The 43,188-nt window shown below is 64.3% G+C and carries 37 protein-coding genes and 1 riboswitch; of the genes, 20 read left to right on the plus strand and 17 right to left on the minus strand.

Annotation, left to right across the window (positions count from 1 at the left end; genetic code table 11):
• Window positions 1-135: 135 nt before the first annotated feature.
• Entirely contained in the window at window positions 136-1,095 is a 960-nt protein-coding gene (locus tag EA187_RS18910; RefSeq protein WP_115607846.1) for a hypothetical protein, read from the minus strand.
• A 191-nt stretch (window positions 1,096-1,286) separates the two neighbouring features.
• Between EA187_RS18910 and EA187_RS18915 the strand changes: the two genes are divergently transcribed.
• The 3 genes from EA187_RS18915 to EA187_RS18925 all read left to right on the plus strand — a co-directional run bounded on the left by EA187_RS18915 (window position 1,287) and on the right by EA187_RS18925 (window position 4,654).
• A complete protein-coding gene (locus EA187_RS18915; protein ID WP_164856407.1) occupies window positions 1,287-2,627 on the plus strand; it encodes an IS256 family transposase in 1,341 nt (446 codons plus the stop codon).
• Window positions 2,628-3,425: 798 nt separating this feature from the next.
• Window positions 3,426-3,962, plus strand: a complete 537-nt coding sequence (locus EA187_RS18920; protein WP_127781294.1) for a hypothetical protein — start codon at window positions 3,426-3,428, stop codon at window positions 3,960-3,962.
• On the plus strand, window positions 3,962-4,654 hold the full coding sequence (locus EA187_RS18925; RefSeq protein ID WP_127781295.1) for a hypothetical protein: 693 nt from the start codon (window positions 3,962-3,964) through the stop codon (window positions 4,652-4,654). The genes EA187_RS18920 and EA187_RS18925 overlap by 1 nt, the downstream gene beginning before the upstream one ends.
• A gap of 288 nt (window positions 4,655-4,942) precedes the next feature.
• On the opposite strand, the gene EA187_RS18930 is transcribed toward EA187_RS18925, so the two are convergent.
• Window positions 4,943-5,590, minus strand: a complete 648-nt coding sequence (locus EA187_RS18930) for a TetR/AcrR family transcriptional regulator (protein ID WP_127781296.1) — start codon at window positions 5,588-5,590, stop codon at window positions 4,943-4,945.
• Window positions 5,591-5,683: 93 nt separating this feature from the next.
• Between EA187_RS18930 and EA187_RS18935 the strand changes: the two genes are divergently transcribed.
• The 4 genes from EA187_RS18935 (at window position 5,684) to EA187_RS20680 (ending at window position 11,501) form a co-directional block, all read left to right on the plus strand.
• A complete protein-coding gene (locus EA187_RS18935) occupies window positions 5,684-6,835 on the plus strand; it encodes an FAD-dependent monooxygenase (RefSeq protein ID WP_127781297.1) in 1,152 nt (383 codons plus the stop codon).
• A gap of 560 nt (window positions 6,836-7,395) precedes the next feature.
• Entirely contained in the window at window positions 7,396-8,670 is a 1,275-nt protein-coding gene (locus EA187_RS18940; RefSeq protein WP_127781298.1) for a tetratricopeptide repeat protein, read from the plus strand.
• A 631-nt stretch (window positions 8,671-9,301) separates the two neighbouring features.
• Window positions 9,302-10,318: a DUF2804 domain-containing protein gene (locus EA187_RS18945; RefSeq protein ID WP_115607836.1), complete on the plus strand. Its 1,017-nt coding sequence runs from the start codon at window positions 9,302-9,304 to the stop codon at window positions 10,316-10,318.
• Window positions 10,319-10,520: 202 nt separating this feature from the next.
• A complete protein-coding gene (locus EA187_RS20680) occupies window positions 10,521-11,501 on the plus strand; it encodes a hypothetical protein (protein ID WP_206524426.1) in 981 nt (326 codons plus the stop codon).
• 103 nt (window positions 11,502-11,604) lie between these two features.
• On the opposite strand, the gene EA187_RS18955 is transcribed toward EA187_RS20680, so the two are convergent.
• The 3 genes from EA187_RS18955 to EA187_RS18970 form a co-directional block, all read right to left on the minus strand.
• Window positions 11,605-13,245, minus strand: a complete 1,641-nt coding sequence (locus EA187_RS18955; RefSeq protein WP_127781299.1) for a protein adenylyltransferase SelO — start codon at window positions 13,243-13,245, stop codon at window positions 11,605-11,607.
• A 168-nt stretch (window positions 13,246-13,413) separates the two neighbouring features.
• Window positions 13,414-14,127 carry a DUF1428 domain-containing protein gene (locus EA187_RS18960; RefSeq protein WP_127781300.1) on the minus strand — a complete coding sequence of 238 codons (714 nt, stop codon included), beginning with the start codon at window positions 14,125-14,127 and terminating at the stop codon, window positions 13,414-13,416.
• Between the two features lie 502 nt (window positions 14,128-14,629).
• On the minus strand, window positions 14,630-16,102 hold the full coding sequence (locus EA187_RS18970) for a cytochrome c oxidase assembly factor Coa1 family protein (RefSeq protein WP_127781302.1): 1,473 nt from the start codon (window positions 16,100-16,102) through the stop codon (window positions 14,630-14,632).
• Between the two features lie 279 nt (window positions 16,103-16,381).
• Here EA187_RS18970 and nikR point away from each other — a divergent pair, with 279 nt between their 5' ends.
• The 7 genes from nikR (at window position 16,382) to EA187_RS19005 (ending at window position 25,296) form a co-directional block, all read left to right on the plus strand.
• Entirely contained in the window at window positions 16,382-16,813 is a 432-nt protein-coding gene (nikR, locus tag EA187_RS18975) for a nickel-responsive transcriptional regulator NikR (protein ID WP_115607829.1), read from the plus strand.
• Window positions 16,810-17,574 carry a hypothetical protein gene (locus EA187_RS18980; protein ID WP_115607828.1) on the plus strand — a complete coding sequence of 255 codons (765 nt, stop codon included), beginning with the start codon at window positions 16,810-16,812 and terminating at the stop codon, window positions 17,572-17,574. The genes nikR and EA187_RS18980 overlap by 4 nt, the downstream gene beginning before the upstream one ends.
• A 4-nt stretch (window positions 17,575-17,578) precedes the next feature.
• The gene (locus tag EA187_RS18985) at window positions 17,579-18,310 is read left to right on the plus strand and encodes a hypothetical protein (protein ID WP_115607826.1); all 732 of its coding nucleotides are present in this window, start codon (window positions 17,579-17,581) and stop codon (window positions 18,308-18,310) included.
• 8 nt (window positions 18,311-18,318) lie between these two features.
• A complete protein-coding gene (locus tag EA187_RS18990; RefSeq protein WP_127781303.1) occupies window positions 18,319-20,613 on the plus strand; it encodes a TonB-dependent receptor in 2,295 nt (764 codons plus the stop codon).
• 1,047 nt (window positions 20,614-21,660) lie between these two features.
• Window positions 21,661-23,526: an iron-containing alcohol dehydrogenase gene (locus EA187_RS18995; protein ID WP_127781304.1), complete on the plus strand. Its 1,866-nt coding sequence runs from the start codon at window positions 21,661-21,663 to the stop codon at window positions 23,524-23,526.
• Window positions 23,527-23,587: 61 nt separating this feature from the next.
• On the plus strand, window positions 23,588-24,352 hold the full coding sequence (locus EA187_RS19000) for an SDR family NAD(P)-dependent oxidoreductase (RefSeq protein ID WP_127781305.1): 765 nt from the start codon (window positions 23,588-23,590) through the stop codon (window positions 24,350-24,352).
• Window positions 24,349-25,296, plus strand: a complete 948-nt coding sequence (locus EA187_RS19005; RefSeq protein ID WP_127781306.1) for a PfkB family carbohydrate kinase — start codon at window positions 24,349-24,351, stop codon at window positions 25,294-25,296. Before EA187_RS19000 ends, EA187_RS19005 begins: the two co-directional genes overlap by 4 nt.
• 135 nt (window positions 25,297-25,431) lie before the next feature.
• Here the strand turns inward: EA187_RS19005 and EA187_RS19010 are convergent, their stop codons facing one another.
• From EA187_RS19010 to EA187_RS19025, 4 genes are all read right to left on the minus strand, one after another.
• Window positions 25,432-25,875, minus strand: coding sequence for a hypothetical protein (locus EA187_RS19010; protein ID WP_127781307.1), 444 nt, complete (start codon window positions 25,873-25,875; stop codon window positions 25,432-25,434).
• Window positions 25,876-25,985: 110 nt separating this feature from the next.
• Window positions 25,986-26,969: a DNA cytosine methyltransferase gene (locus tag EA187_RS19015; protein WP_206524427.1), complete on the minus strand. Its 984-nt coding sequence runs from the start codon at window positions 26,967-26,969 to the stop codon at window positions 25,986-25,988.
• Window positions 26,969-27,685: an alpha/beta fold hydrolase gene (locus EA187_RS19020; protein WP_127781308.1), complete on the minus strand. Its 717-nt coding sequence runs from the start codon at window positions 27,683-27,685 to the stop codon at window positions 26,969-26,971. Before EA187_RS19020 ends, EA187_RS19015 begins: the two co-directional genes overlap by 1 nt.
• A 169-nt stretch (window positions 27,686-27,854) precedes the next feature.
• The gene (locus tag EA187_RS19025; RefSeq protein ID WP_127781309.1) at window positions 27,855-28,619 is read right to left on the minus strand and encodes a 3-oxoacyl-ACP reductase; all 765 of its coding nucleotides are present in this window, start codon (window positions 28,617-28,619) and stop codon (window positions 27,855-27,857) included.
• Between the two features lie 56 nt (window positions 28,620-28,675).
• A riboswitch (TPP riboswitch) is annotated at window positions 28,676-28,774 on the minus strand.
• Between the two features lie 277 nt (window positions 28,775-29,051).
• Here EA187_RS19025 and EA187_RS19030 point away from each other — a divergent pair.
• Complete coding sequence (locus EA187_RS19030; protein WP_115607813.1) at window positions 29,052-29,435, plus strand: nuclear transport factor 2 family protein; 384 nt, start codon at window positions 29,052-29,054, stop codon at window positions 29,433-29,435.
• Here EA187_RS19030 and EA187_RS21095 read toward each other — a convergent pair.
• Complete coding sequence (locus tag EA187_RS21095; protein ID WP_347343342.1) at window positions 29,362-29,589, minus strand: hypothetical protein; 228 nt, start codon at window positions 29,587-29,589, stop codon at window positions 29,362-29,364. The two genes, EA187_RS19030 and EA187_RS21095, sit on opposite strands and share 74 nt — an antisense overlap.
• Here EA187_RS21095 and EA187_RS21015 point away from each other — a divergent pair.
• Window positions 29,560-29,694, plus strand: coding sequence for a hypothetical protein (locus tag EA187_RS21015; protein ID WP_283808568.1), 135 nt, complete (start codon window positions 29,560-29,562; stop codon window positions 29,692-29,694). The genes EA187_RS21095 and EA187_RS21015 overlap by 30 nt on opposite strands.
• Window positions 29,695-29,996: 302 nt before the next feature.
• Here EA187_RS21015 and EA187_RS19040 read toward each other — a convergent pair whose 3' ends face one another.
• On the minus strand, window positions 29,997-31,328 hold the full coding sequence (locus tag EA187_RS19040; protein ID WP_127781311.1) for a hypothetical protein: 1,332 nt from the start codon (window positions 31,326-31,328) through the stop codon (window positions 29,997-29,999).
• Window positions 31,329-31,932: 604 nt separating this feature from the next.
• Here EA187_RS19040 and EA187_RS19045 point away from each other — a divergent pair.
• A complete protein-coding gene (locus tag EA187_RS19045; RefSeq protein ID WP_127781312.1) occupies window positions 31,933-33,060 on the plus strand; it encodes a hypothetical protein in 1,128 nt (375 codons plus the stop codon).
• 124 nt (window positions 33,061-33,184) lie between these two features.
• Here EA187_RS19045 and EA187_RS19050 read toward each other — a convergent pair whose 3' ends face one another.
• The 3 genes from EA187_RS19050 to EA187_RS19060 all read right to left on the minus strand — a co-directional run bounded on the left by EA187_RS19050 (window position 33,185) and on the right by EA187_RS19060 (window position 35,951).
• A complete protein-coding gene (locus tag EA187_RS19050; protein WP_127781313.1) occupies window positions 33,185-33,898 on the minus strand; it encodes an MOSC domain-containing protein in 714 nt (237 codons plus the stop codon).
• A gap of 150 nt (window positions 33,899-34,048) precedes the next feature.
• Window positions 34,049-34,684, minus strand: a complete 636-nt coding sequence (locus tag EA187_RS19055; protein WP_127781314.1) for a hypothetical protein — start codon at window positions 34,682-34,684, stop codon at window positions 34,049-34,051.
• A gap of 25 nt (window positions 34,685-34,709) precedes the next feature.
• Complete coding sequence (locus EA187_RS19060) at window positions 34,710-35,951, minus strand: c-type cytochrome (RefSeq protein WP_127781315.1); 1,242 nt, start codon at window positions 35,949-35,951, stop codon at window positions 34,710-34,712.
• 379 nt (window positions 35,952-36,330) lie between these two features.
• Between EA187_RS19060 and EA187_RS19065 the strand changes: the two genes are divergently transcribed.
• Both EA187_RS19065 and EA187_RS19070 read left to right on the plus strand, forming a co-directional pair.
• Complete coding sequence (locus EA187_RS19065) at window positions 36,331-36,825, plus strand: VOC family protein (RefSeq protein WP_127781316.1); 495 nt, start codon at window positions 36,331-36,333, stop codon at window positions 36,823-36,825.
• Between the two features lie 170 nt (window positions 36,826-36,995).
• Window positions 36,996-37,499 (plus strand): helix-turn-helix domain-containing protein, encoded by a 504-nt coding sequence (locus tag EA187_RS19070; RefSeq protein ID WP_206524428.1) that lies wholly within the window; start codon window positions 36,996-36,998, stop codon window positions 37,497-37,499.
• Between the two features lie 522 nt (window positions 37,500-38,021).
• Here EA187_RS19070 and EA187_RS19075 read toward each other — a convergent pair.
• Genes EA187_RS19075 through EA187_RS20495 form a run of 3 tightly spaced genes read right to left on the minus strand, consistent with a single transcriptional unit; the run spans window position 38,022 to window position 42,055 of the window.
• Window positions 38,022-39,266 (minus strand): hypothetical protein, encoded by a 1,245-nt coding sequence (locus EA187_RS19075; protein WP_206524429.1) that lies wholly within the window; start codon window positions 39,264-39,266, stop codon window positions 38,022-38,024.
• Window positions 39,267-39,296: 30 nt separating this feature from the next.
• A complete protein-coding gene (locus tag EA187_RS19080; RefSeq protein ID WP_127781317.1) occupies window positions 39,297-40,838 on the minus strand; it encodes a hypothetical protein in 1,542 nt (513 codons plus the stop codon).
• Window positions 40,838-42,055 (minus strand): hypothetical protein, encoded by a 1,218-nt coding sequence (locus EA187_RS20495; protein WP_164856408.1) that lies wholly within the window; start codon window positions 42,053-42,055, stop codon window positions 40,838-40,840. Before EA187_RS20495 ends, EA187_RS19080 begins: the two co-directional genes overlap by 1 nt.
• 481 nt (window positions 42,056-42,536) lie before the next feature.
• Here EA187_RS20495 and EA187_RS19090 point away from each other — a divergent pair, with 481 nt between their 5' ends.
• On the plus strand, window positions 42,537-43,058 hold the full coding sequence (locus EA187_RS19090; protein WP_127781318.1) for a hypothetical protein: 522 nt from the start codon (window positions 42,537-42,539) through the stop codon (window positions 43,056-43,058).
• Window positions 43,059-43,188 lie beyond the last annotated feature (130 nt).

Genomic DNA, 43,188 nt, shown 5'->3' on the forward strand with positions numbered 1-43,188 from the left:
GCCTCTGAAGCCACATCCGCACAGCCTCTGAAGCAACGTCTGTAACGCTTCAGCCCCACCCTCGTCGACGCTATCACCGGAACGCAACGCCTCAGCCTGGCCTTACCTGTCGCCGGCGCCCCGCTCGCGCGCGACTCAGCCTGCCAGCGACATCGGCTCGCCACACGCAGGCCTCATATTGGGTGCCAGTCCGGCCTCATTCGGGTCACGCTCACCACACTTCACCGGCGCATTCTGCTTAAGCCAGAGCGTGCCGTTGGGAAACACCACCCGCTTCTTACCCTGCACCCACCGCTCCCGCTGGCAGGCGTACGCTGCATAAAACGCCCGCTCCCTCGCGATCGCAGCCTGCATCACCTCGGGATTCTTCGTCGCAAAGCGCGGACGAATTCTCCCCGCCTCAGACTCAGTGGCGGGCCGAAACGTCGGCAACTTCGACAGAATATCCTCAATCCCCGCCACTCGCCGCTTCTCACGCTCCCTCTCGGCGATCAGCTCATCTTCCTTCTCTTTGATGCGCTTCTCAAAGTAGGCCACGAGCTCCTCAAGCGACATATGATCGTAGCCCGGCGGCCGTCTGGGCGTGAACTCGACAAACTCCGGCTGCCGCTTGCTATAGAAATCATCCGGCCGCCGAACCTTCACCGTCTTCTCCCAATCCGAAGGCCGGATCATAAAGCCCGGCCACTCCTCCACGCGGTCCACAAGCTCGGAGAGCACCGGGTTGAGCAGCGTGTAGAGCAACTTCTCCTCCATCGCCTCATGATCCAGGAGCACCGTGTCGCAATAGGGCTGCTCATCCCAGAAGTAGCCGCGCCTTCCCAGATCGGCGTTTCGCGCCCGGGCAAAACCGGCCATCGCATCACGCATAAAGCCGCTGCGTTTGGCCTTCGGATCGGTGACCACAATGTGCACATGGTTGGACATCACCACCACCCCGTGCACCGAAACCCCGCTGCGCCCTGCGGAGCGCGCGATCTCGTAGTTTGCAATGGCGTTCATCGTGGCATCGGCACGCAGAAAAAACTGCCGATCCAGACAACGGCGCGTCATCATAGCGACCTGTTCTTCGACATGACGGCGAGGACGAGTCATGAGGCTCTCCGGGCAAAGAGGGAAACGAGATCGGGACATCTCTGCCTGTTATCGAGAGCTGGCGTGCGATGTTGCGTGAAGGCTGAAAAAAAGTGGGGAACTGTAGGTGGGAGTGCGCCTCCGGGACTGTAAAATATTTTGTGTAACTCGCAGGATTGATGCCCTCATCGATTCAACCCTGGAGTATGGAAGTGACTGAGAATGATAAGAAAAAGAAGCGCTACCCGAAGACGGCCAATTCGTTTCCGGAGCCCATTGACGAGTACCTGCGCGAGATTGCGAAGGCGGCTGCGGGCAAGCCGCTCTCAGAGAGCCTGAAGGCCGATGGGCCGCTCAAGCAGATGATTGGACGCTTTGTCGAGCTGGCCTATGAGGCCGAGATGGATGAGCACCTGGGCTATGAACGAAACGAGCGCGTCGAGGAAGAAGAAGGTGGAGTAAAACGGCGCAAAAACACCCGAAACGGGAGCTATCCCAAGACACTCAAAACCAGTCATGGGGCGACTACGGTTCGTGTCCCTCGTGATCGTGCCGCCAGTTTTGAGCCGCAGATTGTGCCCAAGTTTGCCGGTATTACAGACGAGGTCGAGGCGCGGATTGTCTCGATGTACGCCCGAGGCATGACCACTCGTGACATCAACGAGCACGTGCACGAGATGTACGGCATTGAGACCAATCCGATGTTTGTGAGCCGGGTCGTTGAGAGGCTTGAGCCGGAGCTCAAGGTCTGGCGAAACCGGCCGTTAGAGCCTTTATATCCGATCGTCTTCATCGATGCGCTGCACCTGAAGGTGCGCCATAGCTACGGGGTTCGCCCCACGGCGACCTATCAGATTTGCGGCTACAACGAGTCGGGTCATCTGGAGATTCTAGGACTGTATATCGCCCCGGAGGAGCATGGGTCTTCGGAGTCGGCGAGCTTCTGGCATCAGGTGCTTTTGGAGCTTGAGGGGCGCGGCGTGAAAGACCTTCTCATTGTCTGCGCTGATGGTCTCAAAGGACTAGAGCAGGCGGTTGGGGCGGTCTATCCCAAGGCGCGTTTTCAACCCTGTGTTGTTCATCTGGCGCGCAATAGTTTCAATGTCGTCAGCTATAAAGACCGTAAAGCCCTGGCGAAAAGTCTGCGCGCGATCTACCAGGCTACGACCTCTGAGAATGCCGAGATTGCCTTTGCGGCGCTTCAAAACGACTGGGGACATCGATACCCGGGAGTAGTCGAGCAGTGGGAGAAAAATCTGGTCCGTCTGGCGAGTTTGTGGAGCTACGGCAAGGATTTGAGAAAGCTCGTCTACACCACCAACCCGATCGAGAATGTGCATCGTCAATTGCGTAAAGTGACCAAGAGTCGCGGCGCCATGCCCAACGTCGACAGCGCCAAACGGCTACTGACTCTGGTGGCTATGAGGATCAATCAGAAGGAACAGAACAAATCCCGACCACGAACTGACTGGCGGAAAATTGTGTGTGAGCTGCACATCCACTTCGGTGACCGTCTGCCCCAAGAGTGGGGGCTTCGATTTTTAGACCACTGAGTCTGAGCCTGAAGTAGTTACACAAAATCTGTTGCACTCCCGCGCCTCCTGCCCATCTACCGAAAAACCGGCGATCAACCGCATAAATACTCGACCTTGCACGACCCCCGGTCGTTCACAACCACCCGGCCAAGATCCGACCCGGGGTCGTACATCGCCCTTTATCTATGCGCCCCATTCATCATTTAACTCCACTCCGCCCTGCTGCACTCCATGCCCCTGACGATCCGCGACACCATCACCCCCACGCCCACAAACGCTCTACAACCTTCTCCCCGCCTATCTTGTCTGTCTCCCCCTCGCCGCCCGCACCAGAACGCACCCAACCTCCGGTCCGCCTGACGCTCGAAAGCACATCGCCGAAAACCGGATCCTGGCCAGCGTTCGGCGGCCTAAACAAAGCACCTTGTGCGACTCCCGGTCTCTCGCGAACAGTACTCAACCTTCTCCCCGCCTATCTTGTCTGTCTCCCCCTCGCCGCCCGCACCAGAACGCACCCAACCTCCGGTCCGCCTGACGCTCGAAAGCACATCACCGAAAACCAGCTCCTAGCCAGCGTTCGGCGGCGTAAACAAAGCCCCCTGTGCGACTCCCGGTCTCTCGCGAACCGTACTCACACTCCAAATTTTTGAATCCCTCGGCGCCTTCCTCGTACTTCGCACCGAGCGGGCAAGGAGCACCCGGGATCCTGGTCGGCTCGACTCGACGAACACAGGCCGGTCCTCGTCGACTCGTCGACGCAGTCCTGAAGAGCACCGATCTCATAACCCATGGTTTGGAGCACGAAGAATGACCTGAATGAATGGCATCACCACACCGCTCTCCCTGCTGGCCCTGGGCCTGACCGCATCGCTGAGCCTGGCGGCAGCCTGCGGCCAGGACAGCGATTCCACCGACACAGAGCCCGACCCACGTGAAGGCGCCCCCTCGGCAAGCTCTTTCGAGGTGCACGTCACCGAAGGCGACACTTCTCAGACCTACGGCGGCAGCATCAACAACGACCAGACCTCCCAGGAAAGCTGGGGCGCCTCCATTGCCAGCGGCGTCATCACTATTCTGATGCAGTACGGTAGTGGCGTGGCCATCAGCGCAGTCATCGACACCTCGCAGAACACCTACGCCACCGGTGACTTCACCGTCTCCGCGCCTCTGGAGTGCACCTTCGTCACCCTCCTCGACCCGCTCGGCGGCGACTCCTTCGCGCCCCTGGATGACGGCGTCATAACGTTGACCAGCTGCCCCAAAGCCATCGGCGATGCGGCAGCATCAACAACGACCAGACCTCCCAGGAAAGCTGGGGTGCCTCCATTGCCAGCGGCGTCATCACTATTCTGATGCAGTACGGTAGTGGCGTGGCCATCAGCGCAGTCATCGACACCTCGCAGAACACCTACGCCACCGGTGACTTCACCGTCTCCGCGCCTCTGGAGTGCACCTTCGTCACCCTCCTCGACCCGCTCGGCGGCGACTTCTTCGCGCCCCTGGATGACGGCGTCATAACGTTGACCAGCTGCCCCAAAGCCATCGGCGATAAGGTTGTCGGCTCCTTCAAAAACGCCGTGTTGCAAAGCGACATGAACGAGAGCAGCCGAACCCTCTCAGGGAACTTCGACGTCGCGGTCTACGCGATGACAGGCTCGCTCAACTGCCCGCCCGCCGATGAGCCCGACGACAACGACAATGGGCAACCCGACGATGACGACGACCAGCCCAACGCCTGCCAGGGCTACGAGTTCTGCGAAAGCGGCGACGGTGCCTGCTGCCCTTACGCCGAGTGCCTGGCCACCTGCGGCTTCAACTGCGTGATGAATGACGACGAATGCGCCGGCGGCCTCAACCCGGTCGCCTGCAACATCTGCACCCTGGGCTGCCTCGAGCGCTGCGGGGTCGACCAGGCCTGCCGCGACGCCGCCACAGCCCTGACCTCCTGCGAGGACGACGCCGGCTGCATCGAAATAGCAGATGAGGACGCCGCGACCAGCTGCACTGAATCCCACTGCTGCGCTGAATTCCAGGCCGCGTACTAAAAAAACATCATCACGCGCAAGTCAGCCGCGCGCGTGGTGATGCGCTTAAATCACAGCTTAAAAGCCGCCCTCTCCCGGGGGCGGCTTTTCGCACTTCAGACCGGCAAGAAACAACACACGCCTCGATTGCCCCCCCCTCTATAACCCGCGCCATAACCGGACCTTGTGCGACCCCCGGTCGCTCACCACACACCACAGACGCACGACCGAGAGTCGTGCATCCCCCTTTATTCATGCGCCCCAACGCCCATTTCCCCTCCCAACTCGCTCCGGCATCCGACTCCGTCCCTACTCCTGAAGGATCAGCGCCTCAAAGATCCGCAGCAACAGCCCCGCAAACTCCGGTCGCTCCAACATCTGCGGTGCCTCGACCTTTGCCGCATTCAACGCCTGCTCCATGGCGCTCATCGCCACAAACATCGCGCACTCCAGACGCTGCATCCCTTCCTCCCCCTTACGATAGTGCGCCGGAAGCTCATCGCGATGCGCCTCCACCAGCGCCCCGATACACCCGGCCAAGGCCTCACGCTCTCGCCGCACAAGCGCTCCCCGGTGCACATCATCGATGAGCGGAAGCATCACCCGGTGAAGCTCAAAACGACGCCGATTCTGCGCCACAAGCTGCTCACATACCTGCCTCATAGCCTCGCGCAACGAACGCCCGTTCCCCCGCTCAAGGATGAGCCGCACAAGAGCCATATCCCCCGCAAGCTCCCGCTCCACAAGCGCTGCGAGCAACGCCTCTTTGTTCGGAAAATACTGATAAAGCGAGCCGATGCTCGTACCCGCCACCTCGGCCACCCGATTGGTCGTCAGCGCCTCGGGGCCCTCGTCTTCCAGAATGCGAGCAGTCGCCTCAATCAGCGCCTCCACCAGCGCACGAGATCGCTCCTGCACAGGCTCCTTGCGCGGCAACGTCTCATCATGCTCGACCATGCCAACCTCCTCCAAAATGCGAGTACCTCACACACTCCTCCTCTTCGATAATCCTCCCAGCAACGACGCGTCCACTTCCGCAGGAGAACATCGATGAGAGACATCGCGATTATCGGCGCCGGAATCGGCGGGCTGACCGCCGCACACGCCCTTTTGCAGGCCGGAGCCTCGGTGCGCATCTTCGAGCGAGCCCCGCAGCTGCGCGCCCTGGGCGCTGGCATCACCATGCAAGGCAACGCCATGGAAGCGCTGGCAAGCCTGGGGCTGGCCGAGCGCGTGCGCAACGAAGGCCACACCATCGCCAGGGCTCAGATCGCCACCTGGCAGGGCGAGCCCTTGCAGACCCTCGATCTTCGCACACTCGGCCCCCAGGTCGCCTGGCCCGGGGTCGCCATCCACCGGCGACGCCTCATCCACACCCTGGCCGAAGATCTCCAGAACGTCATCGCGTTTGACGCCGGCGCAACGCACATTGAGCACGACGATGACGCCGTGCACGTCACGTTTGAAGACGGCTCCCAACACTCCTTTGCCGCCCTCATCGGCTGCGACGGCCTGCACTCTGCGGTGCGTCGCTCCCTTCGCGCTGACGAAGCGCTCCGCTACGATGGTTACACCTCCTGGCGCGGCGTGGCCTCCATGCCCGCCACCGGGCTCGCCACCACCGAGATGTGGGGTGCCGGAAGACGCTTTGGCCTGGTGCCCATCGCCAACGATGAGGTGTACTGGTTCGCCGTGGCCGACGCCCCCCGGAACACCGCGCTCGAAGGCCCCACACTTGCGCGGCTTCAGCAGATGTTTGATGGCTGGGCCTCCCCGGTCGCAGACATTTTGAACGCCACCAACCCCGCCGACATCATCGCTACCGACTGTCTCGACCGCCCTCCGATCACCACCTGGGGCCAGGGACGCGTCACGCTCCTGGGCGACGCGGCCCACCCCATGATGCCCAACCTCGGCCAGGGCGGCTGTCAGGCCGTCGAAAGCGCGGTGGTCCTTGGCCGCGCCCTGCGGTCCACACCGGACCTCGTGCAGGCCCTGCGACGCTATGAGCGCCAGCGTACCGCGCGCGCAAATCTCTTCGTCAAACGCTCCTTTGAGACCGGTCGCATCGCCCAGTGGCGCAATCCCCTGGCCCGGGGCATTCGCAACCTCGGCATGCGACTCATCCCGCAGTCCTTCGTGGAGCGCGCACTCATCGAGCAGTACGGTTTTGAAGCCTGGTTTCGTTCGGTAAGTGCGTGACATCCCTCCCTCAACCCTGACGGACTTCGGCCCATCTCGGGAGCCCACTTCACCTCTTCACCCGCATAAACACTGGACCTTGCACGACCCTCGGTCGGTCATCGCGGTCGGTCATTGGTCGGTCATCGTGCACGACCCTCGGTCGGTCATCGAACTCGTCCGGAGGAGCCCTCACCACGCGCATCAGACCACGCGCGGAAAAGAGCTTGAATCCCAGCGTAAAAGCCGACCCCGCCCGGGGTCGGCTTTTTGTACTCTGACCCAAAATGAAACATCACGCTCGCCGCGCACCCGCATAAACACACCATCTTGCACAACCCACGGTCGGCTTCCAGGCGACCCTCGGTCGGTCGAAAACGCCCAATCTCGCACAACTCCCTGTCAGCATCCGAATCGCCGCGCACCCGCATAAACACACCATCTTGCACAACCCACGGTCGGCTTTTAGGCGCAACCCACGGCCGGCTTTTATGCGGTCAACCCCTGTGGGATACTTCCTCCCCCCCATCCCCCCTGTTACGTGATCAGCTGCCGTCCTCACCGCCTGAGAGAGAACCTCGATGATGCCCCGACGCCTGATACCCCCCTGCACACTCGCCGCCTCCCTCGCGCTTCTTCTCGGCGGCTGTGCTGGCACCTCCCCTTCTCTCATCACAACCGAACCTCCCGCGCCACATGAGTCTCCCCACGAAGACTCCATCGACGCTACCGCAGAGCTCCATGATATCCTGACCTTCCTCTCCGAGACCCACGGAAGCGATCTGGAATCTGTAAAAGCCCGACTCAAAACCTTGACGCGTCACGCCCCTTCCTTTGCACAGGCCCACTTCAACCTCGGACTCGTGGCCCACATCAGCGCCGAGCCTGACCAGGCTCGCGACCACTACACCCGCGCCCTGGCGCTCGACCCGAAGCTCGCCGCCGCCCACATCAACCTGGGCATACTCGCCATCGATGCCCGCAACGATGGCCAGGCCCAACGCCACTTCGAGACGGCCCTTCAACGCTCCCCCGCCAATCCTATTGCACGAGAGAACCTCACGACGCTCCTCACCACCCTCCTCTCCACGCATAAAAACGCCCCGCACCTTCGACCGAGGCTTGTCCGTCTGGTTGAAAAAGGAGGCGCGCAGTGGACGCTCGGGGAGCGAGACGCCGCGCTCACCACCTTTCGCCAGGCTCTTGATGTCTATGACGCACTTGACGATGACCAACAACGCCGTCACCTCGAACTCGCCGCCCACGCCGCATGGATGCTCGCAGAAGATGCGCACGAGCGTGCCCTAGCCATGAAGATCGACGCCACCCAGGGTGATGCGTTGACCGCTCAAACCCGCGAGAAGATGGCAGCTCATCAGGAAGCCATTGTACGTTTTGAGCATGTCCTCTCATTCAACCATCCGCAGTGGACGGTCGCGGCGCTGGTCCGAATTGGAGAAGGCCCAAGAGACTTTAGCGAGTCCTTCAGGCGGTCTGCTGTCCCGGCTCAACTAAGCGAAGAACAACACGTGATCTATCGCCGCATGTTGGAAGACAGGGCTGCGCAAATAACCGAACATGCCTACAACGCGTTCACAACGGCGCTTCAGACCGCTCAAAACACGGGAATCATCTCGGCGTTCACCTACAACGCAGCCTTCGCGCGCTATGAACTCGATCCCACCACCCACGTTAAACCTCGGGCGTTGCCCTTCGCGGGTCAGCCCAGATCCGACGGCTTTACGCTCCACGGATTCCTCGCCCTGCCTCCCGACACCGGGGAGGATGAAAGCGGGGAGGATGAAAGCGAGGACATTGACGAGATCGAGGCCCAGATTCGCCGGCTCCTCTCCTGACTCGCCCGCGCCCCCTCAATCGCCCCTTACCCGCATAAACACTCGGCCTTGCACGACCCTCGGTCGGTCATTCGGTCGGTCATTTGCACGACCCTCGGTCGGTCATTTGCACGACCCTCGGTCGGTTCTTCAGTCCGTTCTTCAGCCACGTCCTTGCACGACCCTCGGTCGGATCCAAAATCGCCCCTCACCCGCATAAACACTCGGCCTTGCACGACCTTCGGTCGGTCATTTGCACGACCCTCGGTCGGTTCTTCAGCCACGTCCTTGCACGACCCTCGGTCGGATCCAAAATCGCCCCTCAACCGCATAAACACTCGGCCTTGCACGACCCTCGGTCGGTCATTCGGCCGGTCATTTGCACGACCCTCGGTCGGTTCTTCAGTCAGTTCTTCAGCCACGTCCTTACACGACCCTCGGTCGGTTCCGAAATCGCCCCTCACCCGCATAAACACTCGGCCTTGCACGACCCTCGGTCGGTCATTTGCACGACCCTCGGTCGGTTCTTCAGCCACGTCCTTGCACGACCCTCGGTCGGATCCAAAATCGCCCCTCACCCGCATAAACACTCGGCCTTGCACGACCCCCGGTCGTTTTGACGGGTCGTTTTGATTCAATGAGAGCATCTCACATGCCCGAAAAGCGCCCCTCCTACCCCGAGCTCACCTCGGCCGTGGACCTCTGCCGACCCGACGGCCGCCTCAACCCGGCGGCCGCCGGCTTCGCGCGGCGCCCCTTGATTCGCCCCAACCTCCGGGGCGGTCCCGGCTGGTGGGGGCGCAACAAACGCTGGGAGTACTGGGGCATCGTCACCCCCGAACACGTCATCGGCGTGACCATCGCCAGCCTGGACTACGCCGGCCTCTTGCAGCTCTACCTCTACGATCGCCGCCACCCCCACGCGCCCCCCATCGTCCAGGACGCGCTCCTCCCCCTGGCCCGGGGCGTGGTCCTGCCCGACCTGGCCGCCACATTTGAAGCCCACGGCCGCCACCGCGACCTCTCGCTGAGCTTTGCCTACACCCCTCACCACGCGCACCTGCGCCTGCGCTCCCCCCGCGTGCGCTTTGAGCTCGACGCCCCGGCCCACGGCGACGCCCTGGGCGTGGTCATCCCCTGGTCCCCCACCCGCTTTCAGTACACCCTCAAAGACGTCGCGCGTCAGCTGCGCGGACGCCTTCAGGTCGATGACGAATCCTTTGACCTGCGCCCCGCCACCAGCTTCGGCGTGCTCGACCGGGGCCGCGGCCGCTGGCCCTACAGCATGACCTGGAACTGGGGCGCCGGCTTCGGGCGCCGGGGCGACCACACCCTGGGCCTGCAGCTCGGCGGCAAATGGACCGCCCACACCCCCGGCACCGAAAACGCCCTCCTGGTCGATGGCCGCCTCAGCTACATCGGCCACGAGCTCACCTGGGAGTACCAGCGCGACGACCCCACCGCCCTCTGGCGCGTGCACGGCCCGCGCCTCGACGCCACCCTCACCCCCTTTCACCTGCGCCGCGCCGACACCAACGCCCTCCTCATCGCCTCGCGCACCCGACAGGCCTTTGGCCACTGGAGCGGCTGGGCGCTCGATGCCCACGACCAGCGCCACGACCTCCAGGGCCTGGTCGGCTGGGCCGAAGAAGCCGCCAACCGCTGGTAAGCGTCCCGCCCTCCAGACCATCCCCCCGAAACTTTTTGAATCAACGCGCCGCCTCCTGCGTACGTAGCCGCCGAGGCGCTGGCGAGCACCCGGGATCTCCAGGAGCTTCATGAATGACGCAGCATGGTGCTGCTCACGACGTCGTGAACACACATCGATGACCACGGCGTACGACATGATGACAATGACATGGAGACACCCTATGACATGGATGCATGGGCGCTTTGCCCCGACCACCCTTCTGTCCCTTCTCGTTGCCGGCTCCCTGGCCCTGAGCGCCTGCGGCTCCGACACCAACGCCGACGCTCCCGCGGTCGATGACACCCAGGGCGACCCTCAGACCAGCAGCTTCGACGTGGAGGTCAGTGGCGAGGGCCAGTCCACGCAAGTCAGCGGCTCTCAGGATAACGACCAGGCCTCCGACGAGACCTGGGGCGCCGCCATCGCCAACGGCGTCATCACCATCCTGATGCAAAACGACACCGGCGTGGCCATCTCCACCACGGTCGACACCTCGCTCAATACCTACGCCGACAGCACCTTTACCGTGGGTACCCCGCCCGAGGGCACCTTCGTGAGCCTGCTCGACGTGATGGCCACGACCTCCTTTTCCAGCCAGGGCCAGGGCTCCATTGAGCTGACCAGCTGCCCGAAGGCCATCGGTGACAAGGTCGTGGGCTCCTTCAAAAACATCGTGCTCAAAGACGATCAGGGCCCCGGAACCCGCACGCTCAACGGCAGCTTCGATGTCATGGTCTACGCCATGACCGGCTCCCTGAACTGCGAACCCGCAGACAGCGGCGACAACGGCGACAACGGCGACAACGGCGACAACGGCGACAACGGCGACAACGGCGACAACGGCGACAACACCTGCGAGAGCCACGACTACTGCAACGACACCCCGGGCGTCTGCTGCCCCTACACCTCGTGCCTCTCCAGCTGCAATCTCAGCTGCATTCTGGAAGACGCCGAGTGCGCCAGCGGCATGAACCCGGCGGCCTGCGCCATCTGCGCCAACAACTGTCTGGACAGCTGCGACGTCTCCACCGAGTGCCGCAACGCACTCACCGAACTGAGCGCCTGCGAAGAAGAAGCCGGCTGCGACACCATCGAGGACGAAGACGCCTCGATCGCCTGCACCGAGAGCGCCTGCTGCGCCGAGATCAAAGTCACCTACTGATCTCGACCGACGCTTCGACTAAAAAAAAGCGCGCCGCCCGCAGGGGGCGGCGCGCTTTTTTTGTGGGAGCTGGCGAGCGGTCTAGCCTCTGGCGGTCAACCCCTCACGAGCTGCACGACAACATCGAACACCCGAACGCATCCCGCGCCCAGTCCGGCCGCTTTTTCGCAAAACGCCCCCACTCCGACCGCACCTCGTAGGGCGAGCGAAGCACGTCCATCAGAGAATAGACCCCGGAGAAATCTCCGGCCTCCGCCTGATCGATCGCCTCCTGCGCCAGGTAGTTGCGCAGGATGTACATCGGGTTGACCGCATTCATCGCCTCGCGCCTCGCCACGTCGCTCGTGCCATCGTTTTGCACCCGCGCCACATACGCGCGCAGCCAGGCGTCAATCGCCTCCCAATCCTCCTCCCGATGCGACTCTGGCGCGTAATAGGCCGCCATCAAGGGCGCGCGCAACGCCTCGGCGTCCACCGCGTCAGCCTCAACGCCCTCGCAACGCACCTCGGCAAGCCCGCGATAAAAGAGGGTGTAATCGGTCTCCACCCGCCCGAGCATCGCCATCAATCCCTCGACCAGCACCTCATCCTCGGCGCCCGCCAGCCTCGTAAGCCCGAGCTTTTGAGCCATCATATCAAGCTGAAGCTCGCTGTAGACGGTGGGGAAATGATCGAGCGCCTCCTGCAGGGGCGCCGCGTCGTCGACCAGCGCAGCTACGGCGTTGGTGAGCTTATAGAGATTCCAGTAGGCCACGTCGGGCTGATAGCCGTAGCGGTAGCGGCGCTGCCCCCGGTCGGTGGTGTTGGGCGTAAAGCCCGGGTCGAAGTTATCGAGCCAGCCGTAGGGGCCGTAGTCGATCGTCAGGCCTAGAATCGACATGTTGTCGGTGTTCATCACCCCGTGCACAAAGCCCACGCGCATCCAGCCCACCACCATCGAGGCGGTGCGCTCGGCGACCTCCCGAATCCACGCGACGATATGCGCATCGCGAACCGGCGTATCGCCCCCCGGGGCCTCCGCACCATCCCCTTCACCCTCGCCCAGAAGATGCGGGAAGTAGTGGCGAATCGTGTGCTCCACCAGCCCCCGCAAAATCCCCAGATCGCCGCGCGCCGCGTGAATCTCATAGCTGCCAAAGCGCAAAAAACTCGGCGCCACCCGGCAGACCACCGCCCCGGGCTCCGGGGCCGGCCGACCGTCGTACAATTTATCGCGCATCACCTGCTCACCCGTGAGCACAAGGCTCAGCGCGCGCGTCGTAGGTACGCCCAGATGAAACATCGCCTCGCTACACAAGAACTCGCGGATCGACGAGCGCAACACCGCTCGCCCGTCCGCCGTGCGCGAGTACGGGGTGGGACCGGCCCCCTTAAGCTGCAGCTCATGGCGCGCCCCCGTCTTCGGGTGAATCGCCTCCCCCAGCGTGATCGCTCGCCCGTCACCCAGCTGGCCGGCCCAGTTTCCAAACTGATGCCCGCCGTAGCATGCGGCATAGGGCTTCATGCCCTCAAACAGCGCATTTCCGCCCATCACCTGCGCAAAGTGCTCCTGCTCACAGATCTCGGCCTCAAACCCCACCAGCTCGGCCACCTCCGGCCAACAGGCCACAAGGCTGGGGTCGGCCACCGCCGAGGGCTCCACCTCGGAGTAACACGCGCCCTGCACCTGGCGCGGGCGCCGGTCGGTGCGCGCATCGGCGGGCAACTCGCGCATAAATCGGTCGTCGAAAGTAATCGAGCTCATAGCACATCCGGGGTCAGAGAGAGCGCCGCCCCGGCCAGGATCCTGGCCGGGGCGGCGCGGGCCATCGCACTTACTCTGGCAACACAGCCCATAGAGCAAGCCTTCCTCAACCGCCACCCTCAAACGTTGTGCCTGGCCGCCCTTGCACCTCGGCCAATCTCACGCGCCTCAGACGTCGACAAGCGGAGCAAATCCACCAAAGATCATGCGCTCCCCCTCAAAAAGCCCCTTCTCGGTATGCATGCGAGCATCGCCGTAGATCTTGGGCCAGGCCGCATCCCGAACCTCCTTCGACGGCCACTCCACCCGGGCAAAGACCACGCTCTCCTCAGCGGTGGCGTTGACCGCGCGCTTAAAGTCGGTGCGCTTCCCATCGGGCACATCATCGCCCCAGGCGTTGACCACGCGCGTGGCCCCGTGCTCCATCATCACCTCGGCGCGCATCGCCGCAAGCTCGGTGTAGGCGTCTTTGTTGGCCGTGGGCACCGGGATCACCGAGCCATCGATGTAGCCCGGCTCAGCGCCGCTATCCTTATCCAGGATCGTCGCAAATCCCCCGTAGATCACACGCTCACCATCAAAAGGCATCTGCTCCACCGCCGACCCCATGTGCTCATCGCTCATCATGCGCTCGTTGGCCGCCTGACGAGCCTCGCGATCGGGATACTTCATCCAGGAGAAGACAATCACCTCCTCAGGGGTGGCCTCCACCGCCCGGAAGAAGTCCGTCACCTCTCCCTTCCCCACATCATCGCCCCAGGTCTCGACCATCCGGGCGACGCCAGACTCCTTGAAGAGGGGCACAGCTTCCAAAACATGCTGGCGATAGGCGTCTTTGTTGGCGGCTGGCACGGCACCTACGAATCCATCGATGTAGCTCATGGGCATACTCCCAAAAGGGGTTTTGTGGTCTACACGGCGCTGCTTCAAACGAAACATGTTGATATCGACATAGGGAAGTCATGTCGAACAAAAAAAAACCTCCCCCATGCCACCACCCTTGATGTTCGCGATCATTGCCTCTGCCTGGCCGCCCGGCGCGCCGGCCGCGCCCTGGCCCGGCGTTTTGATCTGGCGATCCTTGCCGAACTTTGAACACATCGCCCCTTTAAAGTTGAATTCTAATCCCCCCTTAAAAGCCGCACACACGTTACAGACGTCAAACGAGGTGGTCGTGAGAGCTGGCGACGCTCTCACCTGAAACGCGCGCCGGCTTATGGGGTCTGGCACCGCGTCCAGATAGCTGGAAGTGGGGGTCGGCTCGGCTGGCACCCGGTCCAGCTTGCCAGAAGGGCCACCTCAACGGCCTGACTCGATGGAAGCGCTCCAGCTCATCCGAGTGGCGCTTTGGGGGCATCGTCTCGACGCCGCCGGGGCGCGCCCATTAACGCGCCGCCCCGGGCAAGCTGTCCTCCACGGGGTTAGGTGTTCGACGTGCCTGAGCTGTCGACATCTCGACGCATCGCACCACATCGATCACGCGCTCTTCCACCTTGAGAAGCCCCCCGCGCAGCTCCCAGGTGCCATGGGCGTTTTTGTTCGCGGTAAAACTGTAACTCCCCCGGCCCTTCGACCCGCTCACGGGCATATGCCAGGCGGCCGAGCCCCCACCGGACGAGGTTTGCGTCGACCCGGTCTGACACCCCACCGCCGGCACGCCGATATCCTGGCCCAGCAGCTCCTCCACAGGCCCGCAGGTCTGAAGCGGCCCGAACACCACCTCTTCATAACCGGAGAGCTTCGCGGAAAATCGCCCGCAGTTCGACCCGAAGACGAGCGCGGAGACGAACGCCACCGCAACGAACCACCCGCCCCTGGCTCCCGACCCACGATCGCCACGCCGCACCGCCTTCCCCTGCGACGCCGACACCCTCGCCACGACAGGCTGCCGGGCCCCGCGCCCGGGCGAGTTCGAGCGCGACGCCGCTCTTGAAGAAAGCGACTGCACCACCTTTCGCGCCATCGCGTGACGCCGCGCGCTGAGCACACTCACCATCGATGCCCTCGCCACGCGCAGCGTCACCGGCCCGCCCAGCGCTTCTAACGCCTCCAACGCCTCGCGGGCTGTGCGGTAGCGATCCTCGACATCCGGCGCGAGCATCCCGTCGAGAAAACGCCCAAAAGGCTCCGAGACGTTAACCGCCCCCCGAAAATCCAGCGCCATACGCCGTACCGGAAGATCCGCCGGATGCCGCCCGCTCAACAGATGCACCGCCGTCGCCCCCACCGCATACAGGTCTGTGGCGGGCACCGCGCGCCCCATCAGCTGCTCCACCGGCATATACCCCGTGGTGCCCACGATCGTGGACCCACCCGTCTCTTCAGCGGCGAGCGTCTGCACCGCCCCGAAGTCGATCAGCGCCAGACTCCCGTCGGGGCGCTCCATCAGGTTGGAGGGCTTGATGTCGCGGTGAATCATCGCAGGGCTCAACGCCTGGATGTACGCCAACACCTCCAGAAGCTCCTCGACCAGCGCCTTGACCTGCGCCTCGGTCCAGCGTCGTCCCCGCTCCACCTCCGAGCCCAGAGCTCGCCCCTCCACATAGGCCTGCGCCAGAAAAAAGCGCTCCCCGCCCCACCCGTCATCGAGGTGAAAGGCCTCCTCATAGGCCGGAATTGCCGGGTGCGAGAGCGCCCGCAACGCCTGCCCTTCCCGCTCAAAAAGCTCGAGCGCCTTCCAGCTCTCCACCCGCTCGACGGCCAGCTCCTTAAGCGCCACCCTGCGCCCATCGGCCGTCAACGCCAGGTAGGTCACCCCGTGCGCCCCCTCCCCCAACACCCGCTCCACACGATAGCGCCCGGCCAGAACATCGTTGAGTTCCTCGATCGGCGCACTCGCCACACCCGTATCGTCCATACCTCACTTCCTTCGTCTCGACGCCTTCATCCGCGCCTCTCGCACGGCGCATCACGCGCGCGAGTATACGCCAGGCCTCCGGTGCGACAACGCGCCACGCCCATCTCTTCGAATCCCTGCTTGCGCACCGCACCACCTGGTGTTACGCACACTCAACTTCGTAACACGCCCCACTTCGGGGTACTACGACGTGAGGAGGAGATGATGCCGCTGGATGCGCGATCGAGAGCGACGCGGCGTCAACGATCGCTCACGGCGTCATCACTCGTGGAGCCCATCATGTCTGACCTGACCCGCGCCAGCATCGCCGTCGACGCCGAACTTCTGGAGCGTTTCGACGCCTGGATCACAAACAGCGGCCACTCCAACCGCTCCGAGGCTCTGCGCGATCTGATCCGCCAGCGCCTGGCCAGCGAAGAGTGGGAGCAGGCCCCCCGCGCCGTCGCCACCGTCACCCTGGTCTACGACCACCACAAGCGCGGCCTGAGCAAAGAGCTCGAAGACGTCGGCCACATCCACCACCACGCCATCATCGCCTCGATGCACGTGCACCTCGACCACGACACCTGCCTCGAAGTCATCACCCTGCGCGGCGCGCCGGCCGACCTCAAACACGTCGCCGACCATCTCATCGGCATGAAGGGCGTGCTCTTTGGTCAGGCCGTCTACAGCGCGCTCCCCGAAACCTCCACCGAGCACACCCACCCATGAAGCGTTCGCGATCCCTTCCAACCTGTGTGCTCGCGGCCGCCCTGCTCCTGAGCGCCTGTGGCGAGTCGCGGCCGCCGGTTCAGGTGCAACTCCCGGTCATCGTCGACGCCTCCGGCCTGGCCAACACGAGCACGGACCTCGGCTACACCATCGCGCTCACCGAAACGCAGGTCGCGATGCGGGACCTGGTCTTTCTGACCGGTGAGGTCGAGCACACCTCCCTGCCCCGGCGCGCCTACGACCTGCTCGTGCCTTCTGCGCTCGCCCACCCGGGCCACAGCGAAGGCGGCGAGGTCACCGGCGAGCTCGCGGGCTCCTTTGAGGTCGACTGGAGCGTCGAGGGGGCCCGCGAGCTGGGTCAGGCCACGCTCCTGGTGGGCGACTACACCTCCGCCTCCCTGACCCTGGGTCGCCTCAGTAGCGCGCCGGAAACGAGCATCCGACTCGCCGGCACGGCCACCCGCGCAGGCGAAGCGGTCGACTTCAGCTTTGAGGTCGCCGCACCCGAGGGTCGCGCAATCACCGCCATTCGCTTTGAAGACACGCTCCTTGAGAGCCCCGGTGAAGGTGCCCATCTGCGCTTTCGGATGGTGCTCGACGAGGTCTTCGGGGAGGGCCACCTCTTCGACGGCGTCGACTTCGAGGAGCTGGCCACCGAGGGGATCTTGAGCTTTGGCCCCACCGACGGTGACCCCATCTACCTGGAGGTGCGTCGTCGCCTCCTCTCCCACGACCACATTGAATTTCAACTTCAGGAGTAATGCCATGTTCAGCCCCACCACCCGCACCACCGCGCTTGCCAGCCTGCTTCTTCTGCCCCTTGCCGGGGCCTGTGGCGAGAGCGACGCGCAGAGCCCCGATGGCCAGGGCATGCTCAACATCTTCGTCTACGGCGAAGACTTCGTCGAAGAGGGCATCCCCGCAGACGCGATGAGCGACGGCTGGGCGATCGCCTTCGACCGTTTCCAGGTCGAGGTCACTTCGGTGACGGTGGGCGCCGCGAACTTCTCCGATGTCACCACCATCGAGATCGCCCCGCCCACCGGCGGCGAAGGCCACCAGCTCGGCGAGCTGAGCGTGGACGCCGGCACCTACGAGAGCGTGGACTATGCCCTGGGCACCATCCGCGTCGGCGGAAGCGCCGAGAAAGAAGGCGTCACCAAGACCTTCGACTGGACCTTCGAGGTGCCCACCACCTACGGCGAGTGCCATACCACGGTCACCGTGGCCGCCGACCAGGCCAGCCGTCTGGAGCTGACCATTCACGCCGACCACCTCTTCTACGACAGCCTGGTCAGCGAAGACCCCGCGCTTGTCTTCGACCCGCTGGCCGCCGCCGACACCAACGAAGACGGCAACATCTCCAAAGAAGAGCTCGAAGCCGCCCTCGTCGGCACCCTGGACGTGGGCAACGAAGAGATCGCCGACCTCTGGAGCTGGCTTGAGGCTCAGGTCGCCACGCTTGGCCACATCGACGGCGAAGGACACTGCCACTGATGGTTTCAATGCGTTTAACCAGGGGGCGGCAGGCGTTGAGGCTTGTCGCCCTTTCTCTACTCGCCATCATGGGGGGCATGCCCGCGGCCTGGGCCCAGACACCGGCGGACCCGACTGACGAGCCCGCGATCGATGCCCTGGCACCCGATCAGGACGACGCGCCCACGATCGATGCCCTGGCACCCGAGCAGGACGACGAGCCCGCGATCGATGCCCTGGCACCCGAGCAGGACGACGCGCCCGCGATCGATGCCCTGGCACCCGAGCAGGACGACGCGCCCACGATCGATGCCCTGGCACCCGAGCAGGACGACGCGCCCGACGACACCTTAAGGGTGACCGTCCGCGCGAACCTGCCCCGCACTCTGACCAGCGCCACGATGACCCTGGGACGCCAGGATCTGGAGGCCGCGCCCGCGCGAAACGCCGAGGAGCTCCTGCGCCAGGTGCCCGGCCTCACGCTGATTCAACACGGCAGCGAGGGCAAAGGTCACCAGTTCTTTTTGCGCGGTTTTGACGCGGTGCACGGCGCCGATCTGGAGCTGACCCTGGGAGGCGTCCCGCTCAACGAGTGGAGCAACATCCACGGGCAGGGCTACATCGATCTGGGCGTGGTGCTGCCTGAAGTCGTCGAGTCGATGCACGTGATCAAAGGCCCCTTCGCGCTGCATCAGGGGCTCTTCGGCATGGCCGGCACCGTGGATTATCGCCCCGGCGTCAGCCCTCAATTTCTGGATGGCGAGGCGCTCCAGAGCCACGTCGCGCTGACCGGCGGCACCACCGGGAGGCTGCGCCTCTTTGGCCGCCACGCCAGCGCCGACGGCGCCTCCTTTGCCGCCGCCGAGGTCATGCGTGATGCTGGCTACGGGGAGCAGCGCGGCATTGAGCGCGCGACCCTCAACGCCTCCACCTCCGAGCTCCGGCTGTGGGGCGGGAGTCTCAGCACCTTTTTCGCCGCCGGCGCCTCCCGCTTTGAGCTCCCCGGCACCCTGCGCAGCGCCGACGTGGAAGCCGGAAGCATCGGCTTCTACGACGCCTACGACGATAGGGGACGAGGCCAGTCCGCCCGGGTCCTGGGCTCGGCCACCTGGCAGGGCCGCGGCGTGCTCACCGCAGGCGACATGCTGCGTCTGCGCCTCGACGGGGCCGCCCGCGACCTGGTGCTCTTTGAGAATTTTACCGGCTACCTGGGCGACCCCGCCAACGGCGACCGCACCCGTCAGGCACATCGCACCTTCGGGGGCGGCGCGGACCTTTTTTACTCACGACCGCTCATCGCGCGCATGAGCTTTGTGGGCGGCGCCCACCTGCGCGGCGAACACGTGACCCAGTCCGAGCGTGGCGTCGACGCCGACCTCGCCACCACCTCCACATTGCGCGCGCTGCAGGGGATACACTCGACCCTGGGTGCCCGCGCCGGCCTGCGCCTTCAACCCACTGCCCGGCTCCGAATGGACCTGGGCGGCCGCTTCGACGCCGCCTTTCTCCGGGCCACCGACACCACCCTGGCCTCCCCACCCTCGTCTGCCGACGGGGCCACCGGCCAGGAGCTCTTGCTGGCGCTCTCCCCCCGCGCCTCGGCCCGCTACAAGCCCAACGAGCGCTGGACCTTCTTCGCGGCCTACGGCCGCGGCCTTCGCCCCCCCGAACTTCGGGCGTTTGCCGGCGCCTCCGCCGAACTCGCTGCGACCTTCTCCCAATCCCACGCCGCCGAGCTCGGTGTCCGCACCTTCCCCGCCGACTGGCTCGGCATCACGCTGACCGGCTTTGCCACGCTGCTCGATCGCGAGGTCTTCTTCGACCACCTCTCCGCCACCACCATCGAGCTGCCATCGAGCCGCCGCCTGGGCGCTGAGATTTTTCTGGATATTTACCCCACCGACTGGATGCACCTCAGCGGCGATCTGACCTGGGTCGACGCCCGCTTCACCGACCCCGACTTCACCAACCTCAACCAGCCCGTCCCCCAGGTCCCCACGCTGACCGCCGGCGCCCACTGGGTCGTCAACCACGCCTCCGGCCTGGGCGGCGGCCTGCGCTTTCTGGCCGTCGCCCCCCGAAACCTCCCCGCCGGCGCCCGCTCCGCCCCCCTGACCCGCTTCGACGCCACGCTGGGCTACCGCTGGCACCACTGGCAGATAAGCCTGGACCTCGAAAACCTCCTCAACCAACACCTGCGGGAGGGCGAGTATGTGTATGCGAGCCACTGGCCACAGGGCACGAGCGGAAGTCGGCTTCCGGTGCTGCACCAGAGCGCCGGGCCACCCTTAACGGCGAGGTTGACGGTGTCGGCGGAGTTTTGAGGGGGCGCGGAGGTTCGCGGTGTCGGGCGCTTCGTGTGGGGCGTCGGGGAGCGCGTTTTGTGGTTGGGTGGTTGGGTGGTTGGGTGGTTGTGGGGCGCTCGGGTTTGCGGGGTGGGTCGATTCGTGCGGACCGCCGGGGTTCGCTGTTCGAGAACGAGCACCAGGACGAGGACCAGCAGGAGAGCTCAAGGACACAGGCAGCTCTCCCGATTCTCGCCCCTCTTTGATCGGTCTCAAAACCCCAGACACACTGAACGCCCTTTCAAGATTCATGAACAAAAAAGGGTTCTAGAACACCTTCTTCCCTCCTCGATGAAGCGTTGAAGCGTTTTAGAACACCCCCGCTCATCATCAAGTCTCGATTTGAAGGCTCTAGAACACCCCCGCTCATCATCAAGTCTCGATTTGAAGGCTCTAGAACACCCCCGCTCATCATCAAGTCTCGATTTGAAGGCTCTAGAACACCCCCGCTCATCATCAAGTCTCGGTTTGAAGGCTTTAGAACCCCCCCGCACTCCCCAGGTCCCTGAGTCAGGTTCGGACTCGTACTCGCTCTCGGGCTCGGGCTCGTCCTGGTACTCGAACTGCGAACCCCGATAGCCCACACGAATCGACCCACCCCGCAAACCCCGGCGCTCCTCAACCACCCAACCACCCAACCACCCAACCCCAAAGCGAACCCGCCACTGCCCACACGAATCGACCATCACCGCAAACCCCGGCGCCCCACAACCACCCAACCACCCAACCCCAAAGCGAACCCGCCAACGCCCACACGAATCGACCCACCCCGCAAACCCCGGCGCTCCTCAACCACCCAACCACCCAACCACCCAACCCCAAAGCGAACCCGCCAACGCCCACACGAATCGACCATCACCGCGAACCCCGGCGCCCCACAACCACCCAACCACCCAACCACCCAACCACAACGCGAACCTGCTTACCCACAGCAAACCCCGATGTTGATATTCCATAAAGGCCGCACTAGGTTACCCCCCGACAACACCCGTGATTTTTCACACCTCACCATCCCCGGACGTACCCATGCCCACCACCGCCTTGATTCCCGCCGCCGGTCGCGGCGCGCGCCTCGATCGTCCCAACACCCCCAAGCCCCTTGTTCATGTGGGCGGAAAGCCGCTTCTGCTCTCGCTTTTGATGCGCCTGGAGCGTGCCGGAGTGAAGCGCGCGGTGGTGGTCACCGGCTTTGGAGCGGAGCGCGTGGTGCGCGAGTTGACCAACCACCCGGACCTCGCGCTGAAGGTGGAGTTTGTGGAGCACGCCGAGTGGCAGCAGGGCCTGGCGAGCACGCTTTTGGCGGCGAAGGGGCATATCGACGAGAACTTCGTGATCGCGATGGCCGACCACGTCTTCGATCAGACGCTCGTCGATGAGATTGTGGCGTGTGAGCCCGGCGAGGATGTGGGTGTGTCGCTGGTCGACACCGACGTCACGGAAGTCTTTGAGCTGGAAGATGCCGTCAAAGTGACGCTTGATGGCGAGCGCCTCACCACCGCCTCCCGCACGCTGGAGGGCCCCGACGGGGTGGACGCGGGGCTTTTTGCCTTCACCCCGGCGCTTTTTGAGGCGCTGGAAGAGGCGCGTAAGTCGAAAGAACCGGCCAGCCTCACCGACGCGCTGGCGCTTCTGGGAGAGCGCGACCAGGTGCGTGCGATCACCACCGGCGGTCGCGCCTGGCATGATATTGATACCCCCCAGTCGCTGGTGCGCGCGGAGATGGCCCACCGCGCGGGCATCCGCAAGGCTGCGGTGCATCGCCCCGAGTTCAAGACCGAGGAGAGCCGCACCACCCACAGCTACGACTTCATCGCCGGCGCTCCGGTCAAGACCGAGATTCACGTGCAGCGCGGCTTTGTGCGCAACCCCGAGCGTCTTCAGCTCATCCCCGACGAGAGCGCGTCGTCGCCGATTTACGTCTTCACCGACACCACGGTGAACAGCATCTACGGCGATGATTTTGTCGGCGGCCTTGACCGCATGGGCTACGACGTGCGCCGCATCGTGATGAAGGATGGCGAGGAGTCCAAGTCGATGGCCAACTACGTGAAGCTGGTCGATCAGATCCTGGCCGAGGGCATTGACGAGCGCTCCGTGCTCGTCTCGCTCGGTGGCGGGGCGGTGGCCAACGTCTGTGGCTTTATCGCCTCGACGCTCTACCGCGGCATCGGCCTTGTGCATGTTCCCACCACGCTGATGGCCCAGTGCGACGCCTCGATCAGCCATAAGCAGGGCATCAACGGGGCGCGGGGCAAGAACCTCGTCGGCTCCTACTACTCCCCCCTGGCGATCGCCGTCGATGTGGAGGTGCTCGCCACGCTCGAAGACTGGCTGATCCCCGACGGGTTGAGCGAGGTCATCAAACACGCGCTGGGTCAGGACCGCGACTACCTTGACTACCTGCTCGGCTACGAAGGCAACATCGACGACCCGGACTTTTTAGAAACCGTCGTGCGCAAAAACATCGAGCTGAAATGCGAGCTCGTGGCCATCGACCCCAAAGAGCATCGCGAGGGCATGGTGCTGCAATACGGCCATGAGGTCGGCCACCCCGTCGAGTACCTCTCCGGCTACGACTTGAACCACGGCCAGTCGGTGGCCATCGGCATGATGGTCGCCGCCCGCGTGGCGCGCCTGATGGGCGCCTGCGACGACGCGATGGTCGATTTGCACCGCCAGGTCATCGAGAAGTTCGAGCTTCCCACCCGCATCCCTGCACACATCAAGGTCGACGATATCCTGGCCTCGATGCGCTACAACAAGCGCTACCTCACCGAAGGCACGCGCATGGCGCTCCTCGACGGTCCGGGGAGCCTCTGGCAGGTCGACGAGGACTACGCCATCCCCGTCCCCACCGAAGTCCTCGTTGAGGCCATCCGCCAATCGTTCTAATCCTTTCGGCAGGCGGCGAGCACGCTCGTTGGGGCAGCTCGCCGGGCAGTGAGACAGAGTTATGAGCAAAACAATCGTGATCACCGGGGGTTCCGGGGGCATCGGCCTGGCGAGCGCGCGCCATTTCTTGAAGCCCGGACACCGCGTGGTGCTCTGCGCGCGCAACGGGACAAAGCTGGCCGCGGCGGCTGAATCGCTCCAGGAGGCCGCTCGGAGTGCGGGCGCAAGCGTTGAAACCCATGCCCTCGATGTCACCGACCAGGCCGCCGTCGAGGCCCTCTTCGAAACACTCGGCCCCATTCACACGCTGATCGCCAACGCCGGCATCTGCCTGCAGGCGCGCCTCGACGACGCGCACAGCGACCGGGTCTGGAAGACCACCTTCGACGTCAACGTGCACGGCGCGTATTACTGCGTCAAAGCCGCGGCAGCCTCGATGCCCGAGGGCGGCCGTATCGTCACCGTCTCGTCGGGCCTGGGCAAAAACGCCCGCGCTGGCTACGAGGCGTACACGGCCAGCAAACACGCCCTTCTGGGACTGACCAAATGCGTGGCTCTGGAGCTTGCCCCCCGCCAGATTCGCGTCAACGCGGTCTGCCCCGGCTGGGTCGACACGCCCATGGCCCGGGCCGACTCCGCCTACGCCGCGGAGCAAAAGGGCGAGGAGGTCGACGCCTTTCGCAAGAACGCGATCGCGGCGATTCCGCTCGGGCGCATGGTTGCCCCCGAAGAGGTCGCCGAGCTTATCGCCTTTCTGGCCAGCGACGCGGCCAGCGCCATCACCGGGCAAAGCTACAACGTGAGCAACGGTGAGTTTTTCAATTGAGCTCGCCACGTCCTACACAGCGCACGCTGGTCGTGGGTCACGTCACCCACGACCGCTACCCGGGTGGCTTTAAGGCGGGCGGCTGCGCCTACTATGGCGCCGAGGTGCATCGCCGCCTCAAGGGCCAGACCCGCCTCTTGAGCGTGGTCGGCGACGATTTCGAGTGCGACGCCGCTCTGGCCGACATTGAGCACACAAAAGTGCGCCGCGGGCAGACCACCGTCTTCGCCAACTACTACCCCGACGACGCCCCCCGGGTGCAGCTTCTGGAGGCCATCGCCCCGGACGTTAGCCCCGCGATCTGCCCTTCCGACTGGCGCAACGCCGACCTGGTGCATCTGGCGCCGGTCCTCGGCGAGGTCCCTCTCTCGGACTGGCTCCAGGCGCTTCGAGACGGTGGCCACCGCGGACGGGTTGCCATCAACATCCAGGGCTGGATCAAAGTGGGCGGCGCGCCCGTCGACGATCCCACCGCACTCGAATCTCTGCACGCGCGCGGGGTCGCCCCCGGCGCACGCCAGGTCGTGCAACGTCCCTGGGAGATCGAGGCCGAGGCCTTCAGGGGCGTCGACATCGCCTGCTTGAGCGAAGAAGATCTGATCGACCAGGGCGACCTTCTCGAACGCCTCTTGAGCGTCGTGCCCATCGTCGCGCTGACCCTGGGCACCCGCGGGAGCCGCATCTTCCAGGGCGGTCGCACCATCGAGGTGGGCATCTTCCCCACCGAGGCCGTTGACCCCACCGGCGCCGGCGACGTCTTTGCGGCCACCTTCACCCACCACCTGATGCTGGGCGCCGAGCCGGTCGAGGCCGCTCGCCAGGCCAGCGCGGCATCGTCGATCGTGGTCGAAGGACTGGGCCCCTCCACCCTGCATCGTTTAGGGGAGGCGCCAGCGCGTGCCTCGAAGATCCCCGCCCGAACGCTTCACCCGATGCCTGCCTGAGCCCTACTCACCACAACCTCGCCAGGGCGAACGCGCCAGATGGTGCCATCGGTGCCAGATGCCCGAGGCGCAATCCCCCTTTGAGCGGCGCAGAAGGCACCTGAGGGCTCGTGCGCGTCCGCGGCTCCGAAACCCTCAATGAAATACCCGCAGAAGCTCCCCCTTCCCGGGCAGCTCGACGATCGTTTCGGCCGGCCCCAGCTCCCTGCGATAGCAATGACGCACGCCATCCCCGCCGCTGATCAACCCGCGCCGCGTCGACCGCATCTCCTCATAATGGTAGCCGCGCCGCCGGAAGTCGTTGTCGCGAATCGGGCTCTCCTCGCCGAAGCAGATCTGGTGCACGACGTACTCGGTCAGCCCCTGTTCCTGCGCCTCACGACGCTCGCTCTCCAGCTGCCACCACCCCCAGCCCCACCAGCCCAGGTACCCCAGCGCCACCACAAAGAGCCCCAGCATGATCATGCCGCCCAGCGCCTTCTCAGCACGGGCCTCATCGACCTCGGGCAAAGGCTCCAGGCAATAGAGACAGTTGTTGGTGCCCGGGGGGTTGTTCTCATCACATGCGTTGCACTTCATGGCGGCTCCAGGCCTCATCGGGCTCATTCGACCGGTAGCTTCGCGTCGGTCTCGGTGTTCACATCAGGGTGCTCGCCAGCTAAACGAGCCCGGGGCCTGCCTGTCAACCCTCACTGAGCGGTCAACGCCTCCATCGCCCGATCACCGAGGTGAGAATCCGCATGAGCCAGGGTGGGAATCAGCGCGCTGAGCACCTCGCGCATCGCCCAGACCGAGAGGCTGTTGCCGATGAGTTTGTAGCGCTGGCGCAGGCTCACATGCTCTGGAAACCCGAACGTGGTGCCAAAGCCCATCAACCCCAGCATCTCACCCGGCGTAAAGCGGCGTACGCGCCCGTCGTCCATGCGCAGGTAGGCGCCGGCGGCCTGCCAGGTCTTGCCATAGGCCCCGGTGAAGGTGTTGGCGATGCGGGTGGGCTCCTCGCGCAGATCGAAGATGCGCATGCCCGGCCCGTGTTTTGCGATCACATCCACCGGCACCACCACATCGAGGAGCTCCCCGTCTGTCGGCGAGCCTAAAAAGTCGGCCAGTGGACGCATCACGGGCTTCGGCAGCTCGCGCCAGGGGAGCAGGCCGCGGCGGCTGGCCACCAGATAATAGCGCTCGCGCTGCGCCGGAATCCCGAGCTCGGAGGGACAGAGCAGACGCTCGGCCACCTCGTAGCCGGCATCTCTCAACGTCGTGAGCACGAGGTGATGCGCCTCACTCCCCTGAAACCCCGGCACATTCTCCATCGCCACGCAGCTCGGCCCCTGCCGCCCGATAAGCTCCATAAGACGCACCAGACTGCGCGCGCGATGGTCCTGAAGATCCCGCTGCTCCCCGCGAGTGGTATAAGGCTGGCAGGGAGGCGACATCCACCACAGGTCGGCCTTAAACCCGAGGAGTTCCGCCTCATCGAGGTGCTCCAGATGGGCCTGACGCGCGCCGTGATCGGGAAAGTTGTGGCGGTACACCTCGATGGCGTGGCCCGAAAGATCGAGCGCGCCCACCACGCTCGCATGCTCCTGCACGGCGGCGGCAAAGCCGCCGATGCCGCAGAAAAGCTCCAGGCAGCGCAGGGGCGCATATGAGATGGGCGCATCGCTGAGCATCAGCCGGCCACCTGCTCAAGCCCGGCTACCAGCTGACCGTCGGTCAACAGGCCCATAAGCCGGTGGCCGCCGGCGGAGACCGCGCGGAGCTCGGTGCCCGTCTGCTCGCTTAAGCGCTCGCTGTCGACCAGCGGCACGGTATCATCGGTGGGATCATGAAAGATCAACGTGCGCGACGCCCCATCAAACCCCTCCAGGCGCGCCACCGCATCGATTCCCATTCGCCGGTGCGCCGCATGAAAGGCCGGCGCCAGCAGCACCGCCGGCCCCGTCCAGTGGCCGCGCAGCATCAGCTCAAGCGTGATCGCCCCGCCCCAGCTCGACCCCAGCACCACGTCGGGCTTAAAGGTCTCCAGGGCGCGCCGCTGCACCTCGACACATTGCTCGTAGCTTGTGCACACCGCCTGACGCGTCAGCTCGTCACCGCGCGCAGTCCACCACGCGCCGACACCCACCCCGGCCAGCGCCACCGGCCACATCTTCTTGCGCATAAGCCCCGCCCCGACCATCGCCGCGGCCCCCGCCGCAGCCACCTGCACCTCCGGGGAACGCAAGATATTGCGCATCACCGAGTGATAGCGGTCCAGGCGTTTGAGCGACATCCGCATATCCGCCGCACTCACATCCACGCCCATCGCCCGCAACTGCTGAACCTTCTCGCCAGACGGGCCGCTCTCCAGCCCATGCACAAACATCACTCTGGGGTAACTCGCCACGCTTCAACTCCTCACGCCTTCGTTCGCCACCATCACTCGCCGCACCGACCCGCCACGCCGCGACCTTCGGTCTTCTGGTACGTCAGCCTCGCTGGCAAAACAAGCCCCCCGGCGAGCGCGCCCGGAAGCATCGTGGCTCCCCGGCGCGCAGCCCCCCCCGACGCCGCTCTCAGTCGCAGACCAGCCCTCCATCCACCACCAGGTTCTGGCCGGTGACCCCGCGGGCCCACGAGCTCGCAAAGAAGAGCGCCACATCGGCCAGCTCCTCCGGCGTCGTCACGCGACCCAGGGGGGTGTTGGCGGCAATCAACTCAAAGACCTCATCGGGGGTAGCCCGGCTGGCATCGGTAACCCGCAAAAGCCCCCCGGAGATCATATTGACCGTCACGCCCAGAGGGCCCAGCTCCCGCGACATCGTGCGCGTCAGGCCCAGCAGCGCCCCCTTCGCGGCGGTATAATCGTGATAGGGCACCACCGGGTTCTGGAACAGGTTGGTGCCAATGGTGATCACTCGCCCGAACCCGGCCTCCCGCATCGCTGGAAGACAGGCCTGAATCAAGTTCAACGCCCCGCCAACCGAGGTCTGAGTCTGTGTGGCGATGTGCTCCCAGGAGAGCGTCTCGGCCTTCTCACGGCCGTCTCCGTTGAAGCTGTAGTCAGCCAGCGCGTTATGAACGAGCGTCGTCGGCGCCCCGAGCGTTTCGGTGGCCTCGGCCACCATCCTGGCCACCGCTGCCGAATCGGTAACATCGGCCTGAATGGCCCGCGCGCGCGGCCCCAGCTCCTCGGCAAGCGCCACCGCCTCGGCCTCACTCTTGCGCCAGTTCACCACCACCGCCGCGCCCTCCCGCGCGAAGGCACGCGCAATCGCCGCGCCCAACCCTCGTCCGGCCCCCGAAACGATCACCACCTGTTCTGCGAATGTTTTGCTCATCGTGCCCTTCCTCATGATGTGGAAGGAACGCAGCAAGCCGCCCCACCTGAGCGGCGCCGGCGCTTGTTGCGACTCCCTCCGCCGGTATTAGCCGGGTCAGGTTCAAAGGGTGCTTCTCAGCCTGTGCCCCGGCACAAGCGCCCCTGTCGTGCAGTGACCCTAGGTCAGAATCAGGGCCCCGACAACCATGCCCGGCGAGCTCACTTCTTTGTCTTAAAAGTCCACTAAGCCCCTCGCTGCTCACCGCCCCCGCCGCACACACAACCGAACACGCAAAGCCGGGCACGCAAAACCGACCGAGAGACGAACATCCTCCAGCAATGACGCCATCTTCCGCCAATCGGTTGGTCTTCGACACCCCGCGCCGATCTTCGATCTACAGCGCCCTTTGAGCGCTGCGCGGATCGAAAAACGACCGCCCCGGAGCTCCCGATGGACCCTCAAACACTCGCCAGACGCTCGGCCCGAGAGGTGCTAGAAGACCACCTCGACCTGGCCAGACGCTGGGATTTTGAAACGGATCTTGAGCGCAACTTCGACCCCGACATCGTCCTGATGACCACCTACGGCATCTTCCGCGGCGTTGAGGGCCTGCGCCAGAAGGTGCGCCTTCTCCAGGAACAGCTCCCCGAAGGCGTGTGGACCTACCACTCCATCATGGTCGAGCGGCACCTGGGCTTCCTGGAGTGGAGCGGCGTCGGTGAAAACGGTGCCCGGGTCGAAGATGGTGCCGACTCCTACCTCATCGAGGAGGGAAAGATTCGCGCCATGACCATTCACTACACGGTGATCCCGGACCGGCCTCCCGAGTCGTAAGCCGAACTCGCCCCGGGCCAGGTCGTCTCAAAGGCCCGCCCCCCGGGCACGCCATCATCGCCCGGGCCACATCCTCATCAAAAGGCTCACCGACCCCGCTGGCCAGGTGGTACACGAGGTTTTTTTGAAGACGCTCAAGCTCCCCGCGCTCCACCTGACGGTCGGCCAGGGGCCCAAAGCCGGTGGTCAACCCGTAGCTCAGCGCCCCCTTCTCCCGCTCCCCAACACCGAGCGGGAGACAGACATCGGCCACTCATGATGCGGGAATCGGCGAGTGTTCGAGATGGTCAAATCAGTCAGATCATCGCGACGCTCCGGGCACACCGCGCATATCGCACGCTCGCGCGCGCCGCGAAACGCAGCCCACACAACGACTCACAGGGGCGCCCCAAAAACCGACCGAGAGACCGACGAAGTCCAGTCGCAATGCGGGTCTTCCCCCCCTCCCCCCTCATTCGACCCAAACACCGACATCAACCTCGGGTCCCCCTCATCATCCAACCATGACAAAACGTCCCCCCGTGATCGTGCTGACACCGAAACGCGCGACAAAGAGCTTTCCTACTCCCGGCACGTGCCCACGGGAACCTCGATGTGCACGATATAAAACTCCGCCGCACGTAGGGGGGCAAAACCGATCTGCACCCGCGCCACACCGCGCGCGATGTCCGCCACGCTTGTCGTCGTGGCGTCGACGCGCACAAAATACGACTGCGACGCTGTCACCCCCTGAAACGCTCCCGCTTGAAAGAGCTCGTCCATAAACCCCTCCACCCGCTGCGCAAGCGTGGTCCAAAGGGACTCTTCATACGTCTCCCAGGCCGCAAAATGGGTCCCGGAGCGCACGCTCGCCAGGATCAGACTCTTCAGCCGCCGCACCCCAACGTAGCGCCCTTCGTTCGAAGGGTTCTCGCGGGTTCGCGCGCCCCAGACCAGGGGCTCCTCATCCAAGACACGCAGGGCGTTGACCATGCCCTCGGCATACTCCGCCATCTCGCCATTGCTCAGGTTCTGATCGAGGCCCTCCACGCCGGCCAGCACAGCATCAAGGCCGGCGGGAGCGGCCCACTCCCCTCGGCTGCGATCGGTGCGCACGATGACGCCAGCGACGGCGCCAGCTGGCCCCACTTCAAACGCCGGCTCATCAACGGCAACCCGCAGCCAGGGATGGTAGAGCGCAACCCGATCCCCATAGAAATCAAGGGGAACCTCGGGCGTCGCGGCCCCAATCTCAGCCACACTCCAGGAGCGCGGGAGCTCCCCGATGAAGAAGACGTGCTCATGCTCCTCCCGCTCCAGAAATTCTTCGAGACGGGTGTACGCGGCGGCCCGATCGCGCTCATTTTCAAGGCGCGCCAGCCCTGGCACGACCAGCAACCCTGCCGGAAGCACCCAGCGCGCAAGCTCCTCCCTCGAAGGCACCTCCCCGCCTGTGGGATACACCTTCGCAAGCTCCCCACCGTTCTCAAAAAAGAGCCAGATCGCCCACCCCAATGGATCATCCCCCTCGGGAGCGGCGGCCTCGTCGAGCCCGATATGCTGCGCGTACGCTTCATACGAGTCGACGATAAACGCCTCCGAAGGCTCGTCAGAACCACCACCGCTTCGCCCGATAAAGAGCCCGGTCGAGATATCTGCAGCGAGGATCTCCCCCTCCAGCACCGGCGTCGCGCAGGGGTCGAGGGCCTCTGCGTCCTCGCCGACCTCGGCATCGGAGCGCGTGTCTGCATCCGGCGCGTCCGCAGCATCTTCGGCAGCCTCCGCGTCGACATCCGCCCCACCGTCCCGCACCTCGCCAACATCAAGAGGAGGGACATCCGCCCCGACGTCTTCGCCCACATCCTCTGGGACATCCTTCGAGCAGGCGGTGAAACTCACGACGAGAATCGCCATCAACGCGAGACCACCTCTCCGGGTACTACAGCACGCAGTCACCTTCATGTTTTGCTCTCCTTAAGCAAGAAACGCCCCTGACGACCACCACCTTTCCCCCCTCATTGCAAAGCATTGAAGCGAGGCTAGCCCACCGCCTGAGCCATCATGCGCCGCTGCACCGCACACGCCTTCTCGCAACGCCGTGAGACCATGGTAACGCCTTTAAATCCGAGGTTAAGTGTGACCTGAGCAAAGCGCAAACCACAGGCGATGCTTTCGCACTATCGAGGATTTGCAACGCAGCTCAGGGCGCGCTCAATGCAGCAGACACGGCGTCAACATCTGCTCACGGCGTAGCCCCGGGTCAGGTTCTGAGGGTACATCTCAGCCTGTGAAGACTCACACGCGCGCCGGTCGTGTGTGCAAGCTCAGGCGGCACACAGACGCCTGGCAACCCGCCAGCTCCCCTGATGACTCGCCTTGACACCGATTTCTGCCCGGCAGCATATTCATGCGCATATCCCGTCGTTTTCGTCGTATCAAAACGACACTTCGCATGAGCTCCGCAGGGGGGGCACGTATGTTTTCGGTCCCCTCCTTCGGCCTTTCAATGGAGGTGTACATGGTTACGTACGAGAAATTGCTGCGTGTGCTTGTTCTTCTGGTCCTGGCTGCATCCGGCCCCCTGGGCTGCGGCCTCGAACATGACCCCGAAGACCCCACCATGGTCGGCGAGGACGACCTCGACAATGTCGTCCTGGAAGAGGGGGATATATCCCTCATCAGCGCCCGGTTCGGAATTGGCGACAACAACGAGTTTTATACCAACCTCGCCCACCTCCACGGGCGGACGCTGGCCGATCAGCGCTTCGACTTTGCCTCCGGCATCGTCTTGAAGAACAACAGCTCCTCGGCACGGACCGCAACGGTAAACCTCGTGCTACAGGGGTATTCGCAAATCGCCACCCAGCTTGTGCAGGTCCCTGCCAACGGCACCGCAGAAGTTCCGCCGATGAACCCGACGCTCGACTTCGATAAACTTTACTCCGTGACCACCCCGGTCGCATCCAACATCCAACTGGAAGTCCGCGAAGGCGACGCGCTCGTCGATCTTCGCGTGGAAACCGCGCAGATCCAGCCCATCAACCGCTTCCGCTGGTTCTGGGAGAACGGTCAGGGCGGCTACCAGGATATGCGCTTCCTCATCGGCGTGCTCGCCACACCGGAAGACCGGGGTAACGCGATCCAATCCCTGCTCACCGAGGCGGCACAGTACACACCAACCGGCTCCATCCACGGCTACCAGGGCGGCAATCCCGACGACGCCTACGCTCAAGCCGCCGCTATTTACTACGCCCTCCAGGAGCGCGGCATCGTCTACACAGATGTCAGCGGAAGCTTCTTCGACGGGGCGCAGAACGTAAAAACCCCCGCCCAATCCCTGAGCACCGGAAGTACAAATTGCGTGGACGGCATGCTCGTCTTCGCCAGCGCCTTTGAGGCGATGGGCATGGACCCGATCTTCATCTTCGTCTCCGGCCATGCCTTTGTGGGGGTCTGGCTGGGCACAGGCCCAGACGCCCAGTGGGTGCCCATCGAGACCACGATGGTCAGCAGCGCCACCTTTGATGACGCTGTGAATCAGGGCATCGCGAACCTTGAGCGCGCCAACGCGACGCAAGATCCTTACGCGAAAGTACTCAACCTCAAAGACTTGCGCTCGGTTGGCATCACGCCGGCGAACCTCTAAATGAGTCCACCCTGCCGGGCCGACGGCGCAGACGCGTCTTCGGCCCGGTCGGGTAGGGGTTTTGCGTGAACGCCGTTATTCCATGCGCCTTCTCGCCACTTCCCCCCCTCATTCCCTTTTCGATCTACCCCTGATTCGGACCGATCAAACGCCGCGCCTCATCGCCCTCCTCGCCACGCGCCGCGCGCTTCTCCAGCGCCTCACGCCAGGTTCGACTCAGGGCCGAACACCCCGCGAGCAACGAGGCCGCCTCCCGATCCTCTCGGCGCAGGTAGCGCACCGCATGCACCTCGGCGATGCTCCACTGCGGGAAGGGACGCTCCACCAGCGTGAGCGCCTGCCCCGCCTCCACCAGCCCCCGCTCCACCACCCCGAAGTACCAGCCGCAAAAGCCGGTCTGCTGCACCCAGAGCGCAAGCTTCTTCTCGCCATGCATCCGCGCGAGTTTCCAGCATGGCGAGCGCGGCTGAGTGACGCGCACAAGCGCGCTGCCCACTCTGTAGACATCCCCCACGCACACATCCTCCTCGACCAGCCCCTCCACACTCAAATTCTCCCCAAACGCCCCCGGCCCCATCGCTCGCCACAGCCTCTTTGACCAGTACGCCAGATGAGCGGTCGAATACACACACACCGCCTTCTCCACCCCGCCGTGATGCTTGCGATCGGCCTGACCATCCCCCTCAAAATTCTCCCAGTCCAGCCACAGCGCCCCGCGCACCTCCTCCTTCACAAACCCCGTGCGCCAGGGACGCTCCAGCGGGTCCCGGGCCCCGGCTCGCCCCAACTCCCGGGGCATCCCCACCCGCAATGAAACGATGCGCGCCTCGTTGACCATCACACCTCCAGAGCTGCCATGGCTTCCGCCACCTTCTTTCAGGACCTCTGCGCCAACCGCTCAGGCGCAGCCCCCCCCTACCACGCAGACGCCCCCCCGCGCGATCCAGGCGCGTTCACCTCGCCACCTTATGACCGGGCGCTCCCACGCTCACGTGGCCATCGAAGGCAGCGCCGAGACTTCGCCGCGCACCACGACCTCGCCGCGGCGATTCTCCGCCGTGAAGGTGATCTCGATGATGCCCCCGTGATTCGCGTGGCGACCGCTATCCTCGCCATCGGTCGCCAGAAGCTCCCAGGGCGATTGCGGCCCCTGGAAGTCCACGCGCAGCGCGCGCTCGGCACCCACCGGAATCACCCCCTCGAAGTCCACCGTGGCGCCCGGGGTCGTCACATCGCTGACCCCCATCAAGGGCAGCACCGCCTTCGAGACGCCGTTGGTATCAAAGAGCTCAATGCGCGTGACCTGCACGCCGACCGCTGGCTCATCGCCCGTGTTGATCAGGCGCAACGTCACCTGGGCGTCCTCGCAATTCAAGAAGACGCCGCCACAATCCTCGGAGTCCTCCGCGCAATCGGCGGCAACATCCTCCGCCGGAGCCCCCGCAGGCTCACCGCCCGAAGCGTCATCGCTGTAGCCATCCTCCGGACACGACTCGTAGTTCCCCAGATGCCCCGAGATAAACGTGCCCTTGAGCTCGGGATCGCCAGTCAACTCCGGGCAGCCCGTGCCCAGCAGAAGAAGCGAGCAGACGAAGACGAACAACAGATGAAATGGCATACGCATGGTGTGACCTCGTGTGAAAACACAGTTAAAGGGATTGAAGGTAACTCAACAGATCGTCGCGCTCCTCAGCGCTTAACACCGCCCCGGTGGGGTGGCGTGCTTCCAGGACATCGCGCAGCTCAGCATGACGTCCGTCGTGCATAAAAGGGCCTCCCTGACCAATGCCGACGAGCGAGGGGACTTTCATCATCCCCGTCCCCCGCATCGGACTCTCAGCCGCGGAAACGCCCCCACTCAAAAGCCAGCTCGGGATCAGATCGCCACTAAACCCCCGCTCGGGGTTATGGCAGCTGGCACATTGTTGCTCGAAGACCGCCCGGCCCGGATGCTCCGGCGCCACCGCAGGGCTTGTCGGCGGCTCCAGCGAGAGCACGTACATCGCCAACGCCCAGGAGAGCACCCGGTTGGGCCGGGCTTCCAGGCCATGGCCGGGGATGTACTGCGTCTCAAAACGAATCGCGACCGAGGCCGGGTTGACCACGCGCACAATTCCGCTGGCGTTGAGGTAGGACTGATGGCGCGTGCCCCAGAGGTCGGGCACCCGCAGCGGGTCGTCGGCCGGGTCATCGGTAATATCCACTCGCCCCGGCCCCCAGGACGCAAAGCGCGATCCATCGATCCCGTGGGAGTCATTGAACAGCTGGCGCGCCCGCCCCAGATCGAGCGCCGTATTCGTGCGCCCGGCCACCCCACCTCCCCCGTGGCAGAGCCCGCAGGTGACGCCCACCCGCATCTGACCGCGCACGTCTTTAAAGCGCACCAGACCCCGCAACGAGCCGTCGGCGTTTCGCTCAAAGCCCGTCTCCTCAAGAAGCTCGGGCCTCGTCGCGATCCACTCCAGGTAGTTGTCGCGCCGCATCGGCATCTGCCAGAACACCTGCTTGCCAAGCGCCAGCCACTGCTCACGCGTTGTCGGCGCCTTCGTTGGAAACACGGTGGGAAGCGCCTCTTCGAGCTCCTGTGGCACGGCTTGCTCGGGAAACACCGGCCCGCTGCGCGCCAGTAGCTCCGGGAGCAAATCCCAGCCCCCTTCGGAGAGCGCATAGCTCTTGAGCCGCTTTCGCGCATAGGGCAGATCCGGGCTCCAGAGCGTCGCCTCAAGCTGGGTACGACGCCACGCACGATCGCCGAGGTAGCGATCCTGGTAAGCCTCCATCCAGGCCAGCGTGTCGCCGGGATCAACCTCCGGCTCCGGCTCCTGCTCCAGCTCCCCGCACCCCACCAAGAGGGCGGTCAGGGCGAGCAGTATGGTGAGTTCTCGTTTCATGGAGGGAGTATTAAGCAACGACCGTGCCACACGCCCCTGAGACGCTTAAAGCGCAGAAAACCCGCGCGCTGAGCCGGATCACTGCTCAAGGCACGCGGGTTTTCTGAGGGGCCTGGTTCGGTGGACGCGGAAATCTGAGCGCTAGCGGGGTTCGCGGTGTGGGATGACTCGTGTGGGCGTTCGGGGGAGCGCGTGTTGTGGTTGGGTGGTTGGGTGGTTGGGTGGTTGTGGAGCCCGGGTGCTTCACGGGTGTGGGACGATTCGTGCGTACCTTCGGGGGCAGGTGGGGAGGCACGCGTTTGTAACTTTGGAGGCCCCTGCCGACTCTGAAGGAGGACACCCGATCCTCCCCTGTGTTTACGACCTCAAGGAGCCCAAAATGAGCGATCACGAATCCATCGACCCCGGCGCCCGCATCGGCCATGTCCACCTCAAGGTCGCCGATCTGGAACGCGCCATCACCTTCTACCGCGACGTGCTGGGCTTCGAGGTGACGACGCGCTACGGCGACCAGGCCGCCTTTTTATCGGCCGGCGGCTACCACCACCACATCGGCCTCAACACCTGGCATAGCAAAGGCGGCACCCCCGCCCCGGCCCACCACACCGGCCTCTTCCACACCGCCATCCTCTACCCCACGCGCCGCGCCCTGGCCGTGGCACTCCAGCGCCTCCGCGACGCCGGCGTCACCCTCGACGGCGCCAGCGACCACGGCGTCAGCGAGGCCCTCTACCTCAACGACCCCGACGGCAACGGCATCGAACTCTACTGGGACCGCCCCAGGGAGGAGTGGCCCACCGATGAAGAGGGCAACCTGACGATGTTCACAAAGCCGCTGAGTCTTGGCGGGCTGCTGGCGGAGTTGGAGAGGTGAGGGTGGGGAGCTGAAACCATCCCCGCAGAGACCTGCCTGTCACTCGCCCACTTCGTTCACCTGCTTGCATGGCTGCAGAGGTGGCGGGCCTGCCTACAGGTTGCACTTAGGTCGAATAGTGACTAATTTTAGAGCGTTACTACGTCTGAAACTTAGCGATGAGGTCAACGATGGCTCGCAGCGCAGCGCTTACATTTGAAGAATCTGTTCGCCAGATGACGCCCGTCACCGCGCCGCGGGAGCAGCGCGACAGGGTTGCTGCGTTGCTGGAGCTCCTCACGCACGTCGATGAGAACCTACAGGAGCCGGCGACCTACCAGCTGGTCAGCCCCTCTGGCGAGGTCATTGACCTGCCTGAATCCGTATTCTTGCTGCTCGAGCGAATCATTGAGGTGCTCGCCAGCGGCGACGCCATCACGGTGGTCCCCGTCGGCAAGGAGCTTACGACGCAGCAAGCCGCCAACATTCTCAACGTGTCGCGGCAGTACCTGGTGCGCCTTCTCAACGATGGACGGATTCCCTTCCGCAAAATCGGTACCCACCGGCGAGTACGTATGGAGGATCTTCTGGCCTACAAACGCCAGCGTGATCGCGACCGGATCGCATCACTCGACGACCTCTCTCAGCTCAGCCAGGATTTTGATGGCTATGATGAGATCCCCAACGAGGGATAGTCATGACAACACCTTTTCGTGTTGTTCTCGACGCCAACGTGCTTTTTCCTTTCTCAATCCGCACCGACCGTCCGAGAGACGGACATCTGCCTGTGTCTATGCGCCTCATCGCTCTTTTACTCCTCACCCAGATCCCCAGCTCAGCCCCCTTACCTCCCGCTCTCGCTACCCGGATTCCCTACTCAGCCCCCTTACCGGCCCCACTCAGCACCTGAGTCCCCCAACTCAGCGCCCTTAGCTCCGGATCTCGCTACCCAGATCGCCAGCTCAGCCCCCTTAGCTCCCATTCTCGCTACCCAGATCCGCGACTCAGCCTGCTCGGCTCCCCGATCTCGACACCCAGATCCGCGACTCAGCGCCCTTAGCTGCGCTTCTGGGTCCCCAGTCCCGCAACTCAGCCCCCTTACCTGCTCTTCTCGGGCAACGAGCGCCGCGACTCAGCGCCCTTAGCTGCTCTTCTGGGTACCCGGTCCCGCAACTCAGCCCCCTTACCGGCCCTTCTCGGGCGACCAGCGCCGCGACTCAGCGCAAACCCAACGTTCGCCCCAGCACTCTGGTGATGAAACGATCGTCGGTGCTTTCCCCGGCGACCAACTCGCGAATGCGCTCCCGGGTCGACTCGGCCTCTCCAAGGTGCTCCGCGGCGTTCATCGTATGGGTGTAGGCCGCTTTCACATCCTCACCCGTGACGGAATAGTATGCCCCCTCCACCAGCACGTGCAGCGCGGCCATGCCCGCCTCCCTGGCAAACTCGGGGCGTTTTGCCTCCATGTCGCGCGCCGCACGCGTCAACGTCTGCGGCGCACACGGGCTCTGGCGGGCCAATTGAAGCGCCTCGTCATAGAACCCTGCCGAACAAGCCGCCGCAAACCACGAGCCCTCCCGACCGGGGGTCAACGCCACGAGATCCGCCAGCACCTCGGCCTGTGATTTATGCGGATACGTCTTCACGACGGCCTTGAACCACGCCAGGTTCGTATGCGCCGTATGAGCCTCCAGCCCGAAACGCTCATAGGCCTCATCGACCCGGCCCGCATTCAGCAGGACCTCCTCGCAGGTGCGCGCGATATCGACCGGATCACCGGTGCTCCCCTGATGCTCCTCGGCGAATCGCAAGGCCTCGTCGACGCGACCCAGCGCAGCGAGCGCCCGCACCCCGTGCTGGCTGAAATACCACATCGAGAAGGGTGCGCGGCCAAGCAGGTCCAGAATGTCCTCGTAGCGCTCCGCGTGTTCCAGCGCGCTCAAACACACTTTGGTGCCCCTGAAAAAACGATACGTCGCAGGGTCCGGCCCCCAGGCATCCCGAGACTCCTCCAGCAGCCGGTCCGCCCACGTCGACGCAAGCGCTTTGCTTTTGCACAGTTCACCCCAGTAGTCCGCCAACGACTCGATGTAGGGGACGGTATCTTTAAGGTAGGCGACCCAGATCCGCTCCAGCCACGCCTCGCGGACCTCCGTCTCCAGGGGCGCGTCGGCGAATATCGCCACCAGGGTTTTCACGGCCTTCTCGGTGGTGGAGCCGATGGCCCCCGAGGAGCCGTTCACACTCGCAATCGCCGGGGACACGACTTCCAGAAAGAGCAGCGCCCCCTCAGCGCCGAGCCGAGCCTCCTTACGCGCCACCTTCTTGATTTCCGCGACCGCCGCCTTCACATCCCTGGCCGCCAGCCGGGAATCTCTCCCGTAGGAATCGGGCAAAAGACGCTGTTGAAACTCCCAGGGGTGACTTGCGTTCTCATGCATGACGGGCTCTTTTTTCGACATCTATGACTCCACGCGCTCTGCTGCGCGACCTCACGCCCCGGCCTCCCGAAACGCCTTCTTCAACGACGAAAAGCGCCGATATTTTTCCATAATTCCCCGCATCCACGCCTCGGCCTCCGGCGAGCTCTCGACCCGGGCGCAGCGCACCACAAGCCCGGCTGCATGGCGATAGTCGTCTCGCTCTTTATAAGCGGCCACCTCATCGACGCGCCGCGCGGCCGCCCTTCGCATCGCCGCTCGCATCACGTCGCGCAGCGCCTCATCTTCGGGCGCAGCCAACTCGGCCATCGTCAGCAGCGCGTTGAGCTCGGGTGTTTTCAACGTGGGCGTGTCCCCGGCGCTCGAAGCCCTCAACGCCCAACCGGAGTCCGGGAGTGTTACACAAACCTCTTCGCCAGCCAGAAGCGCCGCAAACACATCAAAAATCACCGGCCCGGGGTGATGCTCATACGACCACCCTATCCCCTCAGCCTCCTCCAAGAGCTGCGCCGCCTCATCGAACTTTGAGGTCAGCACCAGCAGCAACGCCCGCAGCCTCTCCGCCCGCGCCGGCACCGCCGCAAACGCCTGCTCCGCGCGCGCCACAAGCTCTTCTCGCGTCGCACACTGCCCCAGCCAACGTTGTAATCGCTCCAACGTCGGCGCCACCTTCCAGGCCCGCTCCAATATTTCGGAATGATCCGCAGCCCCCAGCTCCTGCGCCGCGAGCGCTGCGCCATCGAGAAGTTCGCCCCGATAGTAGGCATCCGCCTCCACACGCTCCGCCGCCTCCTCGTACGCCGCCCGCGCCGCCGCCCAATCTTTTCTCTCCTTAAGCAAACGACACCACGCGCGGTAGTCGCTATGCCTTCGGCTTCGCCGCGCCACCTCGGCCAGCCCCTCCTCGCCATGCAGGCGAAGTGTGACCTCGCGCAGCCACGCGCCGTCCCCGCGCTCTCGACCCGAAAATGCCTGGGCCTCCAAAAGCGCAAACCAGTCCGCGAGAAACCTCTCGAAGTCTGGCAATGGTTCCCTGGCAATCTGCTCCAGCGCTTCCAACGGTCGTAAAACGCGGCCAACCTCACCCACATCCCTCATCACCGTAAAGACCGCCCTTGCCCGGTCTTCCACGGAAGATGTCATGTACGTCGCCACCGCGAACTGCCGCGCGCACAGGCCAGCATCGACCCCCAACACATCGTCGACCTGCCCATCCTGGCCGACATGGAAGTCCGCTCTCTCCATGGGAATCAAGAGTGTTTTGAAGATGCGTGCCGCGACCTGATAGTCGCCCGCCAGAAACGCGTGAGTCCCATCCCGCAGATGATCATCCACATCGCCCGATTCGGCATAACCAGCCTTGACCGCAGCGGCCGCAAACGCCTCCACCTTTTCAGCGCGACGCGACCCCGGCGAGTCGGGTGTCCACCCGGAATCCGGCCGCGTTGCGCGCTCCACAATGATAGCCTCCACCCGAGGCCGGGCCCTGTCGTGAAGCCAGGGGAGAAGCTCCCGAATGAGCTCCCGAAGCTGCGCCGCATCCAACGCTTCAAGCGCTGCGTTCACGGTCTTATCGCGCGATCGTTTGGTCATCAGCGCTCCTCCCCCAGACACTCCCTCAACATCCGCACCATCTTATTCTCCCCCTGCGGCGGGTTCTCCACCCACGCCCGCACCTGCGCCCGCACCGCCTCCACCTCCCCGGCTGCCTCGGCGGCCCGCATCGCGATCGCAAACGCGTCGCGCGCATCGTTGGCCACGGCCTTATACCCGTGACCCTCCACCTGCCAGCGCAGCGCCGCCAGCCCTGCCTGCACCGCAAACTTCGGCCGCTTTGAGGTCTCCGCCTTCGCCGCCTTCATCAACGTTTTGGGCTCGCCGGGGCTTCGCTGCACCAGGCGAATCGCCTCATCGTAGAGTTTGGCCGAGCGCGCCGCCGCAAACCATTTTCCCTCTTTGCCCGGCGTATGCGCCACAAGGTCGGCGAGCACCCGCGCCTTCGGAATCGCCGGATACGCCTTCGCCACACCCCGAAACCAGCTCAAATAGCTCCCGTGCTCGTGCACCACAAACGCGTAGTTCGCGTACGCCTCCTCCTCCATCCCCGCGTCGCGCAGAATCGTCTCACAGGCATACGCCACCGCCGGCGAGCGACGCCCCTCGCTCCGGGCCTCGGCGTAGGCCACCGCCTCCTCGGGCTGCCCCATCGCCACCAGCGCCTTCACCCCGAATTTCACATAGCTCCACATCGTGTAAGGAGCCTTCTCCACCCACGCCAAAACCTCCTCGTAGCGCTCCGCCGCCAGAAGCGCGCTCAGGCAATGCGACTCGCCCGTGAATGAACGCTGCTCTTTCTTCGGCCCCTCCCAGGCCTCCCGCAACCCCACCAGCAGCCGGTCCGCCTGCTCCGAGGCCACCTCCACGCTCCCGCACGCTGCGCCCCAGTGGTCTCCCAGCGCCTCCAGGTAGGGGATATCATCGGCCTCCCCGGCATCCCACAGACGCTGCAACCACGTCGCCCGCTGTGCCTCCGAAGCCGGCGCCGCCCCGATGATCGTCGTCAGCTCCGCGATCGCCCGGTTCACCGTGCCCCGGATGGCCCCCGAGGAGCTGTCCACCTGCGCGATGGCCGGCGAGAGCTTTTCGAAGAAGATGACCGCCCCCTCGGCAGCGAGCGCGGGGTCGTGGGCAGCCACGTCTTTGATCTCGGCGACCGCCTCCTCAATGCGTTGCATCGCGGGCTGGGAGCGCCAGCCGAAGGCGTTGCGGCGAAAGCGAGGGCGGAAGGTCCAGGGGTGGGTGGGGGCCATAAAAGGTCCGGGGGGTGGGATGATCGGTTCAAGGTGAAAGGGAGGTCCAGTGAAATTGTGACCGCAGTGCGTTCACAATCTTCCCAAGGTGCGGCCACTACGTGCGCGCCTGCAGCGAGCGCTGCCTCGCCGCGATCCTGGATAATGGAGGAGTGGGGGTCACGCAAAAGAAGCGATCGCTTCTTTTGCGCCCTTGAGAACAAGCGATCGCTTATTCTCATCGCCCGGCACGACACGACTTGAGCTTAGAACGCCCGCCGAGCTTCGACCAAAAACTCGGCGGCATGGCGTCACGACACTGAAGCCGCGCTATCGTTCATCAGTCGGTTAAGAGAGGCCGTCCCTCGACTATTAACGTTTTCGTTCATAGCGGCTGGGCCTGATAAAGCATTCGTTAATAGCGGCTGCGGCTCTTGTTTTCACGCGCGTCGCGACGCCGCCACACGACCCGTCAATCAAGCTCCCTTCACAGCAGAGCTCCATGCATATCTTCGGCACCCTACCCCCGGACGCGCAATTCACGCTTCAAACCCTCCTCACCCGCATCGCCGGAATGGAAGTCCACCGGCGCGCTCCCGCCCGCTCCTCGGTCCCTCACCCCCAGAGCACCGATCTGGAGCTCGCCATCCAACCCCATCTCGAATCGCTCGACTTCCAACACCACGTCCGCCTGCACCATCCCCGCACCGGCGAGGGCTTTGAGTACGACTTCTTCCGCGCCCGCGATGGCATCGCCCTGGAAGTTATGGGTTACCGCGCCGACGACGAGGTCTACAAAGACATTTTGAAATTCCACGTCCACCCCGAGACCCGCATCGGCGTGGTCCTGGTGCCGCGCTACAAGTGGATCTCCTCACGACGTACGGACACCAACTACGCCGCCACGCTGAAAGCGCTGGCGTTTGCCGACCATTACATGAACGTCGAAGCGTTGGTGGCGGTGGCGTATGACTGGGAGGCTGGAGAGGTGGAGGGGGCGTGGGGGTTGGTGGTGGTTGGGTAGTTTGTAAGTACTCGCCAGAACCCACCGACACACTCACATCCCCGCTGATACCGTGACGGCTCAACTCAGACTTCAACGAGGAGCCCTCATGGACCGCCTGATCGCAAAAATCGACGACCTCAAAGCCCGC

The organism is Lujinxingia sediminis, from assembly GCF_004005565.1.
Classification (GTDB): domain Bacteria; phylum Myxococcota_A; class Bradymonadia; order Bradymonadales; family Bradymonadaceae; genus Lujinxingia; species Lujinxingia sediminis.

Bases quoted from the DNA above. Each gene is read 5' to 3' on its own strand.
- EA187_RS18920 (WP_127781294.1), top strand. From the start codon at position 3,426: ATGAATGGCATCACCACACCGCTCTCCCTGCTGGCCCTGGGCCTGACC.
- EA187_RS19025 (WP_127781309.1), bottom strand. From the start codon at position 28,619: ATGAGCAAAACATTCGCAGAACAGGTGGTGATCGTTTCGGGGGCCGGA.
- EA187_RS20680 (WP_206524426.1), top strand. From the start codon at position 10,521: ATGACATGGATGCATGGGCGCTTTGCCCCGACCACCCTTCTGTCCCTT.
- EA187_RS18960 (WP_127781300.1), bottom strand. From the start codon at position 14,127: ATGAGCTACATCGATGGATTCGTAGGTGCCGTGCCAGCCGCCAACAAA.
- EA187_RS19080 (WP_127781317.1), bottom strand. From the start codon at position 40,838: ATGACCAAACGATCGCGCGATAAGACCGTGAACGCAGCGCTTGAAGCG.
- EA187_RS18930 (WP_127781296.1), bottom strand. From the start codon at position 5,590: ATGGTCGAGCATGATGAGACGTTGCCGCGCAAGGAGCCTGTGCAGGAG.
- EA187_RS19075 (WP_206524429.1), bottom strand. From the start codon at position 39,266: ATGTCGAAAAAAGAGCCCGTCATGCATGAGAACGCAAGTCACCCCTGG.
- EA187_RS18925 (WP_127781295.1), top strand. From the start codon at position 3,962: ATGCAGTACGGTAGTGGCGTGGCCATCAGCGCAGTCATCGACACCTCG.
- EA187_RS18980 (WP_115607828.1), top strand. From the start codon at position 16,810: ATGAAGCGTTCGCGATCCCTTCCAACCTGTGTGCTCGCGGCCGCCCTG.
- EA187_RS19045 (WP_127781312.1), top strand. From the start codon at position 31,933: ATGGTTACGTACGAGAAATTGCTGCGTGTGCTTGTTCTTCTGGTCCTG.
- EA187_RS19065 (WP_127781316.1), top strand. From the start codon at position 36,331: ATGAGCGATCACGAATCCATCGACCCCGGCGCCCGCATCGGCCATGTC.
- EA187_RS18940 (WP_127781298.1), top strand. From the start codon at position 7,396: ATGATGCCCCGACGCCTGATACCCCCCTGCACACTCGCCGCCTCCCTC.
- EA187_RS18970 (WP_127781302.1), bottom strand. From the start codon at position 16,102: ATGGACGATACGGGTGTGGCGAGTGCGCCGATCGAGGAACTCAACGAT.
- EA187_RS19000 (WP_127781305.1), top strand. From the start codon at position 23,588: ATGAGCAAAACAATCGTGATCACCGGGGGTTCCGGGGGCATCGGCCTG.
- EA187_RS19015 (WP_206524427.1), bottom strand. From the start codon at position 26,969: ATGCTCAGCGATGCGCCCATCTCATATGCGCCCCTGCGCTGCCTGGAG.
- EA187_RS20495 (WP_164856408.1), bottom strand. From the start codon at position 42,055: ATGGCCCCCACCCACCCCTGGACCTTCCGCCCTCGCTTTCGCCGCAAC.
- EA187_RS19030 (WP_115607813.1), top strand. From the start codon at position 29,052: ATGGACCCTCAAACACTCGCCAGACGCTCGGCCCGAGAGGTGCTAGAA.
- EA187_RS18910 (WP_115607846.1), bottom strand. From the start codon at position 1,095: ATGACTCGTCCTCGCCGTCATGTCGAAGAACAGGTCGCTATGATGACG.
- EA187_RS18955 (WP_127781299.1), bottom strand. From the start codon at position 13,245: ATGAGCTCGATTACTTTCGACGACCGATTTATGCGCGAGTTGCCCGCC.
- EA187_RS19070 (WP_206524428.1), top strand. From the start codon at position 36,996: ATGGCTCGCAGCGCAGCGCTTACATTTGAAGAATCTGTTCGCCAGATG.
- nikR (WP_115607829.1), top strand. From the start codon at position 16,382: ATGTCTGACCTGACCCGCGCCAGCATCGCCGTCGACGCCGAACTTCTG.
- EA187_RS19060 (WP_127781315.1), bottom strand. From the start codon at position 35,951: ATGAAACGAGAACTCACCATACTGCTCGCCCTGACCGCCCTCTTGGTG.
- EA187_RS18985 (WP_115607826.1), top strand. From the start codon at position 17,579: ATGTTCAGCCCCACCACCCGCACCACCGCGCTTGCCAGCCTGCTTCTT.
- EA187_RS18935 (WP_127781297.1), top strand. From the start codon at position 5,684: ATGAGAGACATCGCGATTATCGGCGCCGGAATCGGCGGGCTGACCGCC.
- EA187_RS19090 (WP_127781318.1), top strand. From the start codon at position 42,537: ATGCATATCTTCGGCACCCTACCCCCGGACGCGCAATTCACGCTTCAA.
- EA187_RS18995 (WP_127781304.1), top strand. From the start codon at position 21,661: ATGCCCACCACCGCCTTGATTCCCGCCGCCGGTCGCGGCGCGCGCCTC.
- EA187_RS19040 (WP_127781311.1), bottom strand. From the start codon at position 31,328: ATGGCGATTCTCGTCGTGAGTTTCACCGCCTGCTCGAAGGATGTCCCA.
- EA187_RS18945 (WP_115607836.1), top strand. From the start codon at position 9,302: ATGCCCGAAAAGCGCCCCTCCTACCCCGAGCTCACCTCGGCCGTGGAC.
- EA187_RS19010 (WP_127781307.1), bottom strand. From the start codon at position 25,875: ATGAAGTGCAACGCATGTGATGAGAACAACCCCCCGGGCACCAACAAC.
- EA187_RS19050 (WP_127781313.1), bottom strand. From the start codon at position 33,898: ATGGTCAACGAGGCGCGCATCGTTTCATTGCGGGTGGGGATGCCCCGG.
- EA187_RS19055 (WP_127781314.1), bottom strand. From the start codon at position 34,684: ATGCGTATGCCATTTCATCTGTTGTTCGTCTTCGTCTGCTCGCTTCTT.
- EA187_RS18990 (WP_127781303.1), top strand. From the start codon at position 18,319: ATGCGTTTAACCAGGGGGCGGCAGGCGTTGAGGCTTGTCGCCCTTTCT.